Raw genomic sequence first — 55962 nt, forward strand, 5'->3', positions numbered from 1 at the left:
GAGCGCGATGCCGGGAAGGCCCGCGGTGAAGAAGGCCATCCGCCAGCCATAGTGCTGGTTGACGTAGCCGCCGATGAAATAGCCGAGGAAGACGCCGAGATAGGTGCCGATCGCGTAGATGCCGAGCGCGCGCGGACGCTCGTTCTTGTCAAAGAGATCGGCGATCATCGATTGCGAGGCCGGCGTGCCCGCGGACTCCCCGATGCCGACGCCGACCCGCGCCAGTGCCAGCGTCGTGACGCTGGAGGCGAGGCCGCAGAGATAGGTCATCGCGCTCCAGAACGCGAAGGCGACGGCGACGATGTTGCGGCGGCTGAGACGATCGGCCATCCGCGCGATGGGAATGCCAAGCAGCGAATAGAACAGCACGAAGCCGAACCCGGCGAGCAGGCCCATCGTGGTGTCGCTGAGTGCGAACTCCTTCTTGATGGGCTCAATCAGCACGTTGAAGATGGTACGGTCGAGGAAGTTGAGGGCGTAGATGATGGTGAGCAATGCGAGCACGTAGTAGCGGCGCGCGGAGCGCGCGGCCGCGGCCTGGGTTGGCGCGGCCGCCTGCGGTGCGACATCGACCATGACTTCCTCCCCCGATCGTCTTTTTGTTTTTCGGCGCGGGCCTCAGGCCTCGCGGATATAGTTCCCCGCTTCGAATTCGACCGGCCCGGCATCTGGGTCGAACGACACGCCGATCGGGTCGCGGCCGGCGGCCACCGCCTCAAGCTGGTCAGAGAGCATCCGGCGGATCATCAGGATGCCGCGGTCGCTCTGGCCGAAATGCTCTTCGGAATGGACGGTCACCGGACCCTGGCCGACCTGGGCCTCGTAGTCACCGGGGAATTGCTGGTGCTCTTGCTCCGTCATGTCCCACCAGAACTTGCCGTTGAACTTCGAGCGCATGCGGCCGATGTCGCCTGCGTTCTTGACCCGGCCGGCGACATAGATCCGGAACGAGGTGTCGTCGATCGGCAAGGTCCAGCCGATCGATTCCACACGGGCGAATTGCGCAACGCGTGGATTGGGCACGACGCGGAGCGTGGGCAGGGCGGCCTCGGTGACGCGATAGAACACCCTGCCGTCGTCCTGCCGGCGGATCGAGCGCACCGCGACGCCGCGCGGCGACATCTCGAACTTCACCTCGGGCATCGAGGCCATCATGGTGGTGAATTGCGGCCCCGAAAACGAGCCGTGCAGCACCGGCACATGGTAGGGGTCGGCGACGTTCTCGAAATGCTGCAACCAGTTGCAGGGGATCACGGCCGGGCCGCCGCCGCCGATCGAGGAATCGTCGGCCTCGACGAACTCGCCGTCGTCCATGGTCTCGAGGCACTCGTAGCGCGGCAGCACCGGCTTCTTCTCGGCCGGGCCCATATAGGCGAAGATCAGGCCGTAACGCTCCTGCACCGGATACCAGGGCTGGCGCACCTTGTCCTTGAACAGGCCGCCTTCGGGCTCGCAGGGCTGTTCGAGGCAGCGGCCCTCGGTGTCGAACTTCCAGCCGTGATAGCAGCAGCGGATGCCGTCATCCTCGACCTTGCCGTAATAGAGTGTGGTGCCGCGATGGCAGCAGCGGGCATGCAGCAACCCGACCCGGCCATGCCTGTCGCGGAAGAGGATCAGGTCCTCACCGAGCGCACGGACTTTCCTGGGGATATCGGTGGCGTCGCCGGCGAGGCCGATCGGGTGCCAGTAGCGGCGCAACAGCTCGCCCATCGGCGAGCCGCGGACCACCGAGGTGAGCTCGGTCCGGGTGGTGGACGGCTTCATCGCATAGGCCGTGCCGAGATCGCGGTCCCGCTGGGTGATCGTCATCGATGTCTCCTCCCGCCGCCGGTCTGACGCCCGCGGCTGCATCATCGTTGATGAAGTCAACGATAGATCGATGACAATGTCAACGATCTCGTCTAGCTTGGCAGCGACCGGCTTTGTTGGCAGAGGTTGGCGATGACCGAGAAGCTCAGGACAGAGAGGACCTTGCCGTCGGAGGCGGTTGTCGATGCGGAACTCGCGCCGATCACCGCGATGATGTCGTCGCGGCTGATGGTGCTGGCCAACCTGCTCAGGCGCGGGGCGCTGCTGCGTTACAAGCGCCTGACCGGCCTGTCCTCGGTCGAGTTCGGCCTGGTCGCCTCGCTCGGCCGGCGGCCGCCGATGAGCGTGGTGCGGCTGGCCGAAGCCGTCGGCATGGACAAGGGGCAGATCAGCCGGGCGCTCGCCGAGCTCGTCGCGCGCAAGCTGGTGGCCAAGGCCGCCAACCCGCGTGACAACCGGGAAACACTGGTCTCCCTCACCAGGGCCGGGCTCGCCGCCCATGACGCCATTGTGGCCGGCGCACAGGAGCGAAACCGGCGCCTGCTGGAACAGCTCGGTCCACAGGATCTTGAGCTGCTGCTTGGACATATTGACCGGCTGACCATGACCGCCGCCGAGATGCTCGCCGCCGAGCGGGAGCTGGGCTGATATGGGATGCGCGCAGGGCACCGAATGGCCGCCGTGGCGTCGCCAATTGAGGCAAGCGCATCCGCCCGATGCGCCAAAGAGCCCACGGGATCGACGGTAAAAGCGTCAAAATAGCTTGTCTTGCGCCCCCTGTTGCGCTGCGCTAAAGCCTCAAGAACAATTCCAATCAACGAATCTGCGGCACGTCCGAAACCGCAGCAAGAAGGCCTCGCCGATGACCGGCATCCTGCAGAATTATCTCCCACTTGTGGTCTTTATCGGAGTTGCGGGCCTGATCGGTCTTGCGCTCCTGATCGCGCCGTTCCTGGTCGCGTTCCAGTCGCCGGACCCGGAAAAGCTGTCCGCCTATGAATGCGGATTCAACGCTTTTGACGACGCCCGTATGAAGTTCGACGTCCGCTTCTACCTGGTGGCGATCCTCTTCATCATCTTCGATCTCGAAGTGGCGTTTCTGTTCCCCTGGGCGGTGGCGTTCGGAAAGCTCGGTGCAACCGGGTTCTGGTCGATGATGGTGTTCCTGGCCGTGCTGACGGTCGGGTTCGCGTATGAATGGAAGAAAGGCGCGCTCGAATGGGATTGAGCCCCACCGCCGCAACCTCGCAGCCGGCGATAGCGCAGGCTCCGAAGGGCATTCTCGATCCGTCGACCGGCAAGCCGGTCGGCGCCAATGATCCGTTTTTCCTCGAGGTCAATCACGAGCTGTCCGACAAGGGCTTCTTCGTCGCCGCGGCCGATGACCTCATCACCTGGGCGCGCACCGGCTCGCTGATGTGGATGACTTTCGGTCTCGCCTGTTGCGCGGTCGAGATGATGCAGGTCTCGATGCCGCGCTACGACGTCGAGCGCTTCGGCTTTGCGCCGCGTGCCTCGCCGCGGCAGTCCGACGTGATGATCGTTGCAGGCACCCTGACCAACAAGATGGCGCCCGCGCTGCGCAAGGTCTACGACCAGATGCCGGAGCCGCGCTACGTCATCTCGATGGGCTCCTGCGCCAATGGTGGCGGCTACTACCACTACTCCTACTCGGTGGTGCGTGGCTGCGACCGCATCGTGCCGATCGACATCTACGTGCCGGGCTGTCCGCCCACGGCGGAGGCGCTGCTTTACGGCGTGCTGCTGCTGCAGAAGAAGATTCGCCGTATCGGCACCATCGAACGCTAAGGTTTCAGGCATGGACGACGGCAAGCTCGACGCCCTTGGGCAGACGATCGTGAGCGCGCTTCCGGGCGCCGCCACGGCGCACTCGGTCGCGTTCGATCAACTCACTATCGACGTCGAGATTGGCAGAATCGTGGACGTCGTCACTTTTCTGCGTGACGATCCGAACTGCCGTTTCGTCAACATCACCGACGTGACTGCGGTCGACTATCCGAGCCGCGAGAAGCGCTTCGATGTCGTCTACCATCTGCTGTCGCCGACGCTGAACGAGCGCATTCGTGTGCGCGGGCAGGCCGACGAGACCACGCAGGTGCCGTCGATCATCGGCATCTTCCCGGGCGCCGACTGGTTCGAGCGCGAGACCTACGACCTCTATGGCGTGATTTTCACCGGCCACCCCGACATGCGCCGCCTGCTGACGGATTACGGCTTCGACGGCCATCCGCTGCGCAAGGATTTCCCGCTCACCGGCTTCGTCGAGGTTCGCTACGACGACCAGGAGAAGCGGGTGCTGTACGAGCCGGTCCGGCTCAACCAGGAATTCCGCAAGTTCGATTTCCTTTCGCCCTGGGAAGGCGCGGACTATCCGCTTCCCGGTGACGAGAAGGCCAAGGCGGAGCCGAAGCCATGAACGAGCAACCGCAAAATCTTCGTAACTTCACCATCAATTTCGGTCCGCAGCATCCGGCGGCGCACGGTGTGCTACGCCTCGTGCTGGAGCTCGACGGCGAAGTCGTCGAGCGCGTCGATCCGCATATCGGCCTGCTTCACCGCGGCACCGAGAAGCTGATCGAGCACAAGACCTACCTGCAGGCCATTCCGTATTTCGATCGGCTCGACTACGTCGCGCCGATGAACCAGGAACACGCGTTCTGCCTCGCCGCGGAAAAGCTGCTCGGCATCACCGTGCCGCGCCGCGGCCAGTTGATCCGCGTGCTCTATTGCGAGATCGGCCGCATCCTGTCGCATCTGCTCAACGTCACCACGCAGGCGATGGACGTCGGCGCGCTGACCCCGCCGCTGTGGGGCTTCGAAGAGCGCGAGAAGCTGATGGTGTTCTACGAGCGCGCCTCGGGCTCGCGCATGCACGCGGCGTTCTTCCGCGTCGGCGGCGTACACCAGGACCTCCCGCCGAAGCTGATCGATGATATCGAGGCGTGGTGCGATCCGTTCCTCAAGGTCGTCGACGACCTCGATCGGCTGCTCACGGGCAACCGCATCTTCAAGCAGCGCAACGTCGACATCGGCGTGGTGCCTCTGAAGGAGGCCTGGGAGTGGGGCTTCTCCGGCGTGATGGTGCGCGGCTCCGGCGCGGCCTGGGACCTGCGCAAGTCGCAGCCCTATGAGTGCTACGCCGAGATGGATTTCGACATTCCGATCGGCAAGAACGGCGACTGCTACGACCGCTACCTGATCCGCATGGAAGAGATGCGCCAGTCGGTGCGCATCATGAAGCAGTGCGTGCAGAAGCTCAAAGCAGCCGACGGGCAGGGCCCGGTCGTGGTCGAGGACAACAAGATCGCGCCGCCGCGCCGTGGAGAGATGAAGCGCTCGATGGAAGCGCTGATCCATCACTTCAAGCTCTACACCGAAGGCGTCCACGTGCCGGCCGGCGAAGTCTACGCCGCGGTCGAGGCGCCGAAGGGCGAGTTCGGCGTCTATCTGGTCGCCGACGGCACCAACAAGCCTTACAAGTGCAAGATCCGCGCACCGGGCTTCGCCCATTTGCAGGCGATGGATCACATCTGCAAGGGCCATCTGCTGGCCGACGTTTCCGCCATCCTTGGCTCGCTGGACATCGTGTTCGGCGAGGTCGACCGGTGATGATGTCCGCATCTGCACCGCGCGCTAATTGAGAGTTTGATCGATGTCCGTCCGCCGCCTTGCCCCGAAGGAATTGCAGCCCGCGAGCTTCACGTTCACGGACGAGAATCTGGCTTGGGCCAAGAAGCAGATCGAGAAGTACCCGCCGGGCCGCCAGGCTTCGGCCGCGATCGCGATCCTGTGGCGCGTGCAGGAGCAGCATGACGGGTGGGTGTCGGAAGCGGCGATCCGCGCCGTCGCCGACCTGCTCGAGATGCCGCATATCCGCATGCTGGAGATCGCGACCTTCTACACCATGTTCCAGCTCTCGCCGGTCGGCAAGAAAGCGCATGTCCAGGTCTGCGGCACCACGCCGTGCCGGCTGCGCGGCGCGGCCGACCTGATCGAGGTCTGCCAGCATCGCATCCATCACGATCCCTTCCAGCTGTCGAAGGACGGCAACTTCTCCTGGGAAGAGGTCGAGTGCTTAGGTGCCTGCGTGAACGCGCCGATGGTCTTGATCTGGAAGGACACCTATGAGGACCTGACCAAGGAAAGCTTCGGCAAGGTGCTTGACGGCTTTGCCGCCGGCAATCCGCCGAAGCCGGGCCCGCAGATCGACCGCCAGTTCTCGGCGCCCGCAGGCGGGCCGACGACGCTGAAGGAAACCACCTGATGCGGGGCTTTCAGGTGCAGGCAAACGGGATGGGAAGGGGCGTTGCGATGAAGGCTTGGCGCACGATTGCGCTGCATACCGTCGTCGCGGCCGGTTTCATGTTCCTGCTGCAACGTTACGGCCTGAGCGCCACGCTGGAATCCAGCCTGTTGTGGGCCATCGTGTTCGGCGGCTGCGCCGCCGGGCTCGCTTATTCGCAAGCCAATCGGTGATGTTCGGAAAGTTTTGAGCATGCTCGACGACAAGGACCGCATCTTCAAGAACCTCTACGGCCTCCATGATTGGGGCCTCGAGGGCGCGCGCCGCCGAGGCGCCTGGGATGGCACCAAGGGGATCATCGACAAGGGCCGCGACTGGATCATCAACGAGATGAAGGCCTCCGGCCTGCGCGGCCGCGGCGGCGCCGGTTTTCCGACCGGCATGAAGTGGTCCTTCATGCCGAAGGAATCTAAGGACGGCCGTCCGAGCTACCTCGTCGTCAATGCGGACGAATCCGAGCCCGGCACCTGCAAGGACCGCGAGATCATGCGGCACGATCCGCATCTTTTGGTCGAGGGCTGCCTGCTCGCGAGCTTCGCGATGGGCGCGCATGCCTGCTACGTCTATATCCGCGGAGAGTTCATCCGCGAGCGCGAGCGGCTGCAGGCCGCGATCGACCAGGCCTATGAGGCCAAGCTGGTCGGCAAGGACAACGTCAATGGCTGGCCGTTCGACATCTACGTCGCGCACGGCGCCGGCGCCTATATCTGTGGCGAGGAAACCGCGCTGCTCGAGAGCCTCGAAGGCAAGAAGGGCCAGCCGCGGCTGAAGCCGCCGTTCCCGGCCAATGTCGGCCTCTATGGCTGCCCGACCACCGTCAACAACGTCGAGTCGATCGCGGTCGCGCCCGATATCCTGCGCCGCGGCGCCGCCTGGTTCGCCGGCATCGGCCGTCCGAACAATGTCGGCACCAAGCTGTTCTGCATCTCCGGTCACGTCGAGCGGCCCTGCAACGTCGAAGAGGCGATGGGGATTCCGTTCCGCGAGCTGATCGAGAAGCACTGCGGCGGCATCCGCGGCGGCTGGGACAATCTGAAGGCCGTGATCCCCGGCGGCTCGTCGGTGCGCATGGTGCCCGCCGAGCAGATCATCGACACGCCGATGGATTTCGACAGCTTGAGCAAGCTGCGCTCCGGCCTCGGCACTGCCGCCGTGATCGTGATGGACAAGTCGACCGACCTGATCCGGGCGATCGCGCGCATCTCCTATTTCTACAAGCATGAGAGCTGCGGCCAGTGCACGCCGTGCCGCGAGGGCACCGGGTGGATGTGGCGCGTGCTGACCCGCATGGCCGACGGCCGCGCCCACAAGCGCGAGATCGACATGCTGCTCGAGGTCACCAAGCAGGTCGAGGGTCACACGATCTGTGCGCTCGGCGACGCCGCGGCGTGGCCGATCCAGGGTCTGATTGCGCACTTCCGTCACGAGATCGAAGAGCGCATCGATCAGTATTCGCACAAGGCCGATCTCGACGATCAGGGCGTTCGTGATCCCGTCCACATGGTCGCGGCGGAGTAGAGAAGAGACATGAGCAAGATCATCGTCGATGGCAAAGAGATCGATGTGCCGCCGGAGTACACGCTGCTGCAGGCGTGCGAGGCGGCGGGCGCCGAGATTCCGCGCTTCTGCTATCACGAGCGGCTGTCGATCGCCGGCAATTGCCGGATGTGCCTGGTCGAGGTGAAGGGCGGCCCGAAGCCGGTCGCGAGCTGCGCCTGGGCCGTGCGCGATTGCCGTCCGGGCCCGAAGGGCGAGCCGCCGGAGATCTCGACCCGTTCGCCGATGGTGAAGAAGGCGCGCGAAGGCGTGATGGAGTTCCTGCTGATCAACCATCCGCTGGACTGCCCGATCTGCGATCAGGGCGGTGAGTGCGACCTGCAGGACCAGGCGATGGGTTACGGCGTCGACACCAGCCGTTTCGCCGAGAACAAGCGCGCGGTCGAGGACAAGTATCTCGGCGCGCTGGTCAAGACCTCGATGAACCGCTGCATCCAGTGCACGCGCTGCGTCCGCTTCTCCGCTGAAGTCTGCGGCGCCCCCGAAATGGGTGCGACCGGCCGCGGCGAGGACATGGAGATCACCACCTATCTCGAGCATGCGCTGAGCTCGGAGCTGCAGGGCAATCTCGTCGATATCTGCCCGGTCGGTGCGCTGACCTCGAAGCCTTATGCGTTTGCGGCGCGGCCCTGGGAGCTCGGCAAGACGCAGTCGGTCGACGTCATGGACGGCGTCGGATCGGCGATCCGCGTCGACACCCGCGGCCGCGAGGTGATGCGCATCCTGCCGCGCATCAACGAGGCCGTGAACGAGGAGTGGATCTCCGACAAGACCCGCCACGTCGTCGACGGCCTGCGCACCCAGCGCCTCGACCGTCCCTATGTGCGCGAGAACGGCCAGCTCAAGCCTGCGACCTGGCAGGAAGCCTTTGCCGCCATCGCCGCCAAGGCCGGCCGCACCGACGGCAAGCGGATCGGTGCCATCGCCGGCGATCTCGCCGCGGTCGATGAAATGTATGCGCTGAAGGAGCTGCTCGCGAAGTTCGGCTCGGTCAATCTGGCCGTGCAGGGCGGCGACGCGTTCGACGCCAAGGCCGGCCGCGGGTCCTACATCTTCAACCCGACCATTGCCGGTATCGACCAGGCCGACGCGATCCTGATCATCGGCTCGCATCCGCGCAAGGAGGCCGCCGTGCTGAATGCGCGGATCCGCAAGCGCTGGCGCACCGGCGGCCTCAAGGTCGGCATGATCGGCGCCAAGTCCGATTTCACCTACGACCACGAATATCTCGGCGCGGGCACCGACACGCTCGCCGATCTCGCCGCCGGCAAGCACTCGTTTGCCGACGTGCTCAAGAACGCACAGCACCCGATCATCCTGGTCGGCGCCGGCGCCTACACCAGGCATGACGGCGCCGCGGTGCTGGCGCAGGCCGCCAAGCTCGCCGTCGATGTCGGCGCGCTGAAGGACGGCTGGAACGGCTTTGCCGTGTTGCAGGATACCGCCTCGCGCGCCGGCGCGCTCGATATCGGTTTCTCGCCTTCGGCCGGCGGCCTGACCACCGCGCAGATGACCACCTTCGGCACGCTCGATGTGCTGTTCCTGCTCGGTGCCGACGAGATCAAGGCGCCGGACGGCACCTTCGTGGTCTATATCGGCACCCATGGCGACCACGGCGCGCACCGCGCCGACGTGATCCTGCCGGGCGCGGCCTATACCGAGAAGTCCGGCATCTACGTCAACACCGAGGGCCGGGCGCAGATCGCCAACCGCGCCGCGTTCCCGCCGGGCGAAGCCCGCGAGGACTGGGCGATCATCCGCGCGCTGTCCGACGTGCTCGGCAAGAAGCTGCCGTTCGATTCGCTGCAGGCGCTGCGCCAGGCGATGTTCAACACCTCGCCGCATCTGATGCGGCTCGACCAGATCGAGGCCGGCAAGGCCGAGGACGTCAAGGCGCTGGCGGGCAAGGGCGGTGCCGTCGACAAGGCGGCCTTCAGGCCGACCGTCGAGGATTTCTATCTGACCAACCCGATCGCGCGGGCCTCTGCCGTGATGGCGGAATGCTCGCGGCTGGCGTCGGGCCGAATGCTGACGGCAGCGGAGTGAGCGTGACCTGATGGCTGAATTCTTCGCAAGCTCGTTCTGGACCGGCTTCCTCTGGCCGCTGATCATCATGGTCGCGGAGAGCCTGTTGCTGCTCGTCGTGCTGCTGATCGCGATCGCCTACATCCTGCTCGCCGACCGCAAGATCTGGGCGGCGGTGCAGATCCGCCGCGGTCCCAACGTGGTCGGCCCGTTCGGCTTGCTGCAATCCTTCGCCGACCTGTTGAAGTTCGTGCTGAAGGAGCCGGTGATTCCGTCCGGCTCCAACAAGGGCGTGTTCCTGCTGGCGCCGCTGGTGTCGTGCATCCTGGCGCTGGCCGCCTGGGCCGTGATCCCGTTCGATCTCGGCTGGGTGATCTCCGACATCAATGTCGGCATTCTCTACATCTTCGCGATTTCGTCGCTGTCGATCTACGGCATCATCATGGCCGGCTGGTCGTCGAACTCGAAGTACCCGTTCCTGGCGGCGCTGCGCTCGGCGGCGCAGATGGTGTCCTACGAGGTCTCGATCGGCTTCGTCATCATCACCGTGCTGCTCTGCGTCGGATCGCTGAACCTCTCGGCGGTGGTCGAAGCGCAGAACACCCGCGGGCTCGCGCACCTGATCGGTCTGCCGCAGCTCACCATCCTGAACTGGTATGTGTGGCCGCTGTTCCCGATGTTCGTGGTGTTCTACGTCTCGTCGCTGGCGGAAACCAACCGTCCGCCGTTCGACCTGGTCGAAGCCGAATCCGAGCTGGTCGCGGGCTTCATGACCGAATACGGCTCGACCCCGTATCTGCTGTTCATGCTCGGCGAGTATGTCGCGATCACCACGATGTGCGCGCTGGCGTCGATCCTGTTCCTGGGCGGCTGGCTGCCGCCGGTCAATCTGCCGCCGTTCACCTGGATCCCGGGCATCGTCTGGTTCGCCCTGAAGGTGTTCTTCATGTTCTTCATGTTCGCGATGGCGAAGGCGATCGTGCCGCGCTACCGCTACGATCAACTGATGCGGCTCGGCTGGAAGGTGTTCCTGCCGCTGTCGCTGGCGATGGTGGTGATCGTGGCCGGCGTGCTGCAGTTCGCCGGCATCGCGCCGAAGTGAGGCCGTCATGAGTGTCAATGTCAACGCAACAGCCCGCTCGCTTCTGCTCTCGGAATTCGTCTCGGCGTTCTTCCTGGCGATGCGGTATTTCTTCCAGCCGAAGCCGACGCTGAACTATCCGTTCGAGAAGGGACCGATCTCGCCGCGCTTCCGTGGCGAGCATGCGCTGCGCCGCTATCCGAACGGCGAAGAGCGCTGCATCGCCTGCAAGCTGTGCGAGGCGATCTGCCCGGCGCAGGCGATCACCATCGAGGCCGGTCCGCGCCGCAACGACGGCACCCGCCGCACGGTGCGTTACGACATCGACATGGTGAAGTGCATCTATTGCGGCCTGTGCCAGGAGGCATGCCCGGTCGACGCCATCGTCGAGGGACCGAATTTCGAATTCGCGACCGAGACCCGCGAGGAACTCTACTATGACAAGGCGAAGCTGCTCGCCAATGGCGACCGCTGGGAGCGCGAGATTGCGAAATCGATCGCGCTCGACGCGCCGTACCGGTGAGGTGAGGGCATGATCCTTCCGGCGCTGTTCTTCTATCTGTTTGCCGCGGTCTGCGTGGCCTCGGCGGTCATGGTGATTGTCTCGCGCAATCCCGTGCACTCCGTGCTGTTCCTGATCCTGGCCTTCGTCAACGCGGCCGGGCTGTTCATCCTGATGGGCGCCGAGTTCCTCGGGATGATGCTGATCGTGGTCTATGTCGGCGCGGTCGCGGTGCTGTTCCTGTTCGTGATCATGATGCTCGACGTCGACTTCGTCGAGCTCCGCGAAGGCTTCATCCAGTATCTGCCGATCGGCATCGTGATCGGCGGCATCTTCCTGTTCGAGCTGCTGCTGGTGGTCGGCGCCTGGGTGATCAACCCGCAGGTGACCAAGACGATCACCGCGGCTATTCCGACCAATGTCACCAACACCGAGGCGCTCGGCCTCGTGCTCTATACGAAGTACATCCATTACTTCCAGCTCGCCGGCATGGTGTTGCTGGTCGCGATGATCGGCGCCATCGTGCTGACGCTGCGCCACAAGGCCAACGTCAAGCGGCAGAACATCAACGTGCAGAACGCGCGCACGCCCGAGATGGCGATGGCGATGCGCAAGGTGGCGTCGGGGCAGGGCCTGCAGGACGCCGATGCGGCGGAGTGGGTGAAATGACGATTGGGCTGGGGCACTATCTCGCGATCGCCGCGATCCTGTTCACGCTCGGGATCCTCGGCATCTTCCTCAACCGCAAGAACATCATCGTCATCCTGATGTCGATCGAGCTGATCCTGCTGTCGGTCAACATCAACCTGGTGGCGTTCTCGACCTTCCTCGGCGACATCGTCGGCCAGGTGTTCGCGCTGCTGGTGCTGACGGTGGCCGCCGCTGAGGCCGCGATCGGCCTTGCCGTGCTGGTGGTGTATTTCCGCAACCGCGGTTCGATCGCGGTTGAAGACGTCAATCTGATGAAGGGCTAGAGCAGTCATGGTTCAGGCAATCGTTTTCCTGCCGCTGCTCGGCGCCATCCTTGCGGGAATTATCTCGCTGGTTGGCGCGCATGCGCGCTGCCCGAGCGGCGATACCGTCGACCATCACGACGATGCGCATGGCGACGCCCATGCCTCCGCGGCCCACGACGACCACGGCCATGACGATCATGGCCATGACGACCACCACGTCTCCGAGCCGGCGGCCGCAGGCTCCCGGCTGGCCGAACTGATCACCACGGGCCTCTTGTTCGTTTCGGCGGCGCTGTCCTGGTTCACGCTGGTCGATGTCGGCTTCATGCACCATGACGCCCGCGTCGTGCTGCTGCCCTGGATCACCTCGGGCGATCTGCAGGTGGCCTGGACGCTGCGAGTCGACACCCTGACCGCCGTGATGCTGGTCGTGGTCAACACGGTGTCCGCGCTCGTCCACCTCTATTCCATCGGCTACATGGACGAGGATCCGAACCGGCCGCGCTTCTTCGGCTATCTCTCGCTGTTCACCTTCGCGATGCTGATGCTGGTGACCTCGGACAACCTCGTGCAGCTGTTCTTCGGCTGGGAGGGCGTCGGTCTCGCCAGCTACCTCCTGATCGGGTTCTGGTACCAGAAGCCGTCGGCCAATGCGGCGGCGATCAAGGCCTTCGTGGTCAACCGCGTCGGCGACTTCGGCTTCGCGCTCGGCATCTTCGCGATCTTCGCGCTGGTCGGCTCGACCGATTTCGAGACCATCTTCCACGCCGCGCCGGGGCTGACCGGCAAGACCACCGACTTCTTCGGCTGGCAGGTGAATGCGCTGACACTGACCTGCCTGCTGCTGTTCATGGGCGCGATGGGCAAGTCGGCCCAGTTCCTGCTGCACACCTGGTTGCCGGACGCCATGGAAGGCCCGACCCCGGTGTCGGCGCTGATCCACGCCGCGACCATGGTCACCGCCGGTGTCTTCATGGTGGCCCGGCTGTCGCCGCTGTTCGAGCTGTCGCCGACCGCGCAGGCGGTGGTGATGTTCTTCGGCGCGACCACGGCGTTCTTCGCCGCCACGATCGGCTTGGTGCAGAACGACATCAAGCGCATCGTCGCGTACTCGACCTGTTCGCAGCTCGGCTACATGTTCGTCGCGATGGGAGCAGGGGCCTATTCGGTCGGCATGTTCCATCTGTTCACGCACGCCTTCTTCAAGGCGTTGCTGTTCTTAGGGTCAGGCTCGGTGATCTACGCGATGCACCACGAGCAGGACATCCGCAACATGGGCGGCCTGTGGCGCAAGATCCCGTACACCTTCGCGGTGATGTGTATCGGCACCCTGGCGCTGACCGGCTTCCCGCTGTTCGCCGGCTACTTCTCCAAGGACGCGATCATCGAGTCGGCCTACGCCGCGCACAATCCGTTCGCGACCTATGCCTATCTGCTGACGATCGTGGCCGCCGGCCTGACCTCGTTCTACTCCTGGCGTCTGATCTTCAAGACGTTCTTCGGCGAGCCGCACGACCAGAAGCACTACGAGGCCGCGCATGAGAGCCCGGTCTGGATGCTGGTGCCGATCGGCGTGCTTGCCGCCGGCTCGATCCTGGCCGGGCTGCCGTTCAAGGAAGTGTTCGCCAGCCCGCATGGCGTCGAGGAGTTCTTCCGCGAATCCGTGAAGATGAACCCGCACATCCTCGAGGACATGGAGCACATGCCGAGCTGGCTCGCGCCGCTGCCCACCGTGATGATGGCGCTCGGCCTGTTCGTCTCGTATTTGTTCTACATCCGCAGGCCGTATCTGCCGGTCGAGCTCGCGAACCAGCAGCCGATGCTCTACCAGTTCCTACTCAACAAATGGTACTTCGACGAGCTGTACGACTGGATCTTCGTGCGGCCGGCGAAGTGGCTTGGCTACACGCTCTGGAAGAAGGGCGACGGCTTCATCATCGACGGCTTTGGTCCCGATGGCGTCTCAGCCCGCGTGCTCGACGTCACCCGCAATGTCGTGAAATTGCAGACCGGCTACCTCTATCACTACGCATTCGCGATGCTGATCGGGGCGGCCGGATTGATCACCTGGTTCATGTTCGGCTTGGGAGGCCAGTAAATGACAACCTGGCCCATCCTTTCGGTCACGACCTTCCTGCCGGCGGTCGGCGCGATCCTGGTCTATCTCCTGGCCCGAGGCGGCGACGAGAGCGCCAACCGCACGGCGCGCTGGATCGCGCTGTGGACCACGCTGATCACCTTCGCGGTGTCGCTGATCCTGGTGGCGCGCTTCGACCCGGCCTCGACCGACTTCCAGTTCGTCGAGAAGGCGTCCTGGCTCGCCACCGGCATCACCTACCACATGGGCGTCGACGGCATCTCGCTGCCGCTGCTCATCTTGACCACCGCGATCATGCCGCTCTGCATCATCGCGAGCTGGCGGTCGGTGACGCAGCGCGTCGGCGAATACATGATGGCGTTCCTGATCCTGGAAACGCTCATGATCGGCACCTTCTCGGCGCTCGACCTCGTGCTGTTCTACCTGTTCTTCGAGGGCGGCCTGATCCCGATGTTCCTGATCATCGGCGTCTGGGGCGGTCCGCGCCGGGTCTACGCGTCGTTCAAGTTCTTCCTCTATACGTTCCTCGGCTCGGTGCTGATGCTGCTCGCCATCATGGCGCTGTACTGGAACGCCGGCACCACCGACATCCCGACCCTGATGCACACTGCGGTGCCGCGCGGCATGCAGACCTGGGCGTGGATCGCCTTCTTCGCCTCGTTCGCGGTGAAGATGCCGATGTGGCCGGTACACACTTGGTTGCCTGACGCGCATGTCGAGGCGCCGACGGCGGGCTCGGTGATCCTGGCCGCGATCCTCTTGAAGATGGGCGGCTACGGCTTCCTGCGCTTCTCGCTGCCCATGTTCCCGCTGGCCAGCCACGACTTCGCGCCGTTCGTGTTCACGCTGTCCGTCATCGCCATCATCTACACCTCGCTGGTGGCGATGATGCAGGAGGACATGAAGAAGCTGATCGCGTACTCCTCGGTCGCGCATATGGGCTTCGTCACCATGGGCATCTTCGCGGTGACCACCCAGGGAGTCGCCGGCGGCATGTTCCAGATGGTCTCGCACGGCATCGTCTCCGGCGCGCTGTTCCTCTGCGTCGGCATCGTCTACGACCGCATGCACACCCGCGAGATCGCGGCCTATGGCGGCCTCGTCAACCGGATGCCGCTCTACGCGATGACCTTCATGGTCTTCACCATGGCCAATGTCGGTCTGCCGGGCACAAGCGGATTCGTCGGCGAGTTCATGACGCTGCTCGGCACCTTCAAGATCTCGCTGCCGACGGCGTTTTTCGCCACCACGGGCGTGATCCTGTCGGCCTGTTACGCGCTCTGGCTCTACCGCAAGGTGGTGTTCGGCGCGCTGGTCAAGCCGTCCTTGATGTCGATCAAGGATCTCACCTTCCGCGAATGCGTGACGCTGTTCCCGCTGATCGCGCTGACCATCCTGTTCGGCGTCTATCCGAAGCCGGTGCTCGACATGTCGGCGGCCTCGGTGCAGCAACTCGTCAATAATTACCAAACCGCCGTGACTGCCGTGAAGGCAGCCGCGCTGGTTACGCAGTAAGGCCTTAGCCCATGAGCTTTTCCAGTGCAGGTTATCAGTTGCAGCCGGTGCTGCCGGAGCTGGTGCTCGCGGTCGGCGCAATGGTGCTGTTGATGATCGGAGCCTATCGCGGGCAGGGGACGACGCGCTTCGTCACCACGCTCGCGGTGCTGCTGCTGGTCGTAACCGGCGTGCTGGAGCTCTGGCTGCCGGCCGGTAAGCTCGTGACCTTCGGCGGCAGCTTCATCGTCGACGACTTCGCCCGCTTCCTGAAGGTCCTTGCCCTGATCGCGTCGGCGGTGACGCTGATCCTGTCGACCGAATATCTGTCCCAGCCGTCGAGCCGCACCTTCGAGTTCTCGATCCTGGTGCTGTTGTCGACGCTCGGCATGATGGTGCTGATCTCGGCCGGCGACCTGATTTCGCTCTATCTTGGCCTCGAGCTGATGAGCCTTGCGCTCTATGTCGTCGCTGCCAGCCAGCGCGACAATGCCAAGTCGAGCGAAGCCGGCCTGAAGTACTTCGTGCTCGGCGCGCTGTCGTCGGGCATGCTGCTCTACGGCGCCTCGCTGATCTACGGCTTCACCGGCACGGTGAGCTTCGCCGGCATCGCGGCGGCGGCCACCACCGGCAGCATCGGCATCGTGTTCGGCCTGGTGTTCCTGCTCGCCGGCCTCTGCTTCAAGGTCTCGGCGGTGCCGTTCCACATGTGGACGCCCGACGTCTATGAGGGCGCGCCGACGCCGGTGACGGCGTTCTTCGCGTCCGCCCCAAAGGTCGCGGCGCTCGCCGTGTTCACCCGTGCGACGCTGACCGCGTTCCCGGGCATCGTCACCCAGTGGCAGCAGATCCTGGTCTTCGTGGCGATCGCCTCGATGGCGCTGGGCTCGTTCGCCGCGATCGGCCAGACCAACATCAAGCGCCTGATGGCCTATTCCTCGATCGGCCATATGGGCTTCGCCCTGGTCGGCCTCGCCTCCGGCACGGTCGAGGGCGCGCAGGGCGTCTTGATCTACATCGCGATCTATGTCGCGATGACGCTCGGCTCCTTCAGCATCATCCTGGCGATGAAGCGCAATGGCCAGCCGCTGGAGCAGATCAGCGATTTCGCCGGCCTGTCCCGCACCAACCCGCTGATCGCCTTCATCTTCGCGATGCTGCTGTTCTCGCTGGCCGGCGTCCCGCCGCTCGCCGGCTTCTTCGGCAAGTGGTACGTGTTCGTCGCCGCGATCAAGGCCAACCTGTTCACGCTCGCGGTGATCGGCGTGCTGACCAGCGTGGTGGGCGCGTTCTACTATCTGTCGATCGTCAAGGTGATGTATTTCGACCAGCCGCTCGGCAAGCTCGACCCGGTCCGCGTCGAGCTGCGCACCGTGCTGGCGGTCGCAGGCATCTTCAACATCTTCTTCTTCGCCTATCCGGGCCCGCTGGTGAGCGTGGCGACGGCGGCGGCGAAATCGCTATTTTGACGCGCGAGGTTCCGAAAACAGGACGCTGGCTTTCGGAACGGATCATGCGCATAGATTCGATATGACCTTCACGCTCGGACCCCGGGCCATCGCGGCGGGCCATAGGCTCGCCGCCTTCGACCAGATCGGCTCGACCAATGCCGAGGCGATGCTGCGCGCCCGCGACGGCGAGCAAGGGCCGATGTGGTTCGTGACGCCGGAGCAGACCGCAGGCCGCGGCCGGCGCCAGCGGGTCTGGGTCGCGCCGCGCGGCAATCTCGCCAGCACAATCCTCGAAGTGACGGGCGTTCAGCCGGCGATCGCAGCAACGCTCGGCTTCGCCGCCGGGCTGTCGCTTGAGGCCGCGCTGCAGAAAGTCAGCATCGAGGCGGCGCTGCGGCTTGGTCCTGATAGCCCGAAGTTCACCCTGAAATGGCCGAACGACGTGCTCGCCGACGGCAAGAAGCTGTCGGGCATCCTGCTCGAGGCCGAGGCCATTGGAAACGGGCTGGCGGTCGTCGTCGGCATCGGCACCAATGTCATCGCCGCGCCCGAGGGAACGCCGACGCCGGCTGTCTCGCTCGCCGCGCTCGGTATCCAGATCGGCGCGGAGGAGCTGTTCACCGCGCTGTCCGACGCCTGGGTCGAGTTTCGCGGCATCTGGGACGACGGCCGCGGCTTTCCTGAGATCCGCAGGCTGTGGCTGGAGCGTGCTGCCGGGCTCGGCGAGAAGGTCGCGGTCCAGACCGGCTCGGCGACCCTCGAAGGCATCTTTGATACGATCGACGATACCGGCTGCCTGATCGTCCGCACTGCCGATGGACAGCGCATGCCCGTGACGGCCGGCGAGGTCTATTTCGGCACCGCGGCCTCGGTGAGGGCGAACTGATGGCGCGACCCGACGAGCTCACCTTTGCACCGCTCGGCGGCGTCGGCGAGATCGGCATGAATTTGTCGATCTACGGCCTCGGCAACCGCCACCAGCGCTCGTTCCTCGCGGTCGATCTCGGCGTCTCCTTCGGCGACGAGGAGCATCTGCCGGGCATCGACCTGATCATGCCTGATGTCCGCTTCCTGGAGAAGGAGCGCAACAACCTGATGGGCCTCGTGCTGACGCACGCCCATGAGGACCATTTCGGCGCGATCATCGACCTCTGGCCGAAGCTCGGCTGCAAGATCTACGCGACGCAGTTCTCCGCGGCGCTGTTCGAGGCCAAATGCGCCGCCGAGCGCAATCCGCCGAAAATCCCGGTCACCGTGATCCCGTCGGGCGGCCGGGTCGATATCGGCCCGTTCAATGTCGAGTTCATTCCGGTCGCGCATTCGATTCCGGAATCGCACGCGCTGGCGATCAAGACCGATATCGGCACCGTGCTGCACACCGGCGACTGGAAGATCGACCCGACCCCGATCATTGGCCAGCCGACCGACGAGCGGCGGCTGCGCGAGCTCGGCGACGAAGGCGTGCTGGCGCTGGTCGGCGATTCCACCAACGCGGTGCGCGACGGGCGCTCGCCCTCCGAGACCGAGGTTGCCGCCACGATCAAGAAGCTGGTCAAGGCGGCCAAGGGCCGGGTCGCGGTCACGACCTTCGCCTCCAACGTCGCCCGGGTGAGGGCGGTGGCGGATGCTGCCAACGCCGCCGATCGCGAGGTCGTGGTGGTCGGCCGCGCCATGGAGCGCGTGGTGCAGGTCGCACGCGAATGCGGCTATCTCGACGGCTCGCACAAATTCCGCAGCACCGACTATTATGGACATTTTCCGCCTGACAAGGTGCTGGCGCTGTGCACTGGCAGCCAGGGCGAACCCCGCGCGGCGCTGGCCCGGATCGCCAACAACGATCATCCGCAGGTGACGCTGAACAAGGGCGACACCGTGATCTTCTCCTCCCGCACCATTCCCGGCAACGAGAAGGCGGTCGGCGGCATCATCAACGGGCTGGTGACGCAGGGCGTCGAGATCATCACCGACCGCGAGCATCTGGTGCACGTCTCCGGCCATCCGCGGCGCGACGAACTGCGCGACATGATCTCCTGGGTGCGGCCGCAGCTCCTCATCCCGGTGCATGGCGAGGCGCTGCATCTTGCCGAACACGCCAAGCTGGCGCGCGCCGCGGGCGTCCCCAAGGTCCTGACCTGCCGCAATGGCGACCTCGTCAAGCTCGGGCCCGGCGAGTCCGGCATCATCGGCGAAGTGCCGGCGGGCCGGCTCTACAAGGACGGCACCATCCTGGAGGATTCCAAGTCGCGCGCCGTGGTCGAGCGGCGGCGGATGGGCTTTGCCGGCTGCGCGTTCGTCGCCATCGCCATGACCCAGCAGGGCGAGCTCGTCGACGATCCCGAGGTTGATCTCGTCGGCATGCCGGAGAACAATGCCGCGGGCGAGCTGCTCGACGACATCGTGTTCGACGTGGTGGTCTCGACGATCGAGGGCTTGCCGAAGCCGCGGCGGCGCGATCCGGACGCGCTCGGGGAATCGGTGCGCCGGGCGGTGCGGGCCGCGTTGAACGAGCAATGGGGCAAGAAGCCGATCTGCGTCGTGCACGTACTGACGGTTTGACGCGCGGTTTCGAAACGCGCGCAACGACACAAGGGAGAAAGAGATGCTGGGCCGGCTCAATCACGTCGCCATCGCGGTCAAGGACGCCAAGCAGGCCGCCAAGATCTACGGCACCGCCTTCAATGCCGAGATTTCCGATGCCGTGCCGCTGCCGGAGCATGGCGTCATCACGGTGTTCGTGACGCTGCCGAACACCAAGATCGAGTTCATCGAGCCGCTCGGCGAGGCCTCGCCGATCGCAAAATTCGTCGAGCGCAATGCCGACGGCGGCATCCACCATGTCTGCTACGACGTGCCCGACATCATCGCGGCGCGTGACCGCATGATCGCCGAGGGCGCCCGGGTGCTGGGCGATGGCCAGCCGAAGATCGGCGCGCACGGCAAGCCGGTGCTGTTCTTCCACCCCAAGGACTTTTCCGGCGCCTTGGTCGAGATCGAACAGGCCTGAGGCCATATGGCGTACCAAATCTCCACCGGGCTCGCGATCTACTTCGTCCTTTGGTGGCTCGTGCTGTTCCTGACGCTGCCGTTCGGCGTGCGCAGCCAGCACGAGGACGGCGTCGGCGCGCCCGGCACCGACCCCGGCGCGCCGATCCTGGCACGGATGGGCCGCAAGCTGATGTGGACCACGCTGATCTCGGCGGTGATCTTCGCGATCGCGATGTGGGCGTATTATTCCGGCTATCTCTCGATCGAGCGGCTGTCGAAGCTGATGGGGATGCCGGAGTTTCATAACTGAGGCAGCCAAGTACTGAGGCAGCCAAGTCGCCCGCATGAGCCGGCGGGTCGTGCTGACAGGTGAGCGCCGAATTCAGGTTTGCTCCGGCCGAAACCACTCGGGCGAGGGGCCGGAGATCGCCTCGATCTCGGGCACGAAACTGCGATCAAGCGTTGCGACGAGCGTTGCCAGGTTGTCGGTTATTTGCCGCCATCGCTCGGCGTCGCCGATCGGGAATTGGCTCGGCAACTCCACCCCTCTCACGTCGCCGCGGACCGCGCGGCGCGAGGCATGGAGCGGCAGCGTCGCCTTGAAGGCGTGCCCGTTCACCATGCCTATCACCTGCATGAAGGCGGTGACCGAACTGCCCCAGCTGCCGACATCGACCTGCAGCCTGACGGTGAGATTGCCCGGCGTGCGCCGCTGCAGCCGGAACGATCCGCTCTCGCCGCGGCAATCGTAGCCGAGCGGCGCAAAGGCGCGAACCAGATCGGGCTTCTTGGGGCCGGCGCCCGGGCTCTCGCCGAGGGCCGTCGCAGCCACGTTCTCGACCTGATGGGGCAGATCGTGCGGAAGGGTCTCGAGCAACTCGCCCATCCCCGCCCGATGCTCACGCACGACCGTGCGGATGGCGTCGTCCACCGGCTGACGCAAGCCGCCGGGATGCGGGGCCGCAGCCGGCTCCGCAGCGGTGGGCGTCGCGACCATCGGGACCTGCACCGTCTTTCGCACCTTGCCGCAGGCCGCAAGCAGGGCTGCGACATCGGCCGGCGGCTCCGGCAATTTCTTCGCCTGCGGATCGGCTTCGACGATGCGCAGCGCGGCGAGCGACCGCTGCCGCCCATTCACCCACCACTTGTCGTGCACGCTGATGCCGGGCGACGTCGGATGTCCGGCGCCGATGTCGACGCCGGCACGCATCAGGCCGCGAAGAGTCTGCAGATCGGGCGTAGCGGGCAGCGGCGGGCCATCCGAAAAGGCGGGCACCGAGAAATGCAGGTCGATGGCGTGGCATGGAAATGACTTCGGGACGCCTGCTGCGATCTCCCTGAGGATGGCGAAGTCGACCGCCTCGACGGTGCCGGTTTCGGTCACGTTCGACATCGCGCGAACCTCCGCCCGGCCGGGACCAACCGAGCCGGTCGTGCGCGCGAAGCGCTCCAATTCGGGCCAGCGCTTGAGCACCCTGGCGATGCTTGAGACGCGCTTCGTCCCCGCAATGGCTTGCACGGCCGCGATCTCGGCGCTGAGCGGGGGATCGGACAGTCTGAACCGCACCGTCGGCTCACCCAAACCGGCGGCAAGGAAGCCGGCGTGCACGCGCTCGACCATGTCGACAAGCGGATCCTTGCGACCGGCAGCGAAGATCGAGAACACGGCGACGAACATGGGTGAACCTGCAGGCCGGGTTGCCAGGTAGCCTACATGAGCGAAGCGGCATGCGGGAACAGTTTCCCCGGCCTGAGGACTAGGTGAACCTGACACCGATCCGGCGCTCCCTACGCCAGGCGACCCGGCATGGACGGTTGGTGTGATCGCTGGGGATCACCAGGTTGAAGGTCTCGGGGATGCCGACCGGGCTCGTGACTTCGAGCGCGGCGCCGGTCTCCGAGATGTTTCGGATCACGCAGTCGATGGCGCCGCCGTTGAATTCGATGGTGCCGGGCTTGAGCACGCGATGGCGGAGCGCCCCGCGGCTGTTTTGCATGACCTGAACCACGTCCGCCTTGGCCGCCACGGCTTGCCCGGCCGCTTGCTTCTGCAGTCCTTCCGCGTGGCGTGTCGCGACGGCGATCTCCTCGTCGGTCAGGGTCGGCCTAAGCCGCCCCCAGGCAAGCTTGAAGCGGACCTGACCGTCCTTGAAATCGATCGCAGGACCTCTGTCGCCGTTTGTCGGCGGTCGGCCATAGACGTTGCAGCCCCACCACCATTGCCGGCTGTCATGCTGCCGCATGATCCTCCCCACCGGGAGGCCACGCCAGATCACCTCATAGTCGTCGTCCTGTTGGACGCCATCGACCATGGTGTGGCGCAGTGAAATGGTCTCGGTGTCGTCGGTCATCGTACGAGCTGCTAGCGGTCGACGCCTGTGCCGCGGATCGACAGGTTTCGACACAAGCAGGTTACATCCAGCTTGACGGGACGCAAATCCCACATCCCCTGCGGGTTGCAGGAAACATTGCCATCAAGTTTCAGAAATATGGCGGCTGTTTGGGATGAAATCGACGACGGCAAGCGATCCGCGACGATCGGCTTGATCCCGCTCAGACCCGACGGGGACACAGTCATCGCGAGCTATGCGCTGGTCGCCGCCCGCATTTGCTGCAACTATGATCCAGCTAGGTGAACGGCCGCCATCGGCGCGAACATCCTGGAACGGGAGCGAGGATCAACCTCGCCCGGAGGCAATCGAAGGAGGGGCCACCATGAACCTGCAGGCGCAACCAGGCTCGTCCGGGGCCGGTCAGTATCGAATCCTGCGCGAGGCCGATCTACGGGACTATCTCGCGGAGCTTCCGGCCATCGTGACCCAACTCGGCGGCGCGCCGGCCGACTGGTCGATCAGCGAGGTCGGCGACGGCAATCTCAACCTCGTCTTCATCGTCAAGGGCAGGAGCGGCGGTATCGCCGTCAAGCAGGCACTGCCCTATGTCCGGCTGGTCGGCGAGAGCTGGCCGCTCCCGCTGTCGCGGGCGCACTACGAGCACCTAGCGCTGGTGCATCACGCGCGGCTGGCGCCAAAGCTGGTGCCGGCGGTGCTGCATCACGACGCGCCGCTTGCGCTCACCGCGATGGAGCTGCTCGAGCCGCACATCATCATGCGCAAGGGGCTGATCGGAGCCACGCGCTATCCGCGCTTTGTCGAGGATATCTCGACCTTCCTGGCGCAGACGCTGTTCTTCTCGTCCGATCTCGCGCTGTCGGCGGCGGAGAAGAAAGAGGGGATCGCGGCGTTTGCCGGCAATCACGCGCTCTGCAAGATCACCGAGGACCTGATCTTCACCGATCCGTACCGGATCGCCGAGCAGAACCGCTGGACCGCGCCGTATCTCGACGCGACCGCGGCGGCGTTCCGCGAGGACCTCGACCTCCACGTCGCGATCTCCAGGCTGAAGCTGAAGTTCATGGCGAGCCCGGAGGCGCTGCTGCACGGCGACCTGCACACCGGCTCGATCATGGTCACCGAAACCGAGACCAAGGTGATCGACCCCGAATTCGCCTTCTACGGCCCGATGGGCTTCGATATCGGTGCCGTCATCGGCAATCTGCTGATGGCCTATCTGGCTTCCGCCGGCCACGAGCGCACACAAGGCGAGCGGGCCTCATTCGAGGCCTGGCTCCTGGATACCATCGAGGGCGTCTGGACGGAATTTTCCCGCAAGTTTCTCGCGCTGTGGCGTGGCGAGGCAAAGGGCGACGGCTATCCAGTGTCGTTGTTTGCAGGTGAGGCGGGCGCGGCGCGGCTGGAGGCGGAACGGCAGGCCTACATGGCGCGGCTGTTCCAGGACACGGTCGGCTTCGCCGCGGCCAAGACCATCCGGCGCATTCTCGGCCTCGCGCACAACATCGATTTCGAATGGATCACGGACGAGAAGCAGCGCGCGATCGGCGAGGCACGCAGCCTCAAGCTCGCGCGCAACTTGATGCTGGAGACGCCGTCCTACACAACGATCGGCGCGGTCACCTACGCCGCGCGCGAGTTGCGCCACTGGCAACCGGATTTTGCCAGATGAACGGGAAGTGCCGATAGTCGCGTCAGCCGCGGCGGCACGGACTAGCTTTCGGCCGGACGCACGAAACAGAGAATGCCGGCCTCAGGCGTGAAACAGACCACTGCGCGGTTCGTCGGGTTGTCGGTTCTGTTGATGATCCTGTTCGGTGGGACCCGCAGCCAGAATGGCGACGACAGCTTCCAGCGACTATCGATCAACACCTCGTAGCCGTCCCGGTCCTGCCGGAACTCGACCGTTCGGCAATCCGCAATCGAGCAGCACGACGCGCCGGTGCCCGGTTGCTTCAGGCTCTCAAACCATGGGGCAAGTGCCGGATTGGGATTATCGGGCGGAGCTGCCATCGCGGCCTGGCTGAGAGCAACACCGGCTGCAACGGCGATCGTCCTCCTGCCGAACCTCCCACTTATCTCCCGATGTGCTGTCGACACTGACAAAGGCGTAACCCTCCGCTGCCGCCAGAGATTAGCGCCGGCCCGGCCGGGCTTGTTCGGATATTTTTTGACGCGTTGCTGCAGGGCATCTCTCAGCTGTCATCGCCCGGCTCGACCGGGCGATCCAGTACGCCGCGGCCTCTCGGCTCAAGCACTGCCGTCTCTGGAATACTGGATCACCCGCCTGCGCGAGTGATGACACCGCGGTCTGGCATCTTGAATCGAGAACCATCCTCATCGTCGTCCCGGCGAAGGCCGGGACCCATTGCCACGAATGCGAATTGTCGCGCAACGCTGGAGCCGCAGCTCACTTCAACAACTGGACCCTGTGGTTATGGGTCCCGGCCTTCGCCGGGACGACGAACGTGTGCTCACCCTTCGTCATACTAATCCGCCGCTTGCTCCCGCAGCCGCTGCGCGTAGACGTTGATGATCAGCGCGGCGAGCAGGATCAGGCCGCGGATCAGGATCTTCAGGAAGCTGTCGATGTTGACGTGGTCGAGGCCGTTGTTGAGCACGCCGAGCACGAACAGGCCGACGATGGTGTTGCCGATGCCGCCGCGGCCGCCGAACAGGCTGGTGCCGCCGACCACCACGGCCGCGATCGAATCCAGCAAATAGGTGTCGAACTCGTTCTGCTGCGCGCTGCCGAAATGGGCGACGCCGAGCATGCCGCCGATCCCCGAGCAGACCGCCGAGATCACCATCACGCTGCCGAGGATGAGCTTGACGTTGAGGCCGGCGAACTCGGCGGCCTCGCGGTTGCCGCCCACCATGTAGACGTAACGGCCGAAGCGCGTGTAGGTCAGCACCAGGTGGCCGCCCAGCAGCATCACCGCCGCGACGATCACGATCCAGGGGATGCCGCCGATCGAGCCCGAGCCGAGCGTCGTGATCAGGTCCGGCACCTTGTAAGCGATCTGGCCGCGCACCAAAAGCGCCGAGACGCCGGCCGCGATCTGCATCATGGCGAGCGTCATGATGAAGGAGGGGATGCCGATCATGGTCAGCCCCAACGCGTTGACGAGGCCGAGCAGCGCGCACAGCGCCAGCGCCAGCAGGATCGCGACGATGCCCGGCATCGGGACGTTGGCGATGTTGACGTAGGATTCCTGCAGCGTGAAGTATGCCACCGCAATGCCGGTGACGTTGGCGATGCTGGCGATCGACAGATCGATCTCGGCGCACAGGATCACAAAAGTGAGGCCGACCGCGATGATGCCGGTGACCGACACCTGGGTCAGGATGTTGCCGACATTGTCGATGGTCGCAAACGACGGGCTCGCGATCGCAAAGAAGGCGCTGAGGAAGATCAGCGTCAGGAACGGCGCGATGTTGCGCATCTGCGAGCGCAGGAACGGCGCCAGCCCGCGCGGCCGCTTGTGATCCGCAGGTGCCGTCGCGCTGTCACTGCTTGCCATCATGTCTCTCCATCACGCGGCCTCCAGCAGCCGATCCTTGCTGACTGCCTCGCCTGCGAATTCACGCACCACCGCGCCGCGCTTCAGCACCAAAATACGGTCGGCCAGCGACAGCACCGTCTCCGGCTCGGTCGACAGCACGATGATCGCCAGTCCCTTGGCGCGGAGATCCCGCACGATGTTGATCACGTCGTTCTTGGCACCGACATCCATGCCGCGGGTCGGCTCGCACAGCACCAGCAGGCGCGGCGGGTAGGTCAGCCATTTCGCCAGCGCCACCTTCTGCTGGTTGCCGCCGGAGAGCATGCCGAGATCGAGGCCGACCACCGGCGGCCTGATCTGCAACTGCTCGACCTGGCGCTGGGCGATGGCGCGCTCGCGCACCGGCTTGAGCAGCAGCGCCGAAATCCGTTCGAGGATCGAGATCGAGATGTTCTTGTAGACCGGCTCCTGGTGGAACAGCATCGCGCGCCGGCTTTCCGGCACCAGCGCGACGCCGGCCCGCCGCGCGGCTGCGGTGCTGCGGAAGGTTTTCGCGGCGCCGTCGACCGCGAGCGTGCCTCCGTCCGGCCGCAGCTTGCCGAACAGGATGCGCGACAGCTCCAACTGGCCGCAGCCCATGAAGCCGTAGATGCCGAGCACTTCGCCGGAGCGGGCCTCGAACGAGACGTCCTGCAGGGTGCGGCCGAGCGAAAGCTGGTCCACCCTGAGGACGGCCGAGCCGGCGCTCGCTTGCGGGAGCATCAGGTCGTCGGTGTAGCTGTGCTCCAGCGCCTCGCCGCCGCGGCCGATCATGGCCTCGATCAGCGCGCCCTTGGTGGTGTCGGCGGAAGCGGTCTCGGCGATCTTGCGGCCGTTGCGGAACACGGTCACGAGGTCGGAGACGCGCAGGATGTCCTCGATGAAATGCGAGATGAAGACGATGCTGGTGCCTTCGTCGCGAAGCTTTTGCAAGGTCGCGAACAGGCGTTCGACCTCGGGCGGGGAGAGCGCGGAGGTCGGCTCGTCCAGGATGATGATGCGCGCGCCCGAGAACAGCACGCGGGCGATCTCGATCAGCTGCTGCAGGCCGATCGGCAGGTCGCCGAGCCGCGTCATCGGATCGACGTCGATGCCGAAGCGGGACAGCTGCTCGCCGGCCTCGCGCGCCATCCGCCGCCATTGCACGAAGCCGAGGCGGTTGGTCGGCTGGTTGCCGAGGAAGACGTTCTCGGCGACGGTGAGATCAGGCGCGACGCTGAGCTCCTGATGCACCATGCCGATGCCGGCGGCGTGGGCGTCGCGGGTGGAGCGGAACCGGGTCTCCTTGCCATCCAGCATGAAGCGGCCGGAGAATTCCGGATGCACGCCGGCGATGATCTTCATCAGCGTGCTTTTCCCGGCACCGTTCTCGCCGACGAGACCGTGGATCTCGCCGGCGTGCAGCGCGAAGTCGACCCCACGAAGGGCTTCGACACCGCCGAAGGCCTTCGTGATCTGGTTCAACTCGAGGATCGGGGAGCGTCCCTGCGACATGCGGCCCGCTCAGATCAGGAAGTGATCCTCCATCCATTGCATGCCGGCGGCATTGGCCTTGGTCACGACCGGACCGTCGGTCACGACGTTCTTCGGAATGCCCTGGCCGCTCTTCTCGCCGCCGACCACGGCGGCGACGCCCGCGACGATCGCGCCGCCATGGATGCGGCAGGACGGATTGCGGACGGTCGCGAACATGCGGCCTTCGCTGACCGCCTGGATCGCCGGCGGCATGGCGTCGACGCCGCCGATCAGGATGTTGGTGCGGTTGTGCGCCTTCATGATGTTGGCGGCCGCGAGCGCCATGTCGTCATTGTGGAAGAAAGCCGCATCGATCTGCGGATATTTCGTCAGATAGGTTTCCCAAAGCCGGGCGGTCTTGGAGACGTCCCAGTCGGCGGGCTGGGTGTCCAGCACCTCGATGTTCGGGAACTGCTTCACGACCGAGTTGAAGCCCTTGGCGCGGCCCTGCGCGCCGGTGTGGCCGAGCGCGCCCTGGGTCATGATGACCTTGCCCTTGCCGCCGATCGCGTTGCACAGCGCCTGCGTCACCGAGGCGCCCATGAATTCGTTGTCGGGGGCGAGGAACGAATGGACGTTAATTTGATCGAGCGGAGCGATCAGCGTGTCCATGTCGATCACGGGGGTGCCGGCGTCGATCATCTTCTGCACCGGCTGGGTCAGCGTGCCGATGCCGAACGCCTGGATCGCGACGAAGTCCCATTTTTGCGAGGCCATGTTGTCGATGGCGGCGCGTTGCTTGACGGCGTCGAGCTGGCCGTCGAACCAGGTGACCTCGACGTTGAACAGCTTGCCCCAGAACTCGGCGGCCTGCTTGCCCTGTGCGCACCACGTCGCCTGCAGTCCGGCGTTGGAGAATGCGGCCTTCAGCGGCTTTTCCGAACGTCCCATTTCGGCTGCGAGCGCGGACGTCGTCACGCCCATTCCGCCGAGCAGGCCGGCGCCGCCTGCCGCCGCCATTTGCAGAAGGTCGCGCCGCGTCGTCGACGCCTTGTCCATCCCCTTGTCGGTCATTGCTTGCTCCCTCTTCGTTTTTCTGACCGTCGGCGTCAGTTGCACGCGCCGCGGATAAAGGGAGTGTGTCACAATCGGAACGGCGACGCTACGCCCTCTCGTCCACGAGATGTGTCTGCTGCAGCACGACGGCCTCGATGTCGCGGAGCAGCTTGTGCCACGCAGCATCGATCTCTTGCGACCATTGCTCGCCGAGAATGTCGCGCAAGCAGTTCGCAATCACCGCAAAGAATGCGACGAACAGTTCGCGTGGCGTCCCGTAGGCGTCGTGCGAGAACACCTCCGATTCGATCAGGCGAAAATGCCCGCGGCGTTCGCCCGCGAAATCGAGAATGGCCTCGATGGTCAACGCCAGCATCGAGCCCTTCACCGGCTCGCTGCCTTCGGTGCGAAACATCGCCTGCGCCTCGGGATGCTCGCGAAACAAGCGTTGGTACACGTGCGGCGTCAGATCATCGCAAGCCGCCGCCGCGAGTTCGAAACTACGTTCGATTGGATTCGATGATGAGGTCATTGCTTGATGCGATCATCACATAAAAAAAGAGCAGGGCTCCAAGCCCTGCTCCAAAAATTGTGTCGACCCTATTTGCCCCAAAAATTCGATTTGATCTTGATTGATGGGGTGACGCTGCTTGTGCGCGTCGGGCTCCTCCCGAGACTTGGACCACCAGGACACACCTCGCGGCTGACCTGCGCCCGAATTGGTAGACTATCTTTCCAGCCTTGTCATCATTTTCGGCAACGATTGTTCAAATTTCGAGCAGTTTGCGAAATGATTGGGATGGAGCCACTGCCGGTTATGACATTCGTGTGAAAACCCGTGACGGGGTAAGGAGATACGACCGCTTGCGAGGCAGCAGCGGCGCCGACGTCACGTTCGGCAAATTCCGTCGGCTGGAAGAAGCGGGGCGTGTCCGCGATCTCGACTTTCGACGCCCTTGGTGGTTAGTTCCGTCCCGGATGGGTTTTGCGATGCGCCGGCGGTTGAAGAACTTTCTGCCTATAGTCCTGGTTGCCCTGCTGGTGCAGATTTTTGCACCGATCGGGGCCTGCTGGGCGGCGAGCCTTGCGGCGTCGGATCCGCTCGCGGCGGCGACCATCTGCCACGGCGATGCCGGCTCGCGCGGCGGGCAGGGTGACCAGACCGGTCATGACGCCCATGACGGCTGCTGCTCGGCGTGCAGCGTGTTGCAGACCGGTGCGCCCGTTGATAACCCGCAAGTCGCAGCGCTGGCCGCCCCGCGCGTGCCAAGCCGGATCGCCTGGCTGGATTTCGCCAGCGAATTCGATCGTTCGCGGGCGCATCTTGCGGCGCAGGCCCGCGCGCCGCCGCTGTTTTCCTGACGAGATTGTCGCTGCCGGTGCGCGTGCCGCGCCGGCGAGTGCTCTTGAGCAAGCCGGCCAGAGAGCCGGTGTCAGGATTCATCCATGTTTCGGTTTCAACCGCGGGGCAGGGCAAGTGCGCTGATGCTCGGTGCGGCCCTTTCGACGATCAATTGTTGGGCGAAGGCCCAGACGACACTACCCTCCGTCACGGTCGAGGCGCCCCAGACGGCGGCGCGAACCAAGCCCGTTGCGCAGAAGCCCCGCGTTCGCGCGGCATCCGTCCGGCGACCGCCCAAGCCGCGCGCGGCGCCGACGCTGGCCGCGGATACAACACGCGCCGCGAGGCCGGGAGAGACCGCTGCAGCAGCCCGGAACGGTCTGAACCAGGCGCCGGCCGGCCAGACGCAGACCACCATCGACCGCAGCCAGTTCGACAACCGGCCGTCGTTCTCCGTCGCCGATGTGCTGCGGGACAGTCCGGGCATCTCGATCAAGCAGGGCAACGGCCCGCGTGACTTCGGGATCTCGATCCGCGGCTCGAATGCCCGCAACGGCTTCGGCATCCGCAACCTCGTTATCTTCGATGACGGGTTCCCGGTCACCCAGCCGGACGGTCTGTCGCGCAGCGATCTGATCGATCCGCATGCCTATGGCGCGATCGACGTCGTCCGCGGCCCGTCATCGGCGCTCTACGGCAATTACGCGACCGGTGGTGCGTTGAATTTCCGGACCCGGCCGGGCGGCACGATCGACGGCGTCGAATATGGCGTCGATGGCGGCAGCTTCGGCTATCTCAATAACTATCTGGCCGCCGGCAAGAAGGTCGGCAATTTCGAGGGCTCGCTGTTCGCGAGCGACACCCGCGGCGATGGCTATCTCGGCAACAGCTGGTTCAACACCCAGACCGTCAATTTCCTCGGCACCCTGCAGGCGACGCCGGATGACCGTTTCACGTTCAAGCTGATCAACAACGACCTGACGGCGCGGCTGCCGATCCGCTCCTCGCTCAATCAGTTCAACCAGAACCCGTTCCAACAGGGCTGCGCGACCGGGGCCACCGCCGCGCCGGGATGCGGAACCGTCTCTCTGTTCAACAACGGCTTCAACGGAACCAAATCCACCGAGACCGCGGTTCAAGCGGGCCTCGGCCGAGATGACCGCCGCACGATCGTCGGGGGCCGCTGGGAGCACGATTTCGACAATACGACTACGTGGCGCAACCAATTCGTCTTCGACGACAGGAACATCAATCAGCCGACGGGCTCGACTAGCGCGCTGGGCGACTATCCCTCGTACAACTTCATGAGCGATTTGACCAAGCGCGGCGAATTGTTCGGAATGGATTCGACCACGATGGTCGGGGGTTGGTACAACACCCTCACGACGACCGGTACGACCTGGAACGTTTCGCCCGCGGGCAATGCGACGCTTGGACTGCCACAGAGCACCCTGTATCAATCGACAACCAATTACGGCGTCCGGGCGCGGGAAGAAATCAAGCTGATTCCGTCGGTGACGGCGATCGCTGGAATCGGCTGGGAAACGACCACGCTGAACGGTGTCAACACGACGCTGTCCTATCCGGTCCCCAACAATCCAGCGATCGTGGGAGCGACCGTGACGCAGGCGGCGCCTGTGTTCACCAACACTGCGCCGGAGTTCGCGCTCATCTACAAGCCGGACAACGAATGGCAGCTACGTGCTCGCGTGGCGACCGGCTACGGTACGCCGCAGGTCAGCAATCTGTTCGTTCTGCCGAGCGGGACACCGGGCAACAACACGTCGCTCAAAACCCAGACCAATCTCGGCTACGACCTCGGTGCGGATTGGTCGCCCAACAAGAGCGTGAAGGTTAGCGCCACCGCCTTCTACGAATTCTTCAACAATGAACTTGTCTCTCAGGCGACGCCTGTGGCGGGATTTACATACACCTTCAACGCGCCGCGCTCGGAACATCGCGGCGTAGAGCTCGCCGCTCAATGGGCCTTTTATCAGGGGTGGCGGCTCACGGCGGCCTACACCTATCTGGACGAGGTATATACCGACTACACCGAAAGCATCAGCAACTTCACATTCAATCGGGTCGGGAACAAGATTCCCGGCATCTCGCCGAATGAGCTGACGACACGGCTGGGCTATGACCAGCCGTCGGGGCCGCTGCAGGGGCTTGGCGGCTTCGTCGAAGTCCAGTGGAAGGATGGCTTCTACATGGACAACGCCAATCTACTGCGGGCTCCGGGTTACGAGCTGGTCAATCTCAACGTTCACTACACGACGGATCTGATCTCCGACTATTTCAAGTCGCTGAATTTGTATCTCGAGGTGCGGAACGTGTTCGATCGAACCTACATCGCCTCGGCGAACAATATCGCGAACTCGGTAACGGCGGCGGGCGTTCAAAATCCCGCGAGCATACTGGCGAATACGACCGGCTCGATCTATGCCGGATCGCCGCGGGCGTTCGTGGCGGGCATGAAGATCGCGTTCAAATGAGGAGCGCATCGATGATCTCTCACAAACCTGCGGCTCGGATGCTGCTCGCGGCAGCCATGCTGGCGGCCTTTCCGAAGCTCGCCAGGGCGCAGATGAGCCATCAGCACGCCTCGGAAGCGGCGTGCGAGGAAACCGTCTTGCGTTGCGCGAGCAAGGTCACTCCCGCCTTTGCCCCGGACGGAACGCTGTGGCTGGCCTGGATGGCCGGAGGTCAGATTTCCGTCGCGAGCTCGAAGGATCAGGGCAAAAGCTTTTCCGCGCCGGTCCAGGTGACCCGGGAGCGGCTGAACCTGGATTGGGGGCCGGACGCGCGGCCGAAGCTTGCGATCGATGCCAAGGGGGACATCGCGCTGGCGTTCTCGATCTTTCGCGATCAGGCCTTCAACGGCCAGGTGCTGACCACGCGCTCGACTGATGGCGGGCACAGCTTTGATCCCCCGAGGCCGATCACCGCAAACAACGAGAGCCAACGGTTCGAAGCGATCGGCTTCGATCCTGCCGGCGCCGTGTTCGCGGTCTGGCTCGACAAGCGCAACCGTGTCCCGGCGCAGCGGCGCGGCGAGAAATATGATGGCGCCGGATTGTTCTTCGCGTCATCGAAAGACAATGGCGCGACCTATTCCGATGCGCGGATGGCCGCCGACAACACTTGCGAGTGCTGCCGTCTCGCTTTGGCGTTCGACGGCGCAGGCCATCCGGTGGTGGTGTTTCGCAACATCTTCGAAGGCGGCGTGCGCGACCATGCGATCGTGACATTCACCGACCTGGCCACATCAGGCGAGTTGCATCGGGTGAGTCGCGACGACTGGCAGATCGCAGCATGTCCGCATCATGGTCCCAGCCTGACCATTTCGTCCGCCGGAACCTATCACGTGACGTGGTACACCAACGGCAAGGCACGCAAGGGGCTGTTCTACGCGCGGTCGCGCGATGGCGGCAAAACCTTCTCCGATCCGCTTCCGGTCGGTCAGCTCAACCACAGCCCGTCACGGCCGCAGGTGATCGCGGGCCCGCAGGCGCTTGCGATGGCCTGGAAGGAATTCGATGGGCAAAAGACGTCGATCAATCTGATGACCTCGCACGACGACGGAGCAACCTGGTCGAAGCCGACTGTGATCGCCGACACCGCCGACAGCTCCGACCATCCGCTGCTCGTCTCGGATCACCGGCAGACCTATCTGTCGTGGATGACGAAGGCCGACGGCTATCACTTTCAGGCGATCGAGGGCGAACCATGAAGCGCCGTTTCCTCGCAACCCTCATCCTGCTCGCAACGCTGCCGTCCGCACTGGCGGCAGCGGGCGCACCGAAGCCGTTCGAGCGCGGCAGCTGGCAGAAGCTGCTGCATGCGCATGCCGGCCATCCGACCCTGGTGCATTTCTGGGGCGTGACCTGCGGACCATGCAAGGTCGAGCTGCCGCAACTCGGCCGGTTCATGAAGGATCATCCCGGTATCGACGTCGTGACGATCAGCGCGGATCTGGTTCCAAACCTGCCGGAGGCAACGCGATCGATGCTGGATAGCGCGGGGCTCGCATCGGCCGAGAACTGGATTTTCGGCGATGGTTTCGCCGAACGATTGAGATTTGAGATCGATCCGGCCTGGCAGGGCGATATCCCGCGAACCATGCTGATCGCCCGGGACGGGATCATCACGACGATCGAAGGATCGGCCGAGATCGCCGATTTGAACAAATGGTCTGACACTCAGGCCGCAGCAACCCGATAACACGACGACTTCAACCTGAAAGGAATCCGTCGCCATGAAGACGCTCTCTCGTATCCTCGCTCTCGCGGCGCTGACTGCTGCTGTTGTGTCGACGTCCGCGCGTGCCGAGGACGTCAAGGCCGGCGACCTCGTGATCACGCAGGCGTGGACGCGCGCGACGCCGAACGGTGCCAAGATCGGCGGCGGCTACCTGACGATCGAGAACAAGGGGACGACACCGGATCGGTTGGTGTCCGGCTCGGCCGATGTCGCCGGCAAGGTCGAAGTCCACGAGATGTCGATGGACAACGGCGTGATGAAGATGCGCGCGCTCGACAAGGGACTGGCCATCGAGCCCGGCAAGACCGTGAAGCTTGCGCCCGGCGGCTTCCATCTGATGATGTTCGACCTGAAGAGCCCGCTCAAGCAGGGCGACAAGGTTCCGGTCACGCTCGAATTCGAGAAGGCCGGCAAGGTCGCGGTCTCGCTCGATGTGCAGGCCGTCGGCGCGCAGGCGCCGGGTGGCGGCGATCACTCCGGCCATGGCGACCATTCCGGTCACATGGACATGAAGAAGATGTGAGGGCGCCATGCGATCACCCACGCTCCTCATTGCCACAGCTGCGCTGCTCGCAGCGCAGCCTGTGATCGCCCATATCATGCTTGAAGGAAAGCAGGCGCCGGTCGGTTCGTACTACAAGGCGGTGTTCGCCGTGCCGCACGGCTGCGCAGGATCGGCGACGATCAAGATCCGCGTGCAGATTCCGGAAGGCGTGATCGGGGTGAAGCCGATGCCGAAGCCCGGCTGGGCTCTCGATACGGTCACCGGAAAATACGCGGCCGAATACGACTATCACGGCGCCAAGCTTTCCGAGGGCGTCAAGGAAGTCGCCTGGAGCGGTGGCAAGCTCGCGGACAAGAACTACGACGAGTTCGTGATGCAGACGTTCCTCACCGATGCGCTGAAGCCGAACACCGTGCTCTATTTCCCGGTGGTGCAGGAATGCGAGCAGGGCGTCAGCCGCTGGATCGATGTCCCGGCCGAGGGGCAGGGCGGCGGGCACGACCGTGGCAGCAAGACACCGGCGCCCGGCGTCAAGCTGCTGCCGAAGTCTTGAAGCCATGCGGCTGGTCGCACGTCATGTTGCAGCGAGCCTGGCAGCGCTGCTGGTGGCGCTGTGTCTTGCGACCACGGCGGTCTACGCGCATGCCGTTCTGATCGGCGCCGAGCCGGCGGACGGCAGCGTGGTCGCGGAAGCGCCGAAGACGATGGTGCTTCGCTTCAACGAAGCGGTGGCGCCGACCGCGGTCAGCCTGCTCGATGCTGCGGGCAAGCCGCGCGACGTCGCGTTCCGCGCCGTCGATCAATCGGTGATGGTGACGCTGCCGGCGGGCTTGCCGCAGGGCACGCAGGTGGTGAGCTATCGCGTGGTGTCGCAAGATGGCCATCCGGTCGCGGGCTCGTTGCTGTTCTCGATCGGTGTCGTCACCGGCTCGGCGGCGCCATCAGGCGACGGCGTGCTCCATGCGCTGATCTGGCTGGCGCGGCTCGGGCTCTATCTGGGGCTGTTTGCCGGCGTCGGCGGCGTGTTCTTTGCCGCCTGGATCGGGCAGGGCCCGGCGGGCGAACGGCTGATCATGTGGTCGCTCAAGATCGGCCTCGTCGGCGCCGTCGCTTCGCTCGGCTTGCAGGGCGTCGACCTGCTGAACCTGCCGTTCACGGGCGTCCTGACATGGGCGGCGTGGGCCAGCGCCGCCGGCACCAGCCTGTTTCCTGCCCTCCTGCTCGCGATCGCTGCGATGCTGATCGCAGCGATTGCCTGGCGCAGCCCGTCATTCAGCGCAGCCTTGATCCGCACTGCGGTCGCCATGATCTGTGTCGGACTGTCGTTTGCGGTCAGCGGCCACGCCGCCACCGCCTCACCGCAATGGCTGACCCGGACCGCGCTGTTCATCCATGGCGTCGGCCTCGCGTTCTGGATGGGGGCACTCGCGCCGCTGGCCGTGCTTGCCTGGCAGCGCAAGGACTCGCTGCTGCGGGTGCTCCGGCGTTTTTCGACGCTCGCGGTGCCGGTCGTCGCATTGATCGCGCTATCGGGCCTCGCGCTCGCTGTCGTCCAGCTCGAGAGTTTCGGCGCGCTGATCGACACCGCATACGGCAACGTCCTGGTCGCGAAGCTTGTGCTTGTCGCGGTCCTGCTCGGGCTCGCTGCGCTGAACCGGCTGGTGTTCACGCCGGCCATCGCGCGTGAGTTTCATCGGACGCGACCGCTGCAACGCTCGATCGCGCTCGAATTCGTGCTGATGATCGCCATCCTCGGTCTCGTCGCGCTATGGCGCTTCACGCCGCCGCCACGCGTGCTGGCAATGTCGGACGACGTTCCGCTCGCGGTCCACATCCACACCGATGCCGCGATGTTCCAGGTGCTGATCGCGCCGGGCAAGGTCGGGCAGAACGATTTCGTGCTGCAGCTGATGAACGGCGATGCCAGCCCGTTTGCGGCCAAGGAGGCGACGCTGACGCTGAGCTTGCCGGATCGCGGCATCGAGCCGTTGGAACGCAGCGCCGCGCTCGGATCCGACGGCTATTGGCACGTGAAGAAGGTCCCGTTGCCGGTCCCGGGCCGCTGGCACATGCAGATCGACGCCCTGGTGTCCGATTTCAAGAAAGTGACACTGGAAGACGATTTCGAGGTCAGATAAACGCACGATCAGCGCGCCGGGCAGCTCGGCGGGACGCAATTCGTTCAAATGGCCGAAAATCGCCTGATTTGAAGGGTTTTTGTCATTGGGCGGCCTTGTGTTTTCGCACCCGATCCGGTTTCACTGCAGCTCTTCCCACGCTTTCCTGATTCCCGAGTAACGCCATGCGATTGTCGCGGTTTTTCCTGCCCATCCTGAAAGAAAACCCGAAAGAGGCGGAGATCGTCTCGCATCGGCTGATGCTGCGCGCGGGCATGATGCGGCAGGAGGCGGCCGGCATCTATGCCTGGTTGCCGCTCGGCTTCCGGGTGCTGAAGAAGATCGAGCAGATCGTTCGCGAGGAGCAGGATCGCGCCGGTGCGCTCGAACTCTTGATGCCGACGTTGCAGCTCGCCGATCTCTGGCGTGAAAGCGGCCGCTACGACGCCTATGGCCCGGAGATGCTGCGCATCCTCGATCGTCACAAGCGTGAACTTCTGTACGGGCCGACCAACGAGGAAATGATCACGGAGATCTTCCGCTCCTACGTCAAGTCCTACAAGAACCTGCCGCTCAACCTCTACCACATCCAGTGGAAGTTCCGCGACGAGCAGCGTCCGCGCTTCGGCGTGATGCGTGGCCGCGAATTCCTGATGAAGGACGCCTATTCGTTCGACCTCGACGAGGCCGGCGCGCGCCGCTCCTACAACAAGATGTTCGTTGCGTATCTGCGCACCTTCGCGCGGATGGGACTGAAGGCGATCCCGATGCGCGCCGAGACCGGCCCGATCGGCGGCGACCTCAGCCACGAATTCATCGTGCTGGCTGACACCGGCGAGTCCGGCGTCTTCATCAATCGCGATGTGCTGGATCTGCCGGTGCCGGGCGAGGACGTCGATTACGACGGCGATCTCACGCCGATCATCAAGCAGTGGACCTCGGTCTATGCTGCGACCGAGGACGTTCACGAGGCTGCGCGCTTCGAGCAGGAAGTGCCCGAAGCGAAGCGGCTGAATACCCGCGGCATCGAGGTCGGCCAGATCTTCTATTTCGGCACCAAATATTCCGACACCATGAAGGCGATGGTGGCCGGGCCCGATGGCGTCGATGTGCCGATCCATGGCGGCTCCTACGGTGTCGGCGTGTCGCGCCTGGTCGGCGCGATCATCGAGGCCTGTCACGACGACGCCGGCATCAAGTGGCCCGAGGCGGTTGCGCCGTTCCGCGCCGCGATCCTCAACCTCAAGCAGGGTGATGCCGCGGTCGATGGTGCGTGCGAGCAGCTCTACCGTGAGCTCTCGGCGAAGGGCGTCGATGTGCTCTACGACGACACCGATCAGCGTGCGGGCGCCAAGTTCGCCGCGGCCGATCTGATCGGCATTCCCTGGCAGATTCTGGTCGGGCCGAAGGGGCTTGCGGAGGGCAAGGTCGAGGTGAAGCGCCGCAGCGACGGTTCACGCGACAATATGAGCCCGGCCGACGTGGTCGCGAAGCTCGCGGGTTAAAGTTTATTCACGCCGCGTGTTCGGCGGGGTAATCCGGCCACATTTGGCCCGAATCATGGGATTATCGAGAGATGGATGAGACCATGAGCGAGCCAGTCCGTACCCCGCCTTTTGCGCCATTCGAATGGCTGCTGTCCGGACGCTATCTGCGCGCGCGCCGCAAGGAAGGCTTCATTTCGGTCATCGCCGGCTTTTCGTTCCTCGGCATCATGCTCGGCGTTGCGACGCTGATCGTGGTGATGGCCGTCATGAACGGCTTCCGCAAGGAATTGCTCGACAAGATCCTTGGCCTCAACGGCCACCTTCTGGTGCAGCCGCTGGAATCGCCGCTGACCGACTGGAAGGACGTCGCCGACCGCATCAGCCAAGTGCAGGGCATTCGCCTCGCCGCGCCTGTGGTCGACGGGCAGGGGCTCGGATCGTCGCCGTTCAACGCGGCCGGCGTCTTCATCCGCGGCATCCGCGCCGACGATCTCAACAACCTCACCTCGATCGCCAAGAACATCAAGCAGGGCACGCTCGAGGGCTTTGACGAGGGGCAGGGGGTCGCGATCGGCCGCCGGCTTGCCGATCAGCTCTCGCTGCATGCCGGCGACATGATCACGCTGGTCTCGCCGAAGGGCGCGGTGACGCCGATGGGCACCACGCCGCGCATCAAGCCGTACAAGATCACCGCGGTGTTCGAGATCGGCATGTCGGAATATGACTCGACCTTCGTGTTCATGCCGCTCGCCGAAGCGCAGGCCTATTTCAACCGCAACAACGACGTGTCCTCGATCGAGGTGTTCACCACCAATCCGGACAAGATCGATACCTACCGCAAGCTGGTGACGGAGGCGGCCGGGCGGCCGGTCTTCCTGGTCGACTGGCGGCAGCGCAATTCGACGTTCTTCAACGCGTTGCAGGTCGAACGCAACGTGATGTTCCTGATCCTGACCATGATCGTGCTGGTCGCGGCGCTCAACATCGTCTCCGGATTGATCATGCTGGTGAAGGACAAGGGCCAGGACATCGCGATCCTGCGCACCATGGGCGCCTCGCAAGGCTCGATCATGCGGATCTTCCTGATCACCGGCGCCTCGATCGGCGTGGTCGGAACGCTGACCGGCTTTGCGGTCGGCATGCTGATCTGCCTGAACATCGAATCGATCAGGCAGTTCCTGTCATGGCTCACCAACACCGAGCTGTTCTCGCCCGAACTGTATTTCCTCTCCAAGCTTCCGGCCGAGGTCGATTTCGGCGAGACGCTCGCGGTCGTGATCATGGCTCTGACGCTGTCCTTCCTTGCGACGCTCTACCCGTCGTGGCGCGCCGCGCGCCTCGACCCGGTCGAAGCGCTCCGGTACGAATAAGGAGCCCACATGGCGGAGGGGGCGGAAGACGTACCGGTCGTCTATCTTCATGATATCAAGCGGGAATACAGGCAGGGCGAGGCAACGCTGACGGTCCTGAACGGCGCCAAGCTGGCGCTGTGGCCGGGGCAATCGGTGGCGCTGGTGGCGCCCTCAGGTTCCGGCAAGTCGACGCTGCTGCACATCGCGGGCCTGCTCGAAAGCCCTGACGACGGCGAGGTCTATGTCGCGGGTACGCCGACCTCGCAGATGTCGGACGTCGACCGCACGCAGATTCGCCGCTCCGATATCGGCTTCGTCTATCAATCGCACCGGCTTCTGCCGGAGTTCTCGGCGCTCGAGAACGTCATGCTGCCGCAGATGATTCGTGGCCTGAAGCGCTCCGAAACCGTGAAGCGGGCGACCGAGATCCTTGCTTATCTCGGGCTCGGCGACCGCATCACCCATCGTCCGGCCGAGCTGTCGGGCGGCGAGCAGCAACGCGTGGCGATCGCGCGGGCGGTTGCCAACGCGCCGCGGGTGCTGTTTGCGGATGAGCCGACCGGGAATCTCGATCCGGCGACCGCCGATCACGTCTTCAACGCGCTGATGCAATTGGTGAAGGCGACCCGGGTCGCGATGCTGATCGCGACCCACAACATGGAGCTCGCGGCGCGGATGGATCGCCGGGTGTCGCTGTCGAACGGCCAGGTCGTCGAGCTCGAGTAAGCCGCGGCTTTCACACGCGAAGTGGCTGACGGTTCGCGTGAAGATTGGGCGCCAAGATCAAGCGCTGGAAGGCTTTTCCGCTCTGCTTCAATCGAAGCGGCAGCGCGCTCATCCTCAATGGCCGGAGCGGTGCGCTCGGCCGGGCGCTCGCGAGCGACCGCCGTTCGACGGCCCAACATAATAGGGGTTGTTGATGCACGACGCCGGCAGGCCGGCCGCCGAGGCCTGGCACTGCGCCAGCGACGTGTAGCCGCACTCAATCTGCGGACCGCCGCGTTGGTAGTTGGCTTTGCAGACCGGCGAGGTCGCATCGTATCGCTGCGCGTTGGCCGGTGCGCCGGCGACGGTACCAAGGGCCAACAGAACCAGAATCAGGCGGCGCATCGGAATCTCCCACCGACCAGGTGCCGGCGATGCTGATGTGAGCATCCGCGGGAAGCGGCGCCATGGGCGCCCGCGCGAGAGTGCGTCGAATGCCGGTCCCGCCGCCGGATCAGCGGTCCGTGAAGAACAGGTCGAAGAAATTGCCCTCGCGACGGTCCCGCGGCGGGACGTGCAGGTAGGAGCGCGGGTCGTTGTCGCCGGCATAATAGGGGTTGGCGATGCAGTTCTGTCCGATGCCCGAGGCCGTGGCCAGGCACGCCTCATAGGACGGATAGGAGCAGTTGCTGAGGCCCGGATAGCGGTCGCCCTGGATGCAGAACGGGTAGCGCACGCCGACCGCATGCGAGGGCGCCGTGCCCAGCGTAGCGAGCGCGACCACAGACGCGGCAGCAGCAAGAATCATCGTCCGCATGTGCATTCCTTATCGCTGCGAAGATTCGATCTCGGCTGCGATCCAAATCGGACAAGCCGGTTCCGGTCAACACGATCTTGCGCGCAGTTGCACAGGCAGTTTTGAATTGTGAAAATTATGCGGCAGCTATGTGGCAAAAGCTCCAAGAAGTCCCTGTAATACGGTATTAACTTCAAATTTGAGCGAAGTCGTTTGGGCCTGCCTGTTGCAGCGAAGTTACAGCAATTCCGTCGGGGGCTGCTATGACGGTGTCTCGCGGCCTTGGGGGCCTGTAGAAAAAGTTGGAACGGGAAAATGAAAAAGATTTTGCTTGTCACCGCCAGCATGATCGCGCTCAGCGCGACCGCTGCCTCTGCGGCTGACCTCGCGGCTCGCCCTTACACGAAGGCTCCGCCGCCCATGGTTGCCGCTGTGTATGATTGGACCGGCTTCTACATCGGTATCAACGGTGGTTGGGGCCAGAGCCACGACAACCGTACTGTCGACGGCATCGGCCAGGCCGGCAGCTACGACGCCAACGGCGGCACCGTCGGTGGCCAGGTCGGCTACCGCTGGCAGACCGGCGGCTGGGTCTGGGGTCTGGAAGCTCAGGGCAACTGGGCTGACTTCTCCGGCAGCACCGGCAACGTGCTCGTCCCGGGCGGCACCGTTCGCTCGAAGACGGACGCGTTCGGCCTGTTCACCGGTCAGATCGGCTACGCCTGGAACAACGTCCTGCTGTACGCCAAGGGCGGTGCTGCGGTCACCGATCGCAACTACCAGTTCCTGGCACCGGGCGGCGCCCTGGCGTCCTCGACCGGCTTCGACACCCGTTGGAGCCCGACGGTCGGTGTTGGCCTCGAATTCGCCTTCTCGCAGGGCTGGTCGCTCGGCGTGGAATACAACCACATCTTCGAAGACACCCACGGCGCGACCTTCGTCACCCCGGCTGGTGTTGCCGTTGCTGGCTTCCACACCGGTGGCGACACCGACATGGTCCTCGGCCGTCTGAACTACAAGTTCGGTGGCCCGATCATCGCCAAGTACTGATAACAAGTACTGATACCGATTGCTCGCTTGATCCAAGCGGCATCGAAAACCCCGGGCTTCGGCCCGGGGTTTTTTATTGGCTTGGCGGATCCTCCTACCTGCGCGATGACCGAGCCTGGACCATCAATCGAAATCGGCGAAGTCGAGCCCGGCATTGTTCTTGGCTGCATCGTGGACGCAATCCGAGTACGCGCGCCACCTTTCGACGAAGCCGTAGCCCTTGGCTTGCTCCGCCGCCTTCGCCTTGCATTCGGCCTTGATGTGCTTGACGACGGCCTGCTGCCGCTTGGACATCTTTTCCGCGCAGGCGGGCGCCAAGGTCAGCAGCATTATCGCGAGGACACTGACAGGAAGTCTTGCTGCAGGAATGGTGGAGATAACAGGCATCACGACGCTCCCCGAGATTGTTGATTGAGACCTTACGCTGAGGCCGGAGCACTCAGCGGCGCGATCCTAGGCGACTGGCGCGGGCGCCTTCCGCTGCTCACAGGGAGTACCGGAATCGTACGGGGCTCGAATGTCATGAGCTTGGGATCGTCTGATGCGGATGCGCGTTCTCACCCGACTGCAGCGGCCACCCCGCGTCTAACCATCAGGATCACGGTTGGAAGAACGCCCGGCACGGGCGGCAACTGTTCGGGGGCTATCCCAAGCTGGGACACCCGACGCGGCAAATTCGGACAAATGGAAAAAGCCTCACCCGCTGTTTCCAACGGATGAGGCTCCCAAGCAAGGGCATGCTTTTCGCTGAGCTGAGAACTCAGCGCGGCTCAACGCTTAGCTGCGCCGGCTTACGCGAGCCTGACGAGGGGACTTTGTTTCTGAATTTGTCTGAGACAAATCAACAACGCCCGGCGACCGCGAGGCTGCCGGGCGGTAACTGTTCTCTCCATGTTGCAGTGGGTGCATCTAAACATTCCCGGCTGACACCAGCCTTACGGCTGGTCCTGCATCGTGATGCCTTGGGATTGGAGTGCGGACCCGTTACCGTTCAGCATGGTCTGTCCGCTCAATCAGCCGAATTAACCAAGCGAATTGTTTCGAGGTCAGTTTTCAAAACAGACCCGCTCCTCTGCTTGACTCCTAGAACAAAAAAAGAACAATGTTCTGCATACGTTCCAGTTCAGGGAGAGCGGCCATGTTGAAGATTTTCGTGCAGGAAGCTGCAGCGCTGGCATCGATCACGCTGTTCGTCGGGATGATCGCGGTTTGGGCACAGCTGATCACCCAGTTCTGAAATTGTACTTGCGGGGGCAGGGGCATAGCTTGCCTTTGGTGACCCCTCCAATGTCCCCTTCAATGTCCCCTTGGGGAAAAGCGGGAGGACCTGACACCACGCCGCGTTCGGCGTGGACTTGGCAGGGTGAAGGCCCCACGATGGGGATGCGAGTCGGGTCTGGCGCTTCCGAGCTCCGGCTTCGGCACTCGCTCCATCCCTGACGCAAGAGATCCCGTAAGCAGCCATGCCGAATGCCGGATTCGTTCATCTTCACGTACATTCCGCCTATTCGCTGCTGAAGGGCTCGATCAAGATCGCCAAGCTCGGCGAGCTCGCGAAGGCCGACCGCCAACCGGCGCTGGCGCTCACCGATACCGACAACATGTTCGGGGCGCTGGAGTTCTCCGACAAGATGGCCGGCTACGGCATCCAGCCGATCGTCGGCTGCGAGGTTGCGGTGGATTTCGGCGATGTCGACCCCAATACGCGGAGCATCCTGGCGACGACGGGACCTACGCGAATCGTGCTGCTGGCGGCACGCGAGCGCGGCTACCAGAACCTGATGCGGTTGAACTCGCGGGCGTTCCTGGAGACGCCGGTCAACCAGACCCCGCACATCAAGTTCGACTGGCTCACCGACTACGCCGAGGATCTGATCGCGCTGACCGGCGGTCCCGACGGGCCGATCGCGCTGGCGCTGCGCGCCGAGCAGGCGGCGCTGGCGGCCACGCGCTGCGAACGCCTGGCCGGCCTGTTCGGCGATCGTCTCTACATCGAATTGCAACGCCACGGCATCGACAAGGAGCGCCGCACCGAAGGCGGCCTGATCGATCTCGCCTATAGCAAGGGCCTGCCGCTGGTTGCGACCAACGAGCCGTATTTCGCCAGCAGCGACGACTACGAATCGCACGACGCGCTGCTGTGCATCGCCGGCGGCCACCTGATCGCCGAGACCAACCGCGAGCAGTTGACCCCGGATCACCGCTTCAAGACCCGCGCGGAGATGGCGGTGCTGTTCGCCGACATCCCGGAGGCGCTGGCCTCGACGGTGGAGATCGCCGAGCGTTGCTCGTTCCGTCCGAAGACCCGCAAGCCGATCCTGCCGTTCTTCACGGTCGGCGCCGCGCAGAGTTCCGACGCCGCCGCCGACGAGGCCGCCGAACTGAAGCGCCAGGCCGAGGAGGGGCTCGTCAACCGCCTGCGGGTGCACGGTCTCTCGCCGGGCATGACGGAGGAAGACTACAGCAAGCGGCTTGCCTTCGAGCTCGACGTCATCACCCGCATGAAGTACGCGGGCTACTTCCTGATCGTGTCGGACTTCATCAAATGGGCGAAGGCGCAGGGCATTCCGGTCGGACCGGGCCGCGGCTCCGGCGCGGGCTCGCTGGTCGCATGGGTGCTCACCATCACCGACCTCGATCCGATGCGGTTCGCGCTGCTGTTCGAGCGCTTCCTCAATCCGGAACGCGTCTCGATGCCGGACTTCGACATCGACTTCTGCCAGGACCGCCGCGGCGAGGTGATCCAGTACGTGCAGGAGCGCTACGGCCGCGACCAGGTGGCGCAGATCATCACCTTCGGTACGTTGCAGGCGCGCGGCGTGCTGCGCGACGTCGGGCGCGTGCTGCAGATGCCGTACGGGCAGGTCGACAAGCTGACCAAGCTGGTGCCGCAGAATCCCGCAGCTCCCGTGACGCTGGCGCAGGCGATCGAGGGCGAGCCCAAGTTACAGGCGTTCCGCGACGAGGATCCGGTGGTGGCGCGTGCCTTCGACATCGCGCAGCGCCTCGAGGGCCTGACGCGCCACGCCTCGACCCACGCCGCAGGTATCGTGATCGGTGACCGGCCGCTGAGCGAGCTGGTGCCGATGTACCGCGATCCGAAATCCGACATGCCGGTCACCCAGTTCAACATGAAATGGGTCGAGCCGGCGGGGCTCGTGAAGTTCGACTTCCTCGGCCTCAAGACGCTGACGGTGCTCGACGTCGCGGTCAAGCTGCTCAAGCAGCGTGACGTCCATGTCGACCTCGCGACGCTGCCGATCGACGATGCGCCGAGCTACCAGATGCTGGCGCGGGGCGATGTGGTCGGCGTGTTCCAGGTGGAAAGCCAGGGCATGCGGCGCGCGCTGATCGACATGCGGCCGGACCGCTTCGAGGACATCATCGCGCTGGTGGCGCTGTATCGCCCGGGCCCGATGGCGAACATCCCGACCTATTGCGCGCGCAAGCACGGCGACGAGGAATCGGAATATCTGCACCCGATCCTGGAGCCGATCCTGAAGGAGACCTTCGGCGTCATCATCTATCAGGAACAGGTGATGCAGATCGCGCAGCAGATGGCGGGCTACTCGCTCGGCCAGGCCGACCTGCTGCGGCGCGCGATGGGCAAGAAGATTCGCGCCGAGATGGACAAGCAGCGCGACATCTTCGTCGCCGGCGCGATGAAGAACGGCGTGGGGAAAGGGCAGGCGGAGACGATCTTCGAGCTGCTCGCCAAGTTCGCCGACTACGGCTTCAACAAGAGCCACGCGGCGGCCTATGCGCTGGTGTCGTACCACACCGCCTACATGAAGGCGCATTACCCGGTCGAGTTCCTGGCGGCGTCGATGACGCTGGAACTCAACAACACCGACAAGCTGTCCGAATTCCGCTCCGAGGCGCAGCGGCTCGGCATCAAGGTCGAGGCGCCCAACATCAACCGCTCCGGCCCGACCTTCGAGGTCAGCGGCAACACGATCTATTACGCGCTCGCCGCGCTGAAGGGCGTCGGCATCCAGGCGGTGGAGCAGATCATCGCCGAGCGCAACAAGAAGGGCGCCTTCACCTCGCTCGCCGATTTCGCCGCGCGGGTCAGCCCGCGCGCCGTCAACAAGCGGATCATCGAGAGCCTTGCGGCGGCCGGCGCCTTCGACACGCTGGACCCGAACCGGGCCCGCGTATTTGCCGGCGCCGATGCGATCCTCGCGGCGTGCCAGCGCAGCCACGAGGCGGCGACCTCGGGCCAGAACGACATGTTCGGCAGCGCGCCGGATGCGCCCAGCATCACGCTGCCGCAGGTCGAGCCGTGGCTGCCCGCGGACCGGCTGCGGCGCGAATATGATGCGATCGGCTTCTTCCTGTCGGGCCATCCGCTCGACGACTATGCGACCGCGCTGAAACGGCTGCGCGTGCAATCCTGGGCGGAATTCTCGCGCGCGGTGAAGACCGGCGCGACCGCGGGCAAGGTCGCGGCAACCGTCGTGTCGCGCATGGAGCGGCGCACCAAGACCGGCAACAAGATGGGCATCATGGGCCTGTCGGATCCGACCGGCCATTTCGAGGCGGTGCTGTTCTCCGAGGGACTTGCGCAGTACCGCGATGTGCTCGAGCCCGGCGCGGCCGTGCTGCTGCAACTCGGCGCCGAGCTGCAGGGCGAGGACGTGCGGGCGCGGGTGCTGCACGCCGAGCCGCTGGATCATGCCGCGGCCAAGACGCAGAAGGGCCTGCGGATCTTCGTGCGCGACACCAAGCCGTTGGAATCGATCGCCCGTCGGCTCAACATGCCGGAGGCCGCGCCCGCGCCGGGTGGCGCTGCAAAGCCGCCAGCGGTCAAGCCCGCGCCGGCAGCTGCGCCGCCGGCAGGTGCAGCCGACGGCGACGTCTCGCTGGTGATGATGCTCGACCTCGAGACCGAGGTGGAGATGAAGCTGCCCGGTCGCTACAAGGTGTCGCCGCAGATTGCCGGCGCGCTCAAGGCCGTCGCCGGCGTGGTCGACGTCCAGACGCTGTAGGGGCAGGGCGATCGCATTCGGCTTCCAAAGGAGCGATGCTTCGCTGCGCTTACCCAGGCGCAAAATGAAGACATTTCAATTTTGCATCGATCGAGGCGTCAGGCGGTTCGAGAAGGCGGCCATCTTGCTCGCCAGGCCCGCGACCACCATCGCCCTTCCTTTTGAGAGCGATACCGCTCGCGGCTACCGAAACCTGTTGATCCCTCAGCTTGCCGGATTGCGCGCCGTGACGATCCACGTCGCGCCGTCGATCATCACCGACCGCTCGCCGGGGCGATCCGCGAAGGCGGCACGAACGGCGGCCGAGGCGCGGTCGCGGATGTCGTCGGGCTGATCGGCGAGCAGGCGGGACAGCGGGCCGACCTCGAACGTCATCTTCACCGCGTTGTCGATCGCCGCGTCCCGCGTCGCGCCCTCGCCAAACGGGACGGAAACATCGAATGGCTCGATAGCAATATCGGTGAGGCCGGCCGCCGTCAGGATGCGAGCCACCCGCCCCCGGTCGCCGAACGAGAATGGACCGGGCGCTTCGGGATCGGGCAGCGCCGTCGGTGGGACGATGCCTTTGATCGCGCCCATCGGCAGGCGCACCCAATCGTTCTCGGCCGCGCCACGCCAGCAGACGAAAGCGATCCGCCCGCCCGGCTTGAGCGCGCGGCGCATATGGGCGAACGCCGCTGTCGGATCGTCGAAGAACATCACCCCGAAACGCGAGAACAAGATGTCGAACGCCCCCTCGGGCAGCTCGGCGCTGCTGGCGTCGGCCACCCGGAACAGGGCCGGCGTATGCTGTGGCGCAAGCGCGCGCGCTCGGGCGATTAGCGGTTCGGATATGTCCACGCCCAGCACTTGGCCCCCCGCGCCGACGCGGTCGGCCAGAGCCAGAGTAGACGCGCCCGCGCCGCAGCCGACGTCGAGCACGCGCTCGCCCGCCGCGGGCGCGGCGGCTTCGATCGCAGCCTCGCCGAACACCGCCAGCCTGGCGTCGAGCCGGGCCTGGTGGGCGATCCACCGCTCGCCGCTTTGGCCATTCCAGTCGGGACGATCGCCATTGTGCTGCGCCATGACATCTCCTTGTTCTGATTCGTTCTTAACTAAGCTGTCCGATGCCAAAGCGCGCTTCGTCTCCAGCGAGCCCGCCTCCACCAGTGATAAGGCGCCTTGCGCTGATGGCGGCATCACACGAATGGTTCGCGTTAGCTCACGATTGGGCCAGCCGCAGCTTCATCCAAACCAGCACGAGCTTGGATAGCGAGGCTTCGTTCTGCAGCCTGCGAGTCGAAGTATTCCTCAATCGAATAAACCTTGCCCCATCGCAACTTGAAGACGTGGACGCCCCTGTTCACATACAAGCTTTGGCCGTCAAGGAGCCTCGCGTTGGCCCGCCACTTGACGAACACTGTGGTATTCCATGGCCAACCCGTCACCTCGACCTGCTCAATATCTATGTGAAGCTTCGGGAAAACACGGCCCATGCGCTCGAACCACTGCTTCACCGATTGCTTTCCATGTCGCTCACCCCCCAACGCATGATTTCCGGCAACCCAGTGATACGCGTTTGGTGTTAGGCCTTTTGCAGCATCATCCCAACGCTGGTTGTTGACATGATCGAAGCTCCTGCGGATCTCTTTTTTGACAATTAGACTGTAAACCATTGATGCCCCCTGTTTTGGATAGCCGCCGGCTCTGCAAGACGGATGGATACTTTCCAGATACTGAGCTGCTCCGGGTAACGACGGCGATCTGTTGGGAAAGCTGGCTGACGGGCGGCCACGCAGACGACAGCGGCGCAATAGTCAAAGCCAGCGGCGAACCTCGGCCTTGTAGCGGCGGTAGTCGTCGCCGAACTTCGCTTCGAGATAGCGCTCCTCGCGGCTGATCACCTGCGTCTGGATCGCGATCAGCACCAACGGGAGCAAGGCGAAGGCGATCGGCCCGTCGAAGCCGATCGCAAGGCCGGCATAAATAAGCGCCATGCCGAGATACATGGGATTGCGGGTCCAACGATAAGGGCCGGTCGTTGCGATGAGGGTCGTTGGCTGCGACGGCGGAACGTTGGTGCCCAGCCGCCGGAACAGCCCCGCCGCCGCAAGCATCATCGTCGCGCCGGCAACGAACAGCAGCGCGCCGGTCGCGACCAGCAACCGCCAGTCGATGCTGAAAGAGCGCGGGGTGATGAAGCGCTCCGCCGCCAGCCCCAACAGCAGCGCTCCCAGATAGACGAAGGGCGGAGGGAAGCGCACACCCGCGCTGTCCGGTTCGACGGCCTTGCTCATCCTGCATCTGTGCTCTCAAACTACCATCGACTGCTGGGCGAAGATTCCCGCCATCGCGCCGTGCGATGATGCCAGGGTGACCGATGGCGGCGTGATGGGGTTGGCGAGGTCGCCGGCAGCGTAGATACCGGGCATGCTGGTTTCGCGGCGCTCGTCGACTTTGAGGATGATGCCGAGGGGCGTAGCCACGGTGGCAAGGCCCAGTGATTCATGCAGGCTTGCGGACGGCTTGTTGCGCGGATGTGCGAACAGGATGTCGACCGCGACATTGGGGCCCGTATCGAGCTTGACGGTGGCGTTATGGCCCCCGTGATGGGCGATCTCGATGATCCGGCCATCGACGACAGGTGTCTTGCGGCGCGCCAGATCGGCCCGGATATCGGGCGGAATGTCGTGACCATTGGCGAAGAGCGTCAACCTGTCGGTCCAATCGTGGAACAACCTGACCTGATTGTGCGACTGCGGGCCGGACCAGACGAGGCCCCAATGCTGACCGGCGACTTCAAAGCCGTCGCAATACGGACAAGGCACGATGGAGGTGCCCCAGCCTTCGGCAAAGCCCGGAATATCAGGCATCTGGTCGGCGACGCCATAGCTCAGGATCAGGCGACGCGCCCCAAAGCTTTCGCCATCGGAAGTGAGGACGTTGAAATCGTCGATGGCGCCGGAGACGCTTTCGGCCCGGGCACTGACCAGCTTGATCGTGGGATAACGCGCCAACTGCCGTCGCGCCTCGGCCAGGATGTCCAGCGGCGGCTTGTGATCGTGGCCGAGCAGTCCATGCGAGTGGCCGGCGAACCGGTTGCGTGGCAGGCCGGTATCGAGAACGGTGACCTTGCGGCGGGCACGGCCGAGCTGCAGGGCGCCGGCGAGACCGGCAAAGCTGCCGCCAATGATGATGACGTCATCCATGGTGATGGGCTCCTGCGAAGTGGCTTGCACATTTCAGATACTGTATGGTATCGTAATGCAAGAATTAGGATACTGTCAAGTACTGGAATTGTCGTGACCGAAAACAGCCAGGGCCGGCGCGGCCGGCCCGCTAACGAGGCGCTTGGCCCAACGATCGTCGACGCCGCGCGCGAACTCTTTGTGGAGTTGGGTTTTCAAGCGACGACATTGGACAAGGTCGCCCAGCGGGCGAAGATATCCAAGCTCAGCATCTACAGGCACTTCGAGAACAAGGAGGCGCTGTTCAGCGCGGCCATGGCGGCCGGCTGCCATCAGTTGTTTGCACCACAAGCCCTTCTTGAAGGCGTCGACGGTTCGGTCGAAGATCAGCTGATGGCGGTGGGATCATTACTGCTTCGCACGTTGCTGAGATCAGACGTCCGCAGTGTCGAAGCCATGGTCATGGCCGACAAGACGAGTCAAAACGCGTTAAGCAAGCTCCATTTTGAAGCCGGCCCCGCTTATGTCATCGCCCAAATCGAGGCCCTCTTGCGTCAGTTGCACGCGAAGGCGGTTCTGAACGTGCCCGATCCTCTCGGGTCCGCCCGCTTGTTTGCCGCGCTTTTCAAAGGATCCGATCTCCTGATGATCGCACGCTTCGATCAGGCGAAAGCAGAGGACCACAACGAAATCGAATCCTATTGCCGGTCGGCCGTCGCCATGTTCATCGCCGCGCACCGTGGCAACGACCACGCCGGCGGAGACCCAAGGTCAAAAGACAAAATTTGAATCGTGCGTGACCGCGTCGGTCGCCGGCCTGCTCCTTTGCATGGGGTTGTTTTTCGATATTTTGGCCGCGCGCACCTGCGATAGCCCTTGGGCCGGCAAACAGGGCCGTTTCGGCACGATTTGAGCCCATCCGGCCGGTGTAACCGGCCATATTTCCTTGCTTCTGGCGCAAATCGCGCTATATACCGCGCCATCTCACACGGAAACATGGCTCTCAAAGGCCGTCCGGTGGCAACCGGGCCATTCAGGCGCGTTTGCTCACACGTTTCCGGAGGAACCAACCGGAGAATTAGATCTATGTCGCTGCCCGAATTCAACATGCGTCAGCTTTTGGAAGCCGGCGTTCACTTTGGCCACCAGGCCCACCGCTGGAATCCGAAGATGCAGGATTACATCTTCGGCGCCCGCAACAACATCCACATCATCGACCTCGCGCAGACCGTGCCGATGCTGCACCGTGCCCTGCAGGCGGTCAGCGATACCGTCGCCAAGGGCGGCCGCATCCTGTTCGTCGGCACCAAGCGCTCGGCCCAGGACGGCGTTGCCGATGCGGCCAAGCGTTCGGCCCAGTATTTCGTCAATTCGCGCTGGCTCGGCGGCACGCTGACCAACTGGAAGACGATCTCGGCCTCGATCAAGCGCCTGCGCCATCTCGACGACGTGCTGTCGTCGGGCGAAGCCAACTCCTACACCAAGAAGGAGCGCCTGACGCTGCAGCGCGAGCGCGACAAGCTCGACCGTTCGCTCGGCGGCATCAAGGACATGGGCGGTCTTCCCGACATGATCTTCGTGATCGACACCAACAAGGAAGACATCGCGATCCAGGAAGCCCAGCGGCTCAACATCCCGGTCGCGGCGATCGTCGACACCAATTCGGACCCGAAGGGCATCACCTATGTGGTGCCGGGCAATGACGACGCCGGCCGCGCGATCTCGCTGTATTGCGACCTCGTGGCGCGCGCCGCCATCGACGGCATCTCGCGCGCTCAGGGCGATTCCGGAATCGATATCGGCGCCTCGGCTGCGCCGGTGCAGGAAGACCTCCCGGCGGCTGCGCCGTCCGGGTTCCAGGGCCTCGCTGGTCCGCGCGGCACCGCCGACAACCTGAAGAAGCTCACCGGCGTGTCCGGTGCGATCGAGAAGAAGCTCAACGACCTCGGCATCTTCCACTACTGGCAGCTCGCCGAGCTCGACCACGACACCGCGCACAAGATCGGCGAAGAAGTCGGTCTGCCGAGCCGTGCCGACGCCTGGGTCGCCCAGGCCAAGACGCTCGCCGAAGCGGAATAACAGTTACGCGGCGTGGCCGGGGTCTGCCCGGCCGCCGCTTTGCTTCCACGAACAACGATTTCCCTGTTGCAGACAGCGGCGCCATCGGGCGCCGCGGTTTCTGTACAGGCAAGAAGGACATTGAACGATGGCAACGATCTCTGCAGCGATGGTCAAGGAACTCCGCGAGTCGACCGGCGCGGGCATGATGGATTGCAAGGCGGCGCTGACCGAGACCGACGGCGACATGACGGCGGCGCAGGATTGGCTGCGCAAGAAGGGCCTCTCCAAGGCCGCCAAGAAGGCCGGCCGCGTGGCGGCCGAGGGCCTGATCGGCGCGCTGACCTCGGGCACCAAGGGCGTGCTGGTCGAGGTCAATTCGGAGACCGACTTCGTTGCGCGCAACGAGCAGTTCCAGGGCCTGGTCAAGATGATCGCGCAGGTCGCGCTGAAACACGGCTCCGACGTCGAGGCCATCAAGGCCGCCAAGGTCGGCGACTTCACGGTCGAGCGGGCGATCTCGGACGCGATCGCGACCATCGGCGAGAACATGTCGCTGCGCCGCGCCGCTTCGCTCGAGGTGAGCAAGGGCGTGGTGTCGAGCTACGTCCACAACGCCGTCGTCGAGGGCGCCGGCAAGATCGGCGTGATCGTGGCGCTGGAGTCCGCCGGCAAGACCGACGAGCTCGCGGTCCTCGGCCGCCAGCTCGCGATGCATGTCGCGGCGGCGAAGCCGCTGGCGCTCGACCCGGCCGGGCTCGATCCGGAGACCGTCAAGCGCGAGAAGGACGTGCTGGCCGACAAGTACCGCCAGCAGGGCAAGCCCGAGAACGTCATCGAGAAGATCGTCGATTCCGGCCTGAAGACCTACTACAAGGAGGTCTGCCTCCTCGATCAGGCCTTCATCCACGACAGCGGCAAGTCGGTTGCCCAGGCGGTGAAGGAAGCTGAGGGTAAGGTCGGCGGGCCGATCAAAATCGCTGGCTTTGTGAACTATGCTCTCGGTGAGGGAATCGAGAAGCAGGAAAGCGACTTCGCCGCCGAAGTCGCGGCCGCCAGCGGCAAGAAGTAACCGCTGACACCAGGCGTCCGGCGCTTTGCGCCGGAGGCCTGCCTGCGCGGGATAAGAAAGCGATCGCATCATGGCTGAGCCGATCTATCGTCGCGTGGTGATCAAGCTGTCCGGCGAATATCTGGCCGGCTCCCACGGGTTCGGTATCGATCAACCGACGGTCGACCGCGTCGCCGACGACCTGATCGCCGCCCGCAAGCTCGGCATCGAGGTCGCCGTCGTGATCGGCGGCGGCAACATCGTCCGCGGCGTCGAGGTGTCCTCGCGCGGCGTGTCGCGGCCGACCGGCGATACCATGGGCATGCTTGCGACCATGATGAACTGCCTCGCGCTCGAGGCGGCGATCGAGCGCAAGGGGACCCCGGCGCGGACCTTGTCGGCATTCGTGATGCCGGAGATTTCCGAGCTGTTCACCCGTAGTGCGACGCACAAATATCTCGCCGAGGGACGCATCGTCCTGCTCGGCGGTGGAACCGGCAACCCGTTCTTCACCACCGATACCACCGCCGTGCTACGCGCGGCCGAGATCGGCGCGCAGGCGGTGCTGAAAGCCACCAATGTCGACGGCGTCTACAACGCCGATCCGAAGAAGGACCCCAAAGCCAAGCGCTTCGACCGCCTGACCCATTCGCAGGCGATCGAGGGCGGCTACAAGGTCATGGACGCGACCGCTTTCGCGCTTGCCCGCGAGACGTCGCTGCCTATCATCGTGTTCTCGATCGCGGAGCCCGGTTCGATCGGTGCGATTCTGCGCGGGTCCGGACACGGCACGGTCGTCGCCGGCTGATTGCCGCGCCTCCGGGTCCGGATTTTGGACCCGAGGACGTCGACAGCCGGTTTCTAGTGAAAGGGAGAACGTCATGGCCGCACCTGGTTTTGACATCAACGACGTGAAGCGCCGCATGCAGGGCGCCACACAATCGCTCAAGCACGAACTCGGCGGTCTGCGTACCGGCCGCGCCGCGGCCTCCATGTTGGAGCCGGTCCAGGTCGAGGCTTACGGCTCGCATATGCCGCTCAACCAGGTTGCGACCATCAGCGTGCCCGAGCCGCGCCTGCTCTCGGTGCAGGTCTGGGACAAGACGATGGTGAAGGCGGTCGAAAAGGCGATCGTCGATTCCAATCTCGGCCTGTCGCCGGCGACCGAAGGTCAGGTGCTGCGGCTGCGCATTCCCGAGCTCAACGAGGAGCGCCGCAAGGAGCTCGTCAAGGTCGCGCACAAATACGCCGAAGCGGCCAAGGTCGCGGTGCGCCATGTCCGCCGCGACGGCCTCGACGTGATCAAGAAGCTCGAGAAGAATCACGAGATCTCCGAGGACGACCAGGAGCGCCTGTCGAACGAGGTGCAGAAGGCGACCGACGGCATGATCGTCGAAATCGATCAGCTGCTTGCCGCGAAGGAAAAGGAAATCCTGACGGTCTGAGACGGTACGGGAACAGCCGATGTCGAACGCCGCCGCCCCAGCAACTGACGGACCGGATCGCTCCGGCGGCCCGTTGCATGTGGCGATCATCATGGACGGCAACGGGCGCTGGGCCGCGTCGCGCGGGCTGCCGCGCGTCGAGGGCCATCGCCGCGGCGTCGAGGCGCTGCGCCGCGTGGTGCGCGCGGCCAATGAGCTCGGCATCGTCTATCTCACGATCTTTTCGTTCAGCTCGGAAAACTGGTCGCGGCCCGCCAGCGAGATCGGCGATCTGTTCGGCCTGCTGCGCCGCTTCATCCGCAACGATCTGGCGACGCTGCACCGCGACGGGGTGCGGGTGCGCGTGATCGGCGAGCGCGACGGGCTCGACGGCGACATCTGCGCGCTGCTCAACGAGGCCGAAGAGCTCACGAGGAACAATAGCAAGCTCAACCTTGTTGTCGCCTTCAACTACGGTTCGCGGGCGGAGATCGCCGCGGCCGCGCGGCGCCTTGCGCGCGAGGTCGCCGAAGGCAAGCGCGACGCCAACTCGATCGATGCCGACACGCTCGGGCACTATCTCGATGCGCCCGACATTCCGGATCCGGATCTGATCATCCGCACCAGCGGCGAGCAGCGGCTGTCGAACTTCCTGATGTGGCAGGCCGCCTATAGCGAGCTGGTGTTCGTGCCGATTCACTGGCCGGATTTCGACAAGGCGGCGCTCGAGGGCGCGATTGCGGAATACGGCAAACGCGAGCGCCGGTTCGGCGGCCTCGCCGCGAAAACCGGCTCGTGAGCGAGGGCGAAGCCGCGCCTGCGGCAGCAAGTGAGCAGCCGCCTGAGGCAGCAAGCGATCAGGGGTCGCGCAACCTCGCGATGCGCGTGGTTGCGGCGCTGGTGCTGGCGCCGGTTGCGATCGCACTGGCCTATCTGGGCGGCGTCGCCTGGTCGCTGTTGGTGAC

At 64.6% G+C, this 55962-nt stretch carries 56 protein-coding genes (2 of these 56 only partly in view); 40 read left to right on the forward strand and 16 right to left on the reverse strand.

Going from position 1 to position 55962, the window contains the following annotated elements; all coding sequences use genetic code 11:
• Together FBZ93_RS09790 and FBZ93_RS09795 are read right to left on the reverse strand one after the other, a co-directional pair.
• Positions 1-576 carry the 5' end (the start) of a spinster family MFS transporter gene (locus FBZ93_RS09790; RefSeq protein ID WP_146985690.1) on the reverse strand. The gene continues 717 nt to the left of window position 1, outside the view, so the window shows 576 of its 1293 coding nt (coding positions 1-576); its start codon is at positions 574-576; its stop codon lies beyond the left edge, outside the window.
• Positions 577-618: 42 nt separating this feature from the next.
• Positions 619-1809 (reverse strand): aromatic ring-hydroxylating dioxygenase subunit alpha, encoded by a 1191-nt coding sequence (locus tag FBZ93_RS09795; protein ID WP_146985691.1) that lies wholly within the window; start codon positions 1807-1809, stop codon positions 619-621.
• 132 nt (positions 1810-1941) lie between these two features.
• On the opposite strand from FBZ93_RS09795, the gene FBZ93_RS09800 reads away from it, so the two are divergent.
• The 20 genes from FBZ93_RS09800 to FBZ93_RS09895 all read left to right on the forward strand — a co-directional run bounded on the left by FBZ93_RS09800 (position 1942) and on the right by FBZ93_RS09895 (position 20592).
• Positions 1942-2457, forward strand: a complete 516-nt coding sequence (locus tag FBZ93_RS09800; RefSeq protein WP_146985692.1) for a MarR family winged helix-turn-helix transcriptional regulator — start codon at positions 1942-1944, stop codon at positions 2455-2457.
• Between the two features lie 214 nt (positions 2458-2671).
• Positions 2672-3037 (forward strand): NADH-quinone oxidoreductase subunit A, encoded by a 366-nt coding sequence (locus FBZ93_RS09805; RefSeq protein WP_146985693.1) that lies wholly within the window; start codon positions 2672-2674, stop codon positions 3035-3037.
• Positions 3028-3618 (forward strand): NuoB/complex I 20 kDa subunit family protein, encoded by a 591-nt coding sequence (locus FBZ93_RS09810; RefSeq protein ID WP_139483903.1) that lies wholly within the window; start codon positions 3028-3030, stop codon positions 3616-3618. Before FBZ93_RS09805 ends, FBZ93_RS09810 begins: the two co-directional genes overlap by 10 nt.
• A gap of 10 nt (positions 3619-3628) precedes the next feature.
• Complete coding sequence (locus FBZ93_RS09815; RefSeq protein WP_146985694.1) at positions 3629-4246, forward strand: NADH-quinone oxidoreductase subunit C; 618 nt, start codon at positions 3629-3631, stop codon at positions 4244-4246.
• Complete coding sequence (locus tag FBZ93_RS09820) at positions 4243-5439, forward strand: NADH-quinone oxidoreductase subunit D (protein ID WP_146985695.1); 1197 nt, start codon at positions 4243-4245, stop codon at positions 5437-5439. Before FBZ93_RS09815 ends, FBZ93_RS09820 begins: the two co-directional genes overlap by 4 nt.
• A 43-nt stretch (positions 5440-5482) precedes the next feature.
• Positions 5483-6094, forward strand: coding sequence for an NADH-quinone oxidoreductase subunit NuoE (nuoE, locus tag FBZ93_RS09825; protein ID WP_016847752.1), 612 nt, complete (start codon positions 5483-5485; stop codon positions 6092-6094).
• Between the two features lie 29 nt (positions 6095-6123).
• Positions 6124-6306 (forward strand): hypothetical protein, encoded by a 183-nt coding sequence (locus FBZ93_RS09830; protein WP_433995401.1) that lies wholly within the window; start codon positions 6124-6126, stop codon positions 6304-6306.
• Between the two features lie 19 nt (positions 6307-6325).
• Positions 6326-7651, forward strand: a complete 1326-nt coding sequence (gene nuoF / locus FBZ93_RS09835) for an NADH-quinone oxidoreductase subunit NuoF (RefSeq protein ID WP_146985697.1) — start codon at positions 6326-6328, stop codon at positions 7649-7651.
• A gap of 9 nt (positions 7652-7660) precedes the next feature.
• A complete protein-coding gene (nuoG, locus tag FBZ93_RS09840; protein WP_146985698.1) occupies positions 7661-9736 on the forward strand; it encodes an NADH-quinone oxidoreductase subunit NuoG in 2076 nt (691 codons plus the stop codon).
• Positions 9737-9746: 10 nt separating this feature from the next.
• Entirely contained in the window at positions 9747-10817 is a 1071-nt protein-coding gene (gene nuoH, locus FBZ93_RS09845) for an NADH-quinone oxidoreductase subunit NuoH (RefSeq protein ID WP_146985699.1), read from the forward strand.
• 7 nt (positions 10818-10824) lie between these two features.
• Positions 10825-11319 carry an NADH-quinone oxidoreductase subunit NuoI gene (nuoI, locus tag FBZ93_RS09850; RefSeq protein WP_018271854.1) on the forward strand — a complete coding sequence of 165 codons (495 nt, stop codon included), beginning with the start codon at positions 10825-10827 and terminating at the stop codon, positions 11317-11319.
• Between the two features lie 9 nt (positions 11320-11328).
• Positions 11329-11967: an NADH-quinone oxidoreductase subunit J gene (locus tag FBZ93_RS09855; RefSeq protein ID WP_050423874.1), complete on the forward strand. Its 639-nt coding sequence runs from the start codon at positions 11329-11331 to the stop codon at positions 11965-11967.
• The gene (nuoK, locus tag FBZ93_RS09860; protein ID WP_146985700.1) at positions 11964-12272 is read left to right on the forward strand and encodes an NADH-quinone oxidoreductase subunit NuoK; all 309 of its coding nucleotides are present in this window, start codon (positions 11964-11966) and stop codon (positions 12270-12272) included. Before FBZ93_RS09855 ends, nuoK begins: the two co-directional genes overlap by 4 nt.
• 7 nt (positions 12273-12279) lie before the next feature.
• A complete protein-coding gene (gene nuoL / locus FBZ93_RS09865; RefSeq protein WP_146985701.1) occupies positions 12280-14352 on the forward strand; it encodes an NADH-quinone oxidoreductase subunit L in 2073 nt (690 codons plus the stop codon).
• Positions 14353-15867 carry an NADH-quinone oxidoreductase subunit M gene (locus FBZ93_RS09870; protein WP_146985702.1) on the forward strand — a complete coding sequence of 505 codons (1515 nt, stop codon included), beginning with the start codon at positions 14353-14355 and terminating at the stop codon, positions 15865-15867.
• 11 nt (positions 15868-15878) lie between these two features.
• Positions 15879-17315, forward strand: a complete 1437-nt coding sequence (gene nuoN, locus FBZ93_RS09875; protein ID WP_146985703.1) for an NADH-quinone oxidoreductase subunit NuoN — start codon at positions 15879-15881, stop codon at positions 17313-17315.
• A 61-nt stretch (positions 17316-17376) separates the two neighbouring features.
• Complete coding sequence (locus tag FBZ93_RS09880) at positions 17377-18183, forward strand: biotin--[acetyl-CoA-carboxylase] ligase (RefSeq protein ID WP_146985704.1); 807 nt, start codon at positions 17377-17379, stop codon at positions 18181-18183.
• On the forward strand, positions 18183-19853 hold the full coding sequence (locus FBZ93_RS09885; protein ID WP_146985705.1) for a ribonuclease J: 1671 nt from the start codon (positions 18183-18185) through the stop codon (positions 19851-19853). Before FBZ93_RS09880 ends, FBZ93_RS09885 begins: the two co-directional genes overlap by 1 nt.
• Positions 19854-19896: 43 nt before the next feature.
• Positions 19897-20301, forward strand: coding sequence for a methylmalonyl-CoA epimerase (gene mce / locus FBZ93_RS09890; RefSeq protein ID WP_016841811.1), 405 nt, complete (start codon positions 19897-19899; stop codon positions 20299-20301).
• 6 nt (positions 20302-20307) lie between these two features.
• On the forward strand, positions 20308-20592 hold the full coding sequence (locus FBZ93_RS09895) for a DUF1467 family protein (RefSeq protein ID WP_146985706.1): 285 nt from the start codon (positions 20308-20310) through the stop codon (positions 20590-20592).
• Between the two features lie 72 nt (positions 20593-20664).
• Here the strand turns inward: FBZ93_RS09895 and FBZ93_RS09900 are convergent, their stop codons facing one another.
• Together FBZ93_RS09900 and FBZ93_RS09905 are read right to left on the reverse strand one after the other, a co-directional pair.
• Positions 20665-21960, reverse strand: coding sequence for a hypothetical protein (locus FBZ93_RS09900; RefSeq protein ID WP_146985707.1), 1296 nt, complete (start codon positions 21958-21960; stop codon positions 20665-20667).
• Positions 21961-22039: 79 nt separating this feature from the next.
• Positions 22040-22279 (reverse strand): PilZ domain-containing protein, encoded by a 240-nt coding sequence (locus FBZ93_RS09905; protein WP_146986019.1) that lies wholly within the window; start codon positions 22277-22279, stop codon positions 22040-22042.
• 718 nt (positions 22280-22997) lie between these two features.
• On the opposite strand from FBZ93_RS09905, the gene mtnK reads away from it, so the two are divergent.
• Positions 22998-24305 carry an S-methyl-5-thioribose kinase gene (mtnK, locus tag FBZ93_RS09910; protein WP_146985708.1) on the forward strand — a complete coding sequence of 436 codons (1308 nt, stop codon included), beginning with the start codon at positions 22998-23000 and terminating at the stop codon, positions 24303-24305.
• A 41-nt stretch (positions 24306-24346) separates the two neighbouring features.
• On the opposite strand, the gene FBZ93_RS09915 is transcribed toward mtnK, so the two are convergent.
• The 5 genes from FBZ93_RS09915 to FBZ93_RS09935 all read right to left on the reverse strand — a co-directional run bounded on the left by FBZ93_RS09915 (position 24347) and on the right by FBZ93_RS09935 (position 29221).
• Complete coding sequence (locus FBZ93_RS09915) at positions 24347-24646, reverse strand: hypothetical protein (RefSeq protein WP_146985709.1); 300 nt, start codon at positions 24644-24646, stop codon at positions 24347-24349.
• Between the two features lie 476 nt (positions 24647-25122).
• A complete protein-coding gene (locus tag FBZ93_RS09920) occupies positions 25123-26157 on the reverse strand; it encodes an ABC transporter permease (RefSeq protein WP_074127762.1) in 1035 nt (344 codons plus the stop codon).
• 12 nt (positions 26158-26169) lie between these two features.
• The gene (locus FBZ93_RS09925) at positions 26170-27672 is read right to left on the reverse strand and encodes a sugar ABC transporter ATP-binding protein (RefSeq protein WP_146985710.1); all 1503 of its coding nucleotides are present in this window, start codon (positions 27670-27672) and stop codon (positions 26170-26172) included.
• Positions 27673-27681: 9 nt separating this feature from the next.
• A complete protein-coding gene (locus FBZ93_RS09930) occupies positions 27682-28707 on the reverse strand; it encodes a sugar ABC transporter substrate-binding protein (protein ID WP_146985711.1) in 1026 nt (341 codons plus the stop codon).
• An 88-nt stretch (positions 28708-28795) separates the two neighbouring features.
• Complete coding sequence (locus FBZ93_RS09935; RefSeq protein WP_146985712.1) at positions 28796-29221, reverse strand: globin; 426 nt, start codon at positions 29219-29221, stop codon at positions 28796-28798.
• A gap of 209 nt (positions 29222-29430) precedes the next feature.
• Here FBZ93_RS09935 and FBZ93_RS41275 point away from each other — a divergent pair, with 209 nt between their 5' ends.
• The 10 genes from FBZ93_RS41275 (at position 29431) to FBZ93_RS09985 (ending at position 40481) form a co-directional block, all read left to right on the forward strand.
• Complete coding sequence (locus tag FBZ93_RS41275; protein WP_246667427.1) at positions 29431-30051, forward strand: DUF2946 domain-containing protein; 621 nt, start codon at positions 29431-29433, stop codon at positions 30049-30051.
• A gap of 84 nt (positions 30052-30135) precedes the next feature.
• Entirely contained in the window at positions 30136-32526 is a 2391-nt protein-coding gene (locus FBZ93_RS09945; protein ID WP_146985713.1) for a TonB-dependent receptor family protein, read from the forward strand.
• Between the two features lie 11 nt (positions 32527-32537).
• Complete coding sequence (locus tag FBZ93_RS09950) at positions 32538-33764, forward strand: sialidase family protein (RefSeq protein WP_146985714.1); 1227 nt, start codon at positions 32538-32540, stop codon at positions 33762-33764.
• On the forward strand, positions 33761-34255 hold the full coding sequence (locus FBZ93_RS09955; protein ID WP_146985715.1) for a TlpA family protein disulfide reductase: 495 nt from the start codon (positions 33761-33763) through the stop codon (positions 34253-34255). The genes FBZ93_RS09950 and FBZ93_RS09955 overlap by 4 nt, the downstream gene beginning before the upstream one ends.
• Before the next feature lie 34 nt (positions 34256-34289).
• Positions 34290-34817 (forward strand): copper chaperone PCu(A)C, encoded by a 528-nt coding sequence (locus FBZ93_RS09960; RefSeq protein ID WP_146985716.1) that lies wholly within the window; start codon positions 34290-34292, stop codon positions 34815-34817.
• Positions 34818-34824: 7 nt separating this feature from the next.
• A complete protein-coding gene (locus FBZ93_RS09965; protein ID WP_146985717.1) occupies positions 34825-35352 on the forward strand; it encodes a YcnI family copper-binding membrane protein in 528 nt (175 codons plus the stop codon).
• 4 nt (positions 35353-35356) lie between these two features.
• On the forward strand, positions 35357-36937 hold the full coding sequence (locus tag FBZ93_RS09970) for a copper resistance CopC/CopD family protein (RefSeq protein WP_146985718.1): 1581 nt from the start codon (positions 35357-35359) through the stop codon (positions 36935-36937).
• A 164-nt stretch (positions 36938-37101) separates the two neighbouring features.
• Positions 37102-38421, forward strand: a complete 1320-nt coding sequence (proS, locus tag FBZ93_RS09975) for a proline--tRNA ligase (protein WP_146985719.1) — start codon at positions 37102-37104, stop codon at positions 38419-38421.
• Positions 38422-38492: 71 nt separating this feature from the next.
• Positions 38493-39773, forward strand: coding sequence for a lipoprotein-releasing ABC transporter permease subunit (locus FBZ93_RS09980; RefSeq protein ID WP_021079195.1), 1281 nt, complete (start codon positions 38493-38495; stop codon positions 39771-39773).
• A 9-nt stretch (positions 39774-39782) separates the two neighbouring features.
• Complete coding sequence (locus FBZ93_RS09985; protein ID WP_050423854.1) at positions 39783-40481, forward strand: ABC transporter ATP-binding protein; 699 nt, start codon at positions 39783-39785, stop codon at positions 40479-40481.
• Between the two features lie 114 nt (positions 40482-40595).
• On the opposite strand, the gene FBZ93_RS09990 is transcribed toward FBZ93_RS09985, so the two are convergent.
• Together FBZ93_RS09990 and FBZ93_RS09995 are read right to left on the reverse strand one after the other, a co-directional pair.
• Positions 40596-40865 (reverse strand): DUF3551 domain-containing protein, encoded by a 270-nt coding sequence (locus FBZ93_RS09990; protein ID WP_146985720.1) that lies wholly within the window; start codon positions 40863-40865, stop codon positions 40596-40598.
• 109 nt (positions 40866-40974) lie between these two features.
• Complete coding sequence (locus FBZ93_RS09995; RefSeq protein WP_246667428.1) at positions 40975-41277, reverse strand: DUF3551 domain-containing protein; 303 nt, start codon at positions 41275-41277, stop codon at positions 40975-40977.
• A 294-nt stretch (positions 41278-41571) separates the two neighbouring features.
• Here FBZ93_RS09995 and FBZ93_RS10000 point away from each other — a divergent pair, with 294 nt between their 5' ends.
• On the forward strand, positions 41572-42306 hold the full coding sequence (locus tag FBZ93_RS10000; RefSeq protein ID WP_146985722.1) for an outer membrane protein: 735 nt from the start codon (positions 41572-41574) through the stop codon (positions 42304-42306).
• A 123-nt stretch (positions 42307-42429) separates the two neighbouring features.
• Here FBZ93_RS10000 and FBZ93_RS10005 read toward each other — a convergent pair whose 3' ends face one another.
• Positions 42430-42693, reverse strand: coding sequence for a hypothetical protein (locus FBZ93_RS10005; protein WP_146985723.1), 264 nt, complete (start codon positions 42691-42693; stop codon positions 42430-42432).
• A gap of 1076 nt (positions 42694-43769) precedes the next feature.
• Here FBZ93_RS10005 and dnaE point away from each other — a divergent pair.
• Complete coding sequence (gene dnaE / locus FBZ93_RS10010; RefSeq protein WP_146985724.1) at positions 43770-47297, forward strand: DNA polymerase III subunit alpha; 3528 nt, start codon at positions 43770-43772, stop codon at positions 47295-47297.
• A gap of 204 nt (positions 47298-47501) precedes the next feature.
• On the opposite strand, the gene FBZ93_RS10020 is transcribed toward dnaE, so the two are convergent.
• From FBZ93_RS10020 to FBZ93_RS10035, 4 genes are all read right to left on the reverse strand, one after another.
• Positions 47502-48362: a class I SAM-dependent methyltransferase gene (locus FBZ93_RS10020; RefSeq protein WP_146985725.1), complete on the reverse strand. Its 861-nt coding sequence runs from the start codon at positions 48360-48362 to the stop codon at positions 47502-47504.
• Between the two features lie 131 nt (positions 48363-48493).
• Positions 48494-48952, reverse strand: a complete 459-nt coding sequence (locus FBZ93_RS10025; RefSeq protein WP_146985726.1) for a nuclear transport factor 2 family protein — start codon at positions 48950-48952, stop codon at positions 48494-48496.
• A 141-nt stretch (positions 48953-49093) separates the two neighbouring features.
• Positions 49094-49573: a methyltransferase family protein gene (locus FBZ93_RS10030; protein WP_146985727.1), complete on the reverse strand. Its 480-nt coding sequence runs from the start codon at positions 49571-49573 to the stop codon at positions 49094-49096.
• A 15-nt stretch (positions 49574-49588) separates the two neighbouring features.
• On the reverse strand, positions 49589-50485 hold the full coding sequence (locus tag FBZ93_RS10035) for an NAD(P)/FAD-dependent oxidoreductase (protein WP_146985728.1): 897 nt from the start codon (positions 50483-50485) through the stop codon (positions 49589-49591).
• Positions 50486-50578: 93 nt separating this feature from the next.
• On the opposite strand from FBZ93_RS10035, the gene FBZ93_RS10040 reads away from it, so the two are divergent.
• The 7 genes from FBZ93_RS10040 to FBZ93_RS10070 form a co-directional block, all read left to right on the forward strand.
• Positions 50579-51253: a TetR/AcrR family transcriptional regulator gene (locus FBZ93_RS10040; protein ID WP_146985729.1), complete on the forward strand. Its 675-nt coding sequence runs from the start codon at positions 50579-50581 to the stop codon at positions 51251-51253.
• A 297-nt stretch (positions 51254-51550) separates the two neighbouring features.
• The gene (locus FBZ93_RS10045) at positions 51551-52543 is read left to right on the forward strand and encodes a 30S ribosomal protein S2 (RefSeq protein WP_146985730.1); all 993 of its coding nucleotides are present in this window, start codon (positions 51551-51553) and stop codon (positions 52541-52543) included.
• Between the two features lie 127 nt (positions 52544-52670).
• Positions 52671-53594 carry a translation elongation factor Ts gene (gene tsf, locus FBZ93_RS10050; protein WP_024583511.1) on the forward strand — a complete coding sequence of 308 codons (924 nt, stop codon included), beginning with the start codon at positions 52671-52673 and terminating at the stop codon, positions 53592-53594.
• 70 nt (positions 53595-53664) lie between these two features.
• The gene (gene pyrH / locus FBZ93_RS10055; RefSeq protein ID WP_021079205.1) at positions 53665-54381 is read left to right on the forward strand and encodes a UMP kinase; all 717 of its coding nucleotides are present in this window, start codon (positions 53665-53667) and stop codon (positions 54379-54381) included.
• Between the two features lie 73 nt (positions 54382-54454).
• A complete protein-coding gene (gene frr, locus FBZ93_RS10060) occupies positions 54455-55018 on the forward strand; it encodes a ribosome recycling factor (RefSeq protein ID WP_024583513.1) in 564 nt (187 codons plus the stop codon).
• Between the two features lie 19 nt (positions 55019-55037).
• Entirely contained in the window at positions 55038-55796 is a 759-nt protein-coding gene (locus tag FBZ93_RS10065) for an isoprenyl transferase (protein ID WP_146985731.1), read from the forward strand.
• On the forward strand, positions 55793-55962 hold the beginning of the coding sequence (locus FBZ93_RS10070) for a phosphatidate cytidylyltransferase (RefSeq protein ID WP_146985732.1). The gene runs 703 nt beyond the window's last position; the window shows 170 of its 873 coding nt (coding positions 1-170); the start codon lies at positions 55793-55795; its stop codon lies beyond the right edge, outside the window. Before FBZ93_RS10065 ends, FBZ93_RS10070 begins: the two co-directional genes overlap by 4 nt.

It is taken from the genome of Bradyrhizobium macuxiense (assembly GCF_007993935.1).
In the GTDB taxonomy this organism is placed as follows: Bacteria; Pseudomonadota; Alphaproteobacteria; order Rhizobiales; family Xanthobacteraceae; genus Bradyrhizobium; species Bradyrhizobium macuxiense_A.

Excerpts from the sequence above, each read along its gene's own strand:
- FBZ93_RS09945 (WP_146985713.1), top strand. The coding sequence starts at position 30,136 with ATGTTTCGGTTTCAACCGCGGGGCAGGGCAAGTGCGCTGATGCTCGGT.
- FBZ93_RS10065 (WP_146985731.1), top strand. The coding sequence starts at position 55,038 with ATGTCGAACGCCGCCGCCCCAGCAACTGACGGACCGGATCGCTCCGGC.
- FBZ93_RS09820 (WP_146985695.1), top strand. The coding sequence starts at position 4,243 with ATGAACGAGCAACCGCAAAATCTTCGTAACTTCACCATCAATTTCGGT.
- FBZ93_RS09950 (WP_146985714.1), top strand. The coding sequence starts at position 32,538 with ATGATCTCTCACAAACCTGCGGCTCGGATGCTGCTCGCGGCAGCCATG.
- FBZ93_RS09990 (WP_146985720.1), bottom strand. The coding sequence starts at position 40,865 with ATGCGCCGCCTGATTCTGGTTCTGTTGGCCCTTGGTACCGTCGCCGGC.
- FBZ93_RS10045 (WP_146985730.1), top strand. The coding sequence starts at position 51,551 with ATGTCGCTGCCCGAATTCAACATGCGTCAGCTTTTGGAAGCCGGCGTT.
- FBZ93_RS09795 (WP_146985691.1), bottom strand. The coding sequence starts at position 1,809 with ATGACGATCACCCAGCGGGACCGCGATCTCGGCACGGCCTATGCGATG.
- FBZ93_RS10005 (WP_146985723.1), bottom strand. The coding sequence starts at position 42,693 with ATGCCTGTTATCTCCACCATTCCTGCAGCAAGACTTCCTGTCAGTGTC.
- FBZ93_RS09880 (WP_146985704.1), top strand. The coding sequence starts at position 17,377 with ATGACCTTCACGCTCGGACCCCGGGCCATCGCGGCGGGCCATAGGCTC.
- FBZ93_RS09935 (WP_146985712.1), bottom strand. The coding sequence starts at position 29,221 with ATGACCTCATCATCGAATCCAATCGAACGTAGTTTCGAACTCGCGGCG.
- FBZ93_RS09970 (WP_146985718.1), top strand. The coding sequence starts at position 35,357 with ATGCGGCTGGTCGCACGTCATGTTGCAGCGAGCCTGGCAGCGCTGCTG.
- FBZ93_RS10000 (WP_146985722.1), top strand. The coding sequence starts at position 41,572 with ATGAAAAAGATTTTGCTTGTCACCGCCAGCATGATCGCGCTCAGCGCG.
- FBZ93_RS10030 (WP_146985727.1), bottom strand. The coding sequence starts at position 49,573 with ATGAGCAAGGCCGTCGAACCGGACAGCGCGGGTGTGCGCTTCCCTCCG.
- frr (WP_024583513.1), top strand. The coding sequence starts at position 54,455 with ATGGCCGCACCTGGTTTTGACATCAACGACGTGAAGCGCCGCATGCAG.
- FBZ93_RS09995 (WP_246667428.1), bottom strand. The coding sequence starts at position 41,277 with ATGCGGACGATGATTCTTGCTGCTGCCGCGTCTGTGGTCGCGCTCGCT.
- FBZ93_RS09905 (WP_146986019.1), bottom strand. The coding sequence starts at position 22,279 with ATGCAAAACAGCCGCGGGGCGCTCCGCCATCGCGTGCTCAAGCCCGGC.
- dnaE (WP_146985724.1), top strand. The coding sequence starts at position 43,770 with ATGCCGAATGCCGGATTCGTTCATCTTCACGTACATTCCGCCTATTCG.
- nuoI (WP_018271854.1), top strand. The coding sequence starts at position 10,825 with ATGAGTGTCAATGTCAACGCAACAGCCCGCTCGCTTCTGCTCTCGGAA.
- FBZ93_RS09805 (WP_146985693.1), top strand. The coding sequence starts at position 2,672 with ATGACCGGCATCCTGCAGAATTATCTCCCACTTGTGGTCTTTATCGGA.
- FBZ93_RS10020 (WP_146985725.1), bottom strand. The coding sequence starts at position 48,362 with ATGGCGCAGCACAATGGCGATCGTCCCGACTGGAATGGCCAAAGCGGC.
- FBZ93_RS09815 (WP_146985694.1), top strand. The coding sequence starts at position 3,629 with ATGGACGACGGCAAGCTCGACGCCCTTGGGCAGACGATCGTGAGCGCG.
- FBZ93_RS09985 (WP_050423854.1), top strand. The coding sequence starts at position 39,783 with ATGGCGGAGGGGGCGGAAGACGTACCGGTCGTCTATCTTCATGATATC.
- tsf (WP_024583511.1), top strand. The coding sequence starts at position 52,671 with ATGGCAACGATCTCTGCAGCGATGGTCAAGGAACTCCGCGAGTCGACC.
- FBZ93_RS09960 (WP_146985716.1), top strand. The coding sequence starts at position 34,290 with ATGAAGACGCTCTCTCGTATCCTCGCTCTCGCGGCGCTGACTGCTGCT.
- FBZ93_RS09895 (WP_146985706.1), top strand. The coding sequence starts at position 20,308 with ATGGCGTACCAAATCTCCACCGGGCTCGCGATCTACTTCGTCCTTTGG.
- mtnK (WP_146985708.1), top strand. The coding sequence starts at position 22,998 with ATGAACCTGCAGGCGCAACCAGGCTCGTCCGGGGCCGGTCAGTATCGA.
- pyrH (WP_021079205.1), top strand. The coding sequence starts at position 53,665 with ATGGCTGAGCCGATCTATCGTCGCGTGGTGATCAAGCTGTCCGGCGAA.
- nuoK (WP_146985700.1), top strand. The coding sequence starts at position 11,964 with ATGACGATTGGGCTGGGGCACTATCTCGCGATCGCCGCGATCCTGTTC.
- FBZ93_RS09800 (WP_146985692.1), top strand. The coding sequence starts at position 1,942 with ATGACCGAGAAGCTCAGGACAGAGAGGACCTTGCCGTCGGAGGCGGTT.
- FBZ93_RS10035 (WP_146985728.1), bottom strand. The coding sequence starts at position 50,485 with ATGGATGACGTCATCATCATTGGCGGCAGCTTTGCCGGTCTCGCCGGC.
- mce (WP_016841811.1), top strand. The coding sequence starts at position 19,897 with ATGCTGGGCCGGCTCAATCACGTCGCCATCGCGGTCAAGGACGCCAAG.
- FBZ93_RS09830 (WP_433995401.1), top strand. The coding sequence starts at position 6,124 with ATGGGAAGGGGCGTTGCGATGAAGGCTTGGCGCACGATTGCGCTGCAT.
- FBZ93_RS09870 (WP_146985702.1), top strand. The coding sequence starts at position 14,353 with ATGACAACCTGGCCCATCCTTTCGGTCACGACCTTCCTGCCGGCGGTC.
- FBZ93_RS09920 (WP_074127762.1), bottom strand. The coding sequence starts at position 26,157 with ATGGCAAGCAGTGACAGCGCGACGGCACCTGCGGATCACAAGCGGCCG.
- nuoG (WP_146985698.1), top strand. The coding sequence starts at position 7,661 with ATGAGCAAGATCATCGTCGATGGCAAAGAGATCGATGTGCCGCCGGAG.
- proS (WP_146985719.1), top strand. The coding sequence starts at position 37,102 with ATGCGATTGTCGCGGTTTTTCCTGCCCATCCTGAAAGAAAACCCGAAA.
- nuoF (WP_146985697.1), top strand. The coding sequence starts at position 6,326 with ATGCTCGACGACAAGGACCGCATCTTCAAGAACCTCTACGGCCTCCAT.
- nuoL (WP_146985701.1), top strand. The coding sequence starts at position 12,280 with ATGGTTCAGGCAATCGTTTTCCTGCCGCTGCTCGGCGCCATCCTTGCG.
- FBZ93_RS09930 (WP_146985711.1), bottom strand. The coding sequence starts at position 28,707 with ATGACCGACAAGGGGATGGACAAGGCGTCGACGACGCGGCGCGACCTT.
- FBZ93_RS09955 (WP_146985715.1), top strand. The coding sequence starts at position 33,761 with ATGAAGCGCCGTTTCCTCGCAACCCTCATCCTGCTCGCAACGCTGCCG.
- nuoE (WP_016847752.1), top strand. The coding sequence starts at position 5,483 with ATGTCCGTCCGCCGCCTTGCCCCGAAGGAATTGCAGCCCGCGAGCTTC.
- FBZ93_RS09965 (WP_146985717.1), top strand. The coding sequence starts at position 34,825 with ATGCGATCACCCACGCTCCTCATTGCCACAGCTGCGCTGCTCGCAGCG.
- FBZ93_RS09810 (WP_139483903.1), top strand. The coding sequence starts at position 3,028 with ATGGGATTGAGCCCCACCGCCGCAACCTCGCAGCCGGCGATAGCGCAG.
- nuoN (WP_146985703.1), top strand. The coding sequence starts at position 15,879 with ATGAGCTTTTCCAGTGCAGGTTATCAGTTGCAGCCGGTGCTGCCGGAG.
- FBZ93_RS09855 (WP_050423874.1), top strand. The coding sequence starts at position 11,329 with ATGATCCTTCCGGCGCTGTTCTTCTATCTGTTTGCCGCGGTCTGCGTG.
- FBZ93_RS09915 (WP_146985709.1), bottom strand. The coding sequence starts at position 24,646 with ATGGCAGCTCCGCCCGATAATCCCAATCCGGCACTTGCCCCATGGTTT.
- nuoH (WP_146985699.1), top strand. The coding sequence starts at position 9,747 with ATGGCTGAATTCTTCGCAAGCTCGTTCTGGACCGGCTTCCTCTGGCCG.
- FBZ93_RS09925 (WP_146985710.1), bottom strand. The coding sequence starts at position 27,672 with ATGTCGCAGGGACGCTCCCCGATCCTCGAGTTGAACCAGATCACGAAG.
- FBZ93_RS09885 (WP_146985705.1), top strand. The coding sequence starts at position 18,183 with ATGGCGCGACCCGACGAGCTCACCTTTGCACCGCTCGGCGGCGTCGGC.
- FBZ93_RS09900 (WP_146985707.1), bottom strand. The coding sequence starts at position 21,960 with ATGTTCGTCGCCGTGTTCTCGATCTTCGCTGCCGGTCGCAAGGATCCG.
- FBZ93_RS09980 (WP_021079195.1), top strand. The coding sequence starts at position 38,493 with ATGGATGAGACCATGAGCGAGCCAGTCCGTACCCCGCCTTTTGCGCCA.
- FBZ93_RS10025 (WP_146985726.1), bottom strand. The coding sequence starts at position 48,952 with ATGGTTTACAGTCTAATTGTCAAAAAAGAGATCCGCAGGAGCTTCGAT.